Genomic DNA, 57,671 nt, shown 5'->3' with positions numbered 1-57,671 from the left:
TCGGCGTTGAAGCCCAGGCTCTCGATCTCGCCGGCCAGATGCTTTGCCGCCGCCTTGCAGTCCTCGGCGTAAGCTGGATCGGCGGAAATCGACTGGATCCGCAACAGCGCGAACAACCGCTCCAGAGCCTTGTCGAAATCGGCATCGACGCGATCGAGAACGGATGCAAGCTGCGTATTGGACATGGGCGAATTTCCTTAAGCGTGATGGTCCGGAACTTCGGTGGAATCTAGCAGCACCGGCGGGTGGTGCATATGCCAGATCAACCCGCCTGCGAGGATGGCCGTCGCCAGCAGATTATTGCCCCAGGCCTGCAGCATCGCCGGGAATACCGGGATCGACAGCGCCATCAGCACGCCAATAATGCCAAGCAGCCACCATGTCCCGGTCCGCACATTCGGGCGGGGATCATCGGCGGCGCGATGCATCAGCACCGTGAGCGGCAGGAACAGCCACATGAAGTAATATTGCCGCGCCAGCGGCGATGCCACCGTCATCAGGCAGAACAGCACGCCGAGTTCTTCGGCACGTGAGCGCGGCGTGAGTTTCGATCGCGGCAAAAGCGACCAGATGAAGCCGAGACCAATCAGACCGGAGACTGCGAGCACGATCAGGTTCGCGGTTTTGTAGCTGACATCGATCACGTTCATCGTGGCCGATCCACGCTTGCGATCGTCCTGGAAATAATCGATCGGCCGCACCAGGCGATGCGTCATCGCGATGATCGACTGGTTCACCCATGACCAGTTTTGCTCGTCGCGCTGGCCGAAGCCTTTCTCGGAGCTGGAGCCGACCATTTCGGTGTACCAGGTCTTCACCTCGGCAGCATTGCGCGCGAAGCCGCGGAACGGCGCCGGCACCACGTAGAGCAACAGCAGCGTGCAGATGATCATGCTGGCCGAGGCCGCCCAGTGCCGCCGCCACAACAGATAAGGCAGCACCGCCACCGGGAACACCTTGATGGCCGTCGCGAGCGCGAACATGCTGCCGCCCACCCACGGCCGATCCTTCTGCATCCACCAGAAGCCGAGCAGCATCATCGCCAGCAGCACCAGATTGGGCTGGCCGAGATCGTACATGTCGAACACGAAGGTGATGGTCGCAAAGCCCGGCAGCGCCGCGAGCCACGCCGCCGGAATCTTCTTCGAGCCGGTCATGGCATTGGAGAGCTGGCTGGTGATCGCCCAGGCCGCCGAATTCAGGATCGAGAGCAAGAGATAAAGCGGGACCTTGCCGAACCAGCTCGGGAGCGCCAGCAAAACTGCCGACAGCGGCGGATAGATGAAGTCCAGCGCACCATTGGTCTTCGCCTCATAGAGCGGCGCACCATGCAGCACCTGCCGCCCGGCCCAGAACCACAGCGCGTAGTCCTTGGTCTTGCCGTTGCCGAAGATTTCCGGAACGAGCACATCCGCCGTCAGCAGGACGCAGGTGATCAGGAACAGCACGTCCAGCGGCTGCCGCAAGGACGGCCACCGCAAAACCGGCATTTCGCCGTCACTTTTCGTCACTTCGCAGTCCCGCTTCAAAGACCCGCCGACACGGCGCGGTTCAGACCGCGGTGGGTAGCAGATGGCGCCGGGCCTGCAAAGCCGCGGGCCGGCGCATAACGGATCGTCCGGACGAAGCTTACCGCTTCAAAATCCCGCCCAGCGTCCCGCGCACGATCTCGCGGCCGATCGAACTGCCCAGCGAGCCGCCGATCTGCTTGCCGACATTGGCGACGATGCCACCGACGACCTTGTTAGTCACGCTGCGGGTGACGCTGCGCGCAATCACCTGGCCGGTGGAGAGCCTGTTGCGGCCGGTATTGGTGCCGAAGATGGTGCCGACGATCGCACCGAGCTGGCCCAAAAATCCACCACCGCCGCCACCGCCCGCCGCGTCGCCAGCCTCGGCGGGCGTCGCCGCCGTGCCGGCGATGCGCTTCTGCAGCGTCTCGTAGGCGGATTCGGAATCGATCGCAGTATCGTATTTGCCCTTCACCGGGCTCGCCGCGAGGATCGCCTTGCGCTCCTCAGGCGTGATCGGCCCGATCCGTGCGGTCGGCGGACGCACCATGATGCGTTCGACCATCGCAGGCGTGCCGTTGCCTTCCAGGAACGAGACCAGTGCTTCGCCCTTGCCGAGTTCGGTGATGACCGTGGCCGTGTCGAGTTTCGGATTGGCACGGAAGGTCTGTGCTGCCGCCTGCACCGCCTTCTGGTCCCGCGGCGTGAAGGCGCGCAAGGCGTGCTGAACGCGGTTACCGAGCTGGGCGAGTACCCGATCGGGCACATCGATCGGGTTCTGGGTGACGAAATAGACGCCGACGCCCTTGGAGCGGATCAGGCGCACCACCTGTTCGATCTTGTCGAGCAGCGCCTTCGGCGCATCGTTGAACAAGAGATGCGCTTCGTCGAAGAAGAACACCAGTTTAGGCTTCGGCAGGTCGCCGACTTCGGGCAATTCCTCGAACAGTTCCGAGAGCAGCCACAGCAGGAAGGTTGCGTAGAGCCGCGGGCTCGACATCAGCTTGTCGGCGACGAGGATATTGACCATGCCGCGGCCGTCGCGGTCGGTCTTGAGAAAATCTTTCAGCTCCAGCGCCGGCTCGCCGAAGAATTTATCGGCGCCCTGGTTCTCCAGCACGAGCAATTGACGCTGGATGGTGCCGATTGTCGCCTTGGTGACGTTTCCGAAGCTCAAGGCCGACTTGCGGACATCGGCAAGCGGATCGACCTCATCTTTCTTGGCGGTCATCGGCACGATGGCGTCGAGCAGCGCGCGCAGATCCTTCATGTCAAGCAGCGTCAGGCCGTTCTCGTCGGCGACGCGGAAGGCGACGTTGAGCACGCCTTCCTGCACATCGTTGAGATCGAGCAGCCGCGCCAGCAACAGTGGCCCCATCTCCGAAATGGTCGCGCGCACCGGATGGCCCTGCTCGCCGAACACGTCCCAGAACACGGTCGAGAACTGATCGGGCTGGAACGTCAGCGCCATCTCCTTGGCGCGCTGCAAAATGAAGTCCTTGCCCTCGCCGACTTCGGCGATACCCGACAGGTCGCCCTTGATGTCCGCAGCGAAGACAGGCACGCCGGCACGTGCAAAGCCCTCCGCCATCACCTGCAGCGATACGGTTTTACCCGTTCCCGTCGCGCCCGTGACGAGACCGTGGCGATTGCCGAGGGCCAGCGTCAGCCATGCCGGTTGGTCGCCCTTGCCGATGAAGATCTTGCCGTCGGTATCGCCTGACTTCAGTTCGGTGGTCGCCATCGGATCGCCTCTGTCGCGCGCATCAAGAAAAAGATTTCAAAAAAATTTGCGGCTCACCATGATCTTACCGCATCTTGGCGAGCGATTGAAACGCAAAGCGTTCCTGCCACACCTGAAACTCGTCCGTCGTTCCCACGGACGAAACACAAGCCGTATCTTTTTGCTCTTTCCAAAGTACGGCGCCGTCGCATCTGCGAACAATTGACCAAAATTTCACGTTTGCTCTTGCATTGGTGCAACACTCGAAGCGCGATCACACTGAATCGCACGTCGGGCGAGTTGGCGCGCTTGTAATTCGAATCACAGCGGCTCAAGATCACTTTTCAACATAAGGGCATCGGCACTCAACCGATGTGAGGCGGGGCATCATGGACGAATTGATCAAAGCGCTGACCGCCAAGGTCGGCATCGACGAAGCTGTGGCTGAAAAGGCTGTCGGCATTATCTTGGGGTTCCTGCGCAAGGAAGCACCGGCCGCGCCGGTCAATGCGCTCATCGAAAAAATTCCGGGTGCGGATGCAGCCATCGCATCGTCAGAGGGCGGTGGTGGATTGAGCAGCCTGATGGGCGGCGGCATCATGGCCCTGGGCAGCAAGCTGATGGGTCTTGGCCTCGGCATGGGTGAGATCCAGAGCGTCGCGCGCGAACTGTTCAAGTTCGGCCGCGAGAAGATCGGCGCGGATGCCATGGACGAGATCGTTGCCGGCACACCTGGCCTGAGCCAGTTCTCCTGACCGTCTGTTACGTCAGCAGCCGCGCGTAAGCGTCCAGCATCTTCATACGTCCGATCTTCATACGTCTGAGTACCATGACATATCCCATCTCCAAGATTGACGGTTTGACGGCCTTCGCCGCGACCAAACTGAAAAAGGCAGGCATCCGCACCATGGAAGGGCTGCTGGACGCCGCTCATTCCGCGAAGTGCCGCAAGGAACTCGCTGCCAAGACCGGGTTCAGCGAACAGCAACTGCTCGAATGGGCGAACCTCGCCGACTACCTGCGCATCCCCGGCATGGGCAAGGCCAAGGCCGAACTGCTCCGCGCCTCCGGCGTCAACACGGTACGCGAATTGACCCACCGCAATCCCGCCCGCCTCGCTCAGGCGATGCGCGACGCCAATGACAAGCGCAAGCTGGTCCGGGTGATGCCCTCGGAGAAGTCGGTCGGCGACCTGATCGAGAAGGCCCGCCAGCTGCCGCTGAAGATTTCGTATTGAGGCTGGACCCGGTCTCTCAGCTGTCGTCCCCGCGCAGGCAGGGACCCATAGCCACCGAAGATTTGATAAAAGCGCTGTGGCCACGTCTCTGTTCGAACTTTGACGTCCGTGGTTATGGATCCCCGCTCTCGCGGGGATGACAGCCGAGATGGCCGGCAACCGCCTCGATCTTGACTCCCTCCCCCCGACCGCGCAAAGCGACCTCATGATCGCGCGTCCGACCACGTCTGCTCCGACGGTCCACCCGGTGCTGGCCGCGCTGCTGGCATCGCCGGTGCCTGCCGTGATGGGCATCCTGAACGTCACCCCGGACTCCTTCTCCGATGGCGGCCAGTTCGATGCCCCCGAGCGCGCGCTGGCGCAGGCTAGGCGGATGATTGCCGAGGGCGCGGGGATCATCGACATCGGCGCCGAGTCCACACGGCCCTATGGGTCCCGGCCGGTCACTGCCGATGAAGAATGGGCGCGGCTCGTGCCGGTGCTGGCCGACGTCATCGCGCTCGGCACGCCGGTATCGATCGACAGCATGAAGGCGTCCGTCGTCGCGAAAGCGCTCGCCGCCGGCGTCGCCATCGCCAATGACATCTGGGGCCTGCAGCGCGATCCCGACATGGCCCGCGTCATCGCGGAGTACAACGCGCCTGTCGTCGTCATGCATAACCGTGACACCGTCGATGGCAGCATCGATATCGTCGCCGACATGAAAAGCTTCTTCGCGCGCTCGCTGGAGATCGCCGCCGGGGCCGGCATCCCAGCGGACCACATCGTGCTCGACCCCGGTATCGGCTTCGGCAAGACATCTGAGCAGAGCATGATTGCGCTGGCGCGGTTCGACGCGCTGACCAGTTTCGGCCTGCCTGTACTGATCGCCGCCTCGCGCAAGAAATTCATATCGACCGTCGTGCCGTCGGAACCGCAGCAGCGCATCGGCGGATCGCTCGCCGCGCATCTGCTCGCGGTGCGGCACGGCGCCAAAATCGTCCGCGCCCATGACGTCGCGGAAACCGTTCAGGCCCTGCGCGTCACCGCAGCCATCGAGGACTTAAGATGACCGACATGATCTTCATCAAGGGCGTATCCGTGCATGCGCATCACGGCGTGCTCGATTACGAAGGCGTCGTTGGGCAGCGCTTCGTCATCGATCTCGAACTCGACGCCGATATCGACCTTGCCTCGCGCAGCGACCGCCTGGCCGATACCGTGTCCTATGCCAATGTCGTCGCCACCGCGATCGCTGCTTTCAAGGACACCAATTACAAGCTGCTGGAACGCGCCGCCGGTGCGGTAGCCGATGCGGTGCTCGCGGATTTTCCGCGTATCAGCTCCGTCAAGGTCACCGTGCACAAGCCGCACGCGCCGATCGCCGCAATCTTCGACGATGTCGGCGTGGTGCTGCGCAGATCGCGGGCGTAACCGATGGCCAGCGTCCTCATCGCGCTCGGCGGCAATGTCGGCGATGTCCGCATGACCTTCCGCAAGGCGATCGGCAATATCTGCGGCATGACGCAGGCCGCGTTGATCGAACGCTCGGCAGACTACAGCACGCCGCCGGTGGGCGATGTGCCGCAGGACCACTTCGTCAATGCGGCAATCGAGATCGAGACCGAACTCGATCCGCACGCGTTGTTGTTCACGCTGCACAGGATCGAACACAAGTTCGGCCGCAACCGCGTTGCCGAGGGGCACTGGGGTCCGCGTCCGCTCGATCTCGACATGATCGCCTATGACGACGTGGTCATCGCCAAGCCGGAACTGCACCTCCCCCACCCGCGCGCCACCGAACGCGCCTTCGTCCTGGTGCCGCTGGCCGAGATCGCCCCGGACCGGATGATATCAGGCAAGACCGTTGCCGAGCATCTGAAGGCCCTCTCAACCGACGGCATCGAGAAGCTGCCCGACCTCGATTGAGCGCCAACACGCCGGAACTATCCTCACAAGATCACTCGCAGATCCCACGGCGCGACCAGCTCGGACCAGATTGGTTTAGCTCTGTGCCCCGCCCCTCACCCGTCGCGGACTTCGTCCGCGCCACCCTCTCCCCGCGCATTGCGGGGAGAGGGAAACGGCCGCGCTCCCCGGCTCCACGCGCCAATTCCGCGCATCCCCATGTCCGAACAGGCATTGGCAACCCCTTCTCGGCATGGCATTTTCCGGCTCAACCACGAAGCAATACCGGGAGTGAAGTTCCTCAATGTCGACTGCGACTGACGACCTGCGGCTGGCCGCCGATTTTGCGCCTGCGAGTTACGATGACTGGCGCAAGCTCGTCGATGGCGTGCTGAAAGGCGCGCCGTTCGAAAAGCTGATCAGCAAGACCTATGACGGCGTCAAGATCCAGCCGATCTATCCGCGCGCCCGGGATGCGGCGCCGATTGCCAGCCGGCCGGCCGCGGCGCCATGGCAGATCATGCAGCGGATCGACCACCCGGATGCCGGCAAGTCGAACAAGCAGGCGCTGCACGATCTGGAGAACGGCGCCACTGGTCTCACGCTGGTGTTCGAAGGTGCCAATGGCGCGCGCGGTTTCGGTCTCGTCGCCTCGCCCGACACCATCGAGACGCTGTTCGACGGCATCTATCTCGACGCCGGCATCGGCATCGAACTCCATGCCGGCCCGCAGTCGCGCATGGCCGTGACGCATCTGGCCGATTACATCAAGGCGAAAGGCATCGATCCCGCCACATGCGATATCCGCTTTGGCCTCGATCCCATCGGCGCCACCGCGGTGTGGGGCACCAGCGCCTATAACTGGTGGGAGATGGCGCCCGCCGTCACCGACACCATCAAGAAGCTCGCCGCGCAAGGCTTCAAGGGCCCGTTCGCGGTTGCCGACGGCCGCATCATTCACGATGCCGGCGGCTCCGAAGTTCAGGAACTATCTTACGTCCTCGCGGTGATGGTGTCCTATCTGCGCGCGATGGAAGACCATAATATTCCGCTCGAGACGGCCCGCGGCATGGTCTATGCGCGTCTCGCGGCCGATGCCGATCAGTTTCTCACCATGGCAAAATTCCGCGCGCTGCGCCTGCTCTGGGCGCGCATCGAGGAAAGCTGCGGCCTCGCGCCGAAGCCGCTGTTCATCGCTGCCGATACGGCATGGCGTATGCTCACGCAGCGCGATCCCTATGTGAACATGTTACGCGCGACCATGGCGACCTTCGCGGCCGGTCTCGGCGGCGCCAACTCCATCTGCGTGCTGCCGCACACGCTGGCGCTTGGCCTGCCCGATGGCTTTGCGCGCCGCGCTGCGCGCAACACCCAACTGGTGCTGCTGGAAGAGTCCAATCTCGCCAAGGTCACCGATCCCGCCGCCGGTGCCGGCGGCATCGAGACGCTGACGCGCGAACTGTGCGACGCCGCATGGGCGCAGTTTCAGGACATCGAAAAAGCCGGCGGCGCCTTCCCGGCGCTTGGCAACAATGTGATCCAGCCGAAGGTCGCCGCCACCCGTGCCGCACGTCAGGCCAGCGTGGCCAAGCGCCGCGAAGTGCTCACCGGCGCCAGCGAATTCCCGAACCTGCATGAGGCCCGCGCCACCGTGCTGAAGGTGAAGCCGATCCCCGGCAAGCCCTATGGCAAGGACAAGATCAAGTTCAACCCGCTGGAACCGATCCGGCTGGCCTCGCCCTTCGAGGCGCTGCGCGACAAGTCGGATCACCTGCTGGCACGCAAGGGTGCCCGTCCGAAGGTCTTCCTGGCCAATCTGGGCACGCCCGCCGATTTCACGGCCCGCGCGACCTTCGCGAAGAGCTTCTTCGAGACCGGCGGCATCGAAGCCCTCGACAGCGACGGTTTCTCCGATCCGGCGGCACTCGCAAAGGCCTGGAAGGCCTCCGGCGCCGCGCTGGTATGTATCTGCTCGTCCGACAAGCTCTATGCCGGCCAGGCCGCTCCCGCAGCAAAGGCGCTTAAGGCCGCCGGCGCGAAGCATATCTATCTGGCAGGCCGCCCTGGCGACCTCGAGGCGCCCTTGCGCGACGCAGGCGTTAGGGATTTTATCATTGCCGGCGGCGATGCGCTGGCGATGCTGGTGCAGGCCCATGATCTACTAAATTCGGCCTGATGGAGTAAGCCATGACGGCAACGGCGAGCAAACCTGCGCTGACCGGCGGCTGCCAATGCGGCGCGATCCGCTTTGCGCTGTCGGCTGCGCCGACCCGGGTCAGCATCTGCCATTGCCGGATGTGCCAGAAGGCCACCGGCGCGCCCTTTGCCTCGCTCGCCGATATCCCGAACGAGAACTTTGCATGGACCCGCGGCAAGCCGGCGGCGTTCAAGTCATCGTCGATTGCGGAGCGCGACTTCTGCGCCAAATGCGGCACGCCGCTGAGCTACCGCGCCATCGGCGGCCCCAAGATCGAGATCATGACCGGCGCCTTCGACAGGCCGGACCGCGTGGTGCCGACGCAGCAATTCGGCACCGAGTCACGCCTGGGCTGGGTCGGCAACTTGTCGAACCTGCCGAGCAAGACGACGATGCAGAATTTCGGACCGGAGAAATGCGCGGAAGTGTTCAGCTATCAGCATCCGGATCATGATTGAGATGATGGGAACTGACTCATGTCTCACCAAAACGAGCTGGATAAACTCGAAGCGGTGCGAGCCCGCTTGCAGTCGATGATCGACTATCACAATCCGACAGTCGATTATCGCAATCCGTCGACTTCCACAACGATCCCGCTGTGGGTCGTCGGGTTGTGTGCCGGAATGCTCTCGCTCCTCGGGTGGATTTTCGTGTCCGGAGTGATAGCGGGTGAATACAGTTTGTTGAACGTTGTCGCGCTGACCATCGTCCTGGCGCTCATGGCGTTGATCGGAATGCGCAAGATAACAGTCTTCGGCATTCCGATTGCAGTATTCGAACTCATCTTTCTTGTCCCCGGCGGACAAACGGCCGGTGAACCCCAAATACGTCAACGCCTCGCTGACTGCGAAACAAAAATCAAAAAATTAAAGGAACGCCGCTCGTGAGCAAGATTCCGAACTTCGCCGAGATCGACTTCGCCAGCCGTGCCGCCGGCACGCCGTCGCAGGGCGAGCCGTGGCTGACGCCCGAAGGCATTCTGGTGAAGCCGGGCTATGGCGAAGCCGACGTCGCCGGCATCGACTTCCTCGACACCTATCCAGGCATCGCGCCGTTCCTGCGCGGCCCCTACCCGACCATGTATGTCAACCAGCCCTGGACGATCCGGCAATATGCCGGCTTCTCCACCGCGGAAGATTCCAACGCCTTCTATCGCCGCAATCTCGCCGCCGGCCAAAAGGGCCTCTCGGTTGCCTTCGATCTCGCCACCCATCGCGGCTATGACAGCGATCATCCGCGCGTGTCGGGCGACGTCGGCATGGCCGGCGTGGCGATCGACTCGATCTATGACATGCGCACGTTGTTCGCCGGTATTCCGCTCGACCAGATGAGCGTGTCGATGACCATGAACGGCGCGGTGCTGCCGATCCTCGCGCTCTATGTCGCCGCCGCCGAAGAACAGGGCGTGCCGCCGGAGAAGCTGACCGGAACGATTCAGAATGACATTCTGAAAGAGTTCATGGTGCGCAACACCTATATCTATCCGCCGACGCCCTCGATGCGGATCATCTCGGACATCTTCGCCTACACCTCGCAAAAGATGCCCAAGTACAATTCGATTTCGATCTCCGGCTATCACATGCAGGAGGCCGGCGCGACGCAGGATCTTGAGCTGGCTTACACGCTCGCCGACGGCGTCGAATATCTGCGCGCAGGTCTCGCCGCAGGCATCGATGTCGACCGCTTCGCACCGCGGCTGTCGTTCTTCTGGGCGATCGGCATGAACTTCTTCATGGAAGTCGCCAAGATGCGCGCCGCGCGGCTACTGTGGGCCAAGCTGCTGACGCAGTTCAATCCGAAGGATCCGAAATCGCTGTCGTTGCGCACCCATTGCCAGACCTCGGGCTGGTCGCTGACCGCGCAGGACGTCTACAACAACGTGATGCGTACCACCATCGAGGCGATGGCGGCGACGCAGGGGCACACTCAGTCGCTGCACACCAATGCGCTCGACGAGGCGCTGGCGCTGCCCACCGACTTCTCGGCGCGTATCGCCCGCAACACGCAATTGTTCCTGCAACAGGAAACCGGCACCAACCGCATCATCGATCCATGGGGCGGCTCCTATTACGTCGAACGCCTCACCCACGATCTCGCCACCAAGGCCTGGGCGCATATCCAGGAAGTGGAAGAGCTCGGCGGCATGGCCAAGGCCATCGAGGCCGGCGTACCCAAGCTGCGCATCGAGGAAGCTTCGGCCAAGACCCAGGCCCGCATCGACGCCGGCCGTCAGGCGGTGATCGGCGTCAACAAATACAAGCCGGAAAATGAAGAAGCGCTCGACGTGCTCAAGGTGGAAAACTCCACGGTGCGCCGGCTGCAGATCGACAAATTGAAGAGGCTTCGTGGCGAGCGCAGCCAGGCCGACGTCGATGCCGCGCTGGCGGCGCTGACGCGCTCGGCCAAGGACGGCAACGGCAACCTGCTGGCGCTGGCGATCGATGCCGCGCGGGCCAAGGCCACCGTCGGCGAAATTTCCGATGCGATGGAAAAGGTGTTCGGCCGCCACCGCGCCGAGATCAAATCCATCACCGGTGTCTACAAGCGCGAGGCGTCCACCATGAACGACAAGGTCCAGAAGGTTCAGGCGCTGATCGACGCCTTCGAGGACGCCGAGGGCCGCCGCCCGCGCATTCTCGTCGCCAAAATTGGTCAGGACGGCCACGACCGCGGCCAGAAGGTGATCGCCTCGGCCTTCGCCGATGTCGGCTTCGACGTCGATATCGGGCCGCTATTCGCCACCGCCGATGAAGCCGCGCGGCAGGCCGTCGAAAACGACGTGCACATCCTCGGCCTCTCGTCGCTGGCCGCAGCCCATCTGACCGCGGTGCCCGAACTCAAGGCCGCGCTCAAGAAACAGGGCCGCGAGGACATCATGATCATCATCGGCGGCGTCGTCCCGCCGCAGGATTACGACGAACTCTACAAGGCCGGCGCGGAGGCGATCTTCCCGCCCGGCACGGTGATCTCCGAGGCGGCCGAAGAGCTGATCCACAAGCTCAACGCGCGGCTGGGCCACAGCGAGGCGGCGGCGTAGCTGCAGCGTCACGGCAAACGTGGTAGGATCGCGGGATGACCGACGTGATCGACATCCCGCTGGAGACGATCCTCGCAAAACTGCGAGCGATTGCGCCTGCCATCAAGGCAGAAGGCGTGACGCGGCTGGCCGTGTTCGGCTCTAGGGTTCGCGGTGACGCACGGCCGGACAGCGATCTGGATATTTTGATTGAGACGTTCGACAGAGCGTCTTCAGCGCGACGCTTCGATCTGTTCAAGGTCATGCATCTCATCGAGGATACGATTGGAATTTGGCCGCACGTCATGTTTCCAACCGAATTGACACCTCGCATCAGGGAACGCATGGCCGACGACCTGATCGAGGTGTTTTGATGCCTCCCACGTCCGAAGATCGTCTGAAAGACATTCTTGATCGCGTTTATCTCATCGAGCGCGTTACGAGCGGCATGGCGCCGGATCAGTTCGCCGAAGACGAAGTTGTTCGCGGTGTGGTAGAGCGCTTCCTTGCCATCATCTACGAAGCGTCATTGCGGTTACCAGATAACGTCAAGATTCTCGCTCCGCATATCAATTGGCGAAGAATGAATGATTTCGGAAATCACCTCCGTCACGCTTATCATCTAACGGATGCGGACGAAGTCTGGCAGATCGTGCAGAATGACCTGCCTCCCCTCAAAGCCTTTGTTGAAAGCGTCATCCGCGAATGACTACACGTGCCTTTCATCAGTCGCTGCTTGCGGCTTTGCTCCTCGCACTGCCATGCATCGCGCCCGCCCTCGCCGCCGAGCCAAAGCCCGACATCCAGCTCAAGGCCAAATACACCGAGGTCACCGTCTTCTTCGATGCCGCGATCAAGTCCGATGCGCCGCTGCTGACGAACCTCACGGCCGGCAGCAAGGCCTGGGCTACGAAGACGCTCAAGGAGCTTGCCGAGCAGCGCAAGGAGATGAACGATCTCCCTGCCGACATCCGCAACCGGCCATGGGAATCCGAGCGAACCTATGCGCAAAGCTCATTGGTCGCGGATCGCTATGTCAGCATCATTCGCGCGGACTACAACTACACCGGCGGCGCGCATCCCAATCGTGCCAGCGACACGCTGCTGTGGGACAGGCAGGCCGGCAGGATGATCAGCATCCGCCCGTTCTTCACCGAGCTCGCCGACAACGGGCCGGCGATGACGGCGATCCGCGATACGGTCGTCGCCGATCTCAAAGTCGAGAAGAAAAAACGCGACAACGACAATCCCGAGATGAGCCTCGTCGACGCGCTGGAGCCGAAGCTGCTCAAGATCGGGCCGGTATCGCTGGCGCCGTCGACATCGGCCGGTAAGAGCTCCGGCCTCAGCTTCCATTACGGCCCCTATGCGGTCGGTTCCTATGCCGAAGGCGATTACGACGCCTTCGTGCCATGGGAGACATTGAAGCCATATCTGTCGGCGGAGGGCAGCGCGATCTTCGGCGGCCAGCGGCCGAAGGATGACGACAAGGGGCCGCAGTGACGACAGCCCACATCGACATCGACGCGCTCGCCAAAGACATTCGCGCCGGCAGCCGCGCAGCGCTGGCGCGCGGGATCACGTTGGTCGAGAGTCGCCGCGCCGATCATCAGGCCGCCGCGCGCGAACTCGTACAGGCGCTGCTGCCGTATACAGGCCAGGCATTCCGTGTCGGCATCACCGGCTCGCCCGGCGTCGGCAAATCGACCACCATCGATGTGCTCGGCATGTATCTGATCGAGCGCGGCCACAAGGTCGCGGTGCTGGCCGTCGATCCATCCTCGGCGCGCACCGGCGGTTCGATCCTCGGCGACAAGACCCGGATGAACGATCTGTCGGCCCATCCGAACGCCTTCATCCGCCCCTCGCCGTCCTCCGGCACGCTCGGCGGCGTCGCGGCGAAAACGCGCGAGGCGATGCTGCTGTGCGAGGCCGCCGGCTTCGACGTGGTGCTGGTGGAAACCGTCGGCATCGGCCAGTCGGAAACCGCGGTCTGCGACATGACCGACTTCTTTCTCGCGCTGATGTTGCCCGGCGGCGGCGACGAGTTGCAGGGCATCAAGAAAGGCCTGATCGAACTCGCCGACATGATCGCCATCAACAAGGCCGATGGCGACAACCTCAAACGCGCCAATATCACCGCTGGAGATTATCGCGGCGCGCTGCATATCCTGGCGCCGCGCTCGGAGCACTGGCATCCGCCGGTCGTGACCTATTCGGCGCTGACCAAGACGGGTATCGCCGAACTCTGGGAGAAGGTCGTTGCGCATCGCACCGCCATGAATGCCCCCGGCGATTTCGCCGCCCGCCGCCGCGAGCAGCAGGTGAAATGGATGTGGACCATGCTGGAGGATCGTTTGAAGGCGCGGCTGCGCAGCGATCCCGGCATTCGCAGCAAGGTCAAACAAGTCGAACGCGACGTCGCCGACGGCACGGTGACGCCTGCCGTCGCGGCGGAGGCGATCATAGAGTTGTTGAGGTAGCGCGCCCCGACCTCTCCCCGCTTGCGGGGAGAGGTCGGCTGGCGGAGCGCAGCGAAGCCAGGCGGGTGAGGGGGACTATCCACTCGCTCCTAGTTCGTGGAGAGTCCCCCTCACCCGCCTTCCACATGCTTCGCATGTTACAGGCGACCTCTCCCCGCAAGCGGGGAGAGGTTAGCGCGCCGTCACGATCATGGAGGCGAATGTTGAACCGTCCCGGTACATCCCCCCGCATCCTCATCACCGGCTTTGGCCCGTTCCCCGGCGCGCTGTTCAATCCAACACAGGCGCTGGTGCGAAAACTCGCAACGCTGCGCCGCCCCGCTTTCGCGGATATCACCCGCATCGCACATATTTTCGACGTCACCTACGCCGCCGTCGATCGCGAACTGCCCGAATTGATCGCACGCCATCGTCCGGATGCGCTGCTGATGTTCGGCCTCGCCGCACGCACGCCCTATATCCGGATCGAGACGCGCGCACGCAACGCGGTGTCGATGCTGTGGCCCGATGCGGATGGCACGCCGGTGCGTCGCGCCAGCATCGTACCTGGCGCCGACGCGCAGATGTTCGGCCCGCACACGGCGCGTCTGTTCCGGGTCGCCCTCACCAGCGGCGCCGCTGTGCGCTCCTCACGCGATGCCGGCCGCTATCTCTGCAATTATCTGTCCTGGCGCAGCATCGAGGCCTCCCGCGCCCCCGGCGGCCCGCACCTCGCGGCCTTCGTCCATGTGCCGCTGCTGGCACAAGACACCGCCTCGCACCGCATGACCTCCGACGAACTCACCGATACCGGTGAAGCGATCCTGCTGGAAATGATCCGCATGACCCGGGTCAAGCTGCGTGACGCAGCCCGGAATTCCCGGGTTTGAGGCCGTCGAAACGACGCCCTCGGGCTATTTTCTGAACATTAATTCATAAAATCAGGAAATCCGCCGATTTCCGCGACGCAGCCATGCCGAAAGTCAACTTGTGCATCGCAGCATGAACACCCTAATGGCGGGAATGCTTTCAAGGACAGCTTTGTGACCGACATCAACGCCGACGCGCCCCTGGCGGTGTCATCGACCCATAGCCCAATGAAATTTGGCGAATTTGTCGTCGTGATCGCTTCGATCATGGCGCTGAATCCGCTTGCCATGGACATCATGCTGCCGGCGCTGCCGCATATCGGTGCGGCCTTCAAGGTCCCTGATGCCAACCACCTTCAGACCGTCCTCTCGATCTTCCTGCTCGGCTTCGGCGTGGCCCAATTCGCCATGGGCCCGCTGTCGGACCGCTACGGTCGGCGCCCCATCCTGCTCGGCGGAATGGCCGTCTATTGCGCCGCGAGCGTGCTCGCGCTGTTCGCACCGTCATTCGAAATCCTACTGCTTGCCCGCCTGCTGCAGGGCGTCGGCACCGCGGCGACGCGCGTGATCGCGGTGTCGATTGTCCGGGACTGCTATGCCGGCGGTCGCATGGCCAGCGTCATGTCACTGGCCATCATGGTTTTCATTTCGGTGCCGGTCATCGCCCCGTCTTTCGGGCAGGCCCTGATGGTGCTCACGGAATGGCGCGGCATCTTTGTCGTGCTGATGCTATACGGCTTGCTGACGCTGGCCTGGAGTGCCTGGCGAATGCCGGAGACGCTGCCGGTCGCCAAACGCCGTTCGCTCGCCATTCGTGATGTGCTGTATGCCTATCGGCAAACCGTCAGCCATCGGCAGACGCTCGGTTACGGCCTCGCTGCCGGCATCCTGCAGGGCGCACTGTTCGCTTTCGTGTTCACCTCGCAGCAGGTGTTCACCGAGATTTTTCATCTCGGGCCATATTTCCCGCTTGCCTTTGCTTCCATCGCTTTCGGCGTCGCTGCGGCCAGCTTCTTCAACTCGCGCGTCGTCCATCGCCTTGGCATGCGCGCACTCTCCCACGGCGCCCTACTCGGTTTCGTCACTGCTGGCGCGGCGATGTTATTGGCCGTGGCGATGGGCTTCATGCCGCTATGGTTGTTCATCGCGCTGTCGATGCTGATGATGTTTGCCTTCGGCCTGATGTTCTCGAATTTCACCGCACTGGCGATGGAGCCGCAGGGCCACATCGCCGGCACGGCCTCCTCACTCTACGGGACGCTGACCACGCTGCTGGGTATCGCCATCGGCACGGTTATCGGCCAGCACTATGACGGCACTCTGCTGCCGTTCGCGACCGGCCTTTTTCTTTGCACCCTCACTGCATTCGCGGTGATCCTCGTGGTGGAAAAGGGCCGCCTGTTCAAGTCTCACAAGATGGTGAGTTGAACGCTCTTGCGACGCAGCCGAATGGCCGTCGCGCAATTTTGAAATGTCTGGGAATACGTCGGGGCGAACCCGGCGCCGCCATGAACGTTATCAATTTTTACCGGAGCAATCCGATGCCCTACGCACTGTTCTGTGACGACGCGAAACTGAGCAAATCCTATCCGACCGAAGCCGACGTGTGGAAACTAGCCGCCGAGAGCGGCCTTGTCACCGATGTCGACGCCAAGAATTCGAAGCCGACGCCGCGCCGCGTGCTCGACAATGATTACGAGATCCGTCCCTGCCAGGCGGAGCCCGGCGAATGCCCGGAAAAGAACGAACGCGACGCCCAGGCCGAGAAGGATTTCCAGCTCGCGCTGACGGGTCGGTAGCGCGCGGGGCCCTGTGGTGGTCCAGCGAAGCGACGTCCGAAATTATGCGCCTGCACGCTCCCCCGTTGGCCTTTCTCCCAACACACGTCGTCATTCCGGGGCGCGGCCTCAGCGAAGCTGAGAGCGCGAGCCTCAGCCACTCCGCTTGGAGTGGTGGGGAATCTCGATCCACACTCGTCATTCTGGGGCAGGACGGACCGCGCAGCGGGCCGGCGTGAGCCCGAAATCTCGGTGCGTTTTGCGCTGAACAGGTCGGGATTCCGGGTTCGTCTGCGCGAAGGCGCGCAGCCGCCCCGGAATGACAGTTTGCGGTCGGGATCACGATAAACATTTTTTCCTATCTCCCGTTGGCAACATCTGACGACCGGGAGTGATGCACCCGCTCTTACCGTTCCATATGTCAGGGCCTCATTAACCCTACCCTGCACATTCATCGCGGCCGCTCTCGCCTGGCAACGTCACACGCATCATCTTGCATTACGTCATCAGCGGACATCCACCGGGACCTTGAACCATGGACCTGCATCGCCGCCATCTGCTGACTGCGTCCGGCGCGGGTCTCGCCGCCGGCGCATTCGCCGCATCGAGCGATGCGGCACGCGCCGCCCCGCTCACCTCGACGCTCGGGCGCGACGCCACGCAATATGGCGTGCGTGCCAATAGCCAGGACGACCAGACCCGCGCATTGCAACGCGCCATCGACGAGGCCGCGCGTGCGCAGGCACCGCTCGCATTGCCGCCCGGCACCTATCGCACCGGCATGCTCAGGCTCGCGCGCGGCTCGCAGATCATCGGCATCCGCGGTGCAACGACCCTCACCTTCAGCGGCGGCGCATCACTGCTGTCAGGCGAAGGCGCGGACTATGTCAGCCTCAGCGGCCTCACGCTGGACGGCAACTTCGCCAAACTGCTACCGCGGCGCGGATTGCTGCATATGGTGCAGGCGCGCGAACTCCGCATCAGCGATTGCACCGTGACCAACAGCGGCGGCGCGGGCATCTGGCTGGACAACATAGCGGGCGCCATCACCGGCAATACACTCACCAATATCGCAACCACCGCGATCGTGTCGTTCGATGCGCAGGGACTGATCGTCGCGCAGAACACCATTGCCGGCACCAGCAGCAACGGCATCGAAATCCTGCGCACCGCCATCGGCGATGACGGCACGCAAGTGATCGACAATCATATCGAGGACATCAAGGCGGGTCCCGGTGGCTCCGGTCAATATGGCAACGCCATCAACGCCTATCGTGCCGGCAATGTCATCGTCTCCGGCAATCGCATCCGCAACTGCGATTACTCCGCGGTGCGCGGCAACTCCGCATCGAACATCCACATCACGGGCAACAGCGTGTCGAGCGTGCGCGAAGTCGCGCTCTATTCGGAATTCGCCTTCGAGGCCGCGGTGATCGCCAACAACACCGTCGATGGTGCGGCGCTCGGCGTCTCCGTCTGCAATTTCAACGAAGGCGGCCGTATCGCCGTCGTACAAGGCAACATCATCCGCAACCTGCTCCCGAAGCGCCCGATCGGTACGGCGCCCGACGACGATGCCGGCATCGGCATCTATATCGAGGCTGACGCCAGCGTCAGCGGCAATGTCGTCGAGAACGCGCCGTCCTTCGGCATGATCGCGGGCTGGGGCAAGTATCTGCGCGATGTCGCCATCACCGGCAACGTGGTGCGCAACAGCTTTGTCGGCATCGGTGTATCGGTGGCACCGGGAGCCGGCACCGCGCTGGTGAGCAACAACATGATTTCGGGCGCACCGCGCGGCGCTGTGGTCGGCCTCGATCATGCAAAGCCTGTGACGCCGGACCTCACCGCCGATGGCGCACAGCGCTATCAGCAGATTGCCCTCTCCGGGAACACGGTGCGCTAAAGCGTTGTCCGCAGCATCGGATAGCGCGCGCTCATGACCAGAGGATCGAGCGCTTTCTGCCAATCCAGATCTGCCGGCGTCACCGCCGCCTGGCGTGGCGGAGCCTGCCGCAACAGGGTTTCGATCGGGATCAAGACGGGCGAAGCCGCTTCAGCCACCGGCTCGATGTCTGGCTGCAACGGCGCAAGCGCGGGCGCTGCAATGGCAGGAGCCGCGACGGCAGCCGGCCGCGGTTCAGGGGCGCGCGGCGCCCGGTAGATCACCCCTTCCGAAGACAGCACGCGCCTCACGGCGGCCGTCTCGCCCTCGACCATCAGCCGCCAGCGTTCAACCGCTTCCTTGGCTTCCTGAATATTATCGAGAAACTCGGCTTCACTGTGAAAACGGCGCCACCGCCCGCTCTCGAACAGTTCCGTCAAGTATTCGAGCCGGCTCTCGGCAAGGGCGCACCAGCGCTGAGCCAGTGGCCGACCAATGCCGGCATGCGGGTAAGGAAAATTCAGGTGAGATGACATGGAAATGTCCGCAAGAGAAAAAACGGACGCAAAGCAACAAACGAATCACTCACCAATACTTGGAGAGTTTCTGTGGAAAAGTTTTCGGGGTCCAGCGCAATGTGGTCAAACTTGGACAATTGCGTTGGAAACACGTGAGAAAGCCCCGTCAAACCTGAGGTATTGCAGTCAAGCCTTGCTTGAGCCTTGCTCGATGCCGGGCCATGCACCGGCAATCTATGACCTGAAGGTTAAAATTTTTGGTTAACAAAAACGAAAGACCCGTCCGGGGGGACAACCGGACGGGTCAAGCTATACCGGCGCGAATGTTTGGGCGCATGCGCCGGATATGGCCTCGTTGGGGAGGGAATGCCGCTCCCACATCCATATGTCCGGTCCACCTGGCCAAACGTTCAACGATCAGGAGATTATTTTTGGACGTCTGACGCCATCGACGGCGACGATGCCTCGACGGCACGCGTCGTCGGCGCCGGTGCGGTGACGACAACAGGCGTGACAGGCGCAGGCGCTGTCGCCACGGGTTGCTGAGCGCCCTGCACTGCCGATACCGCACTATAGGCATCCGCCGCGCCGGCACCGAACAGGTCGTCACGGCCGGGCGCACCAAGATCACGCGCGGTTGTCATCAGGATGCTGCGGATCTCGTTCGGCCGTAGTTGCGGATTGCGCTCGATCATCAATGCGGCGAGCCCGCTGATATAGGCTGCCGAGAACGAGGTGCCCGACGTCATCTGGTACTTGTTGTCCGGCGCGGGCAGGAAGATATCGACGCCCGGCGCAGCCACCGCGATGTGGCTGCCGCGGTTCGACGCACTGAACAGCCTGTCATACGCATCGGTGGCGCTGACAGCGATCACGTTAGGGTTTGCAGCGGGATAAAGCGGCGGCGATTTCGGCCCGGCATTGCCTGATGCTGCGACCATCACGATGCCCTTGCTGGCTGACGCCGCAATACCGCGTTCGATCAGCGGATCCTGCGGGCCGGCAAAACTCATATTGATGACCTGGGCGCCATTTATTGCCGCGAGATTGATACCCTTGAGGATCACGAAAGACGAACTCTCGGCACCGCCCTGCGACACGCCAAAGGCACGAATGGCAAGAATGCGCGCACGCGGCGCGCTGCCCATCAGCCGCGCATGCGATACGATCGCCCCCGCAATGCCAGTTCCGTGCACATGCGCACCTTCCTTGCTGCCAAGCGCATCGAACGAGCCCACGATGGCATCAGCGAGTTCGGGATGCGCGACGTCGATGCCGGAGTCGATCACAGCAACTGTGACATTGGCACCGGCGGACAGCTTGTGCGCCTCGGGCAGACGCAGCTTCGCCAGCGCATATTGCGCAGGATCGCCCTCCCCCAATGCCGGCGTTGTCACCTGATCCTGCAGCACATAGCGGAAGTTGGGTTGCACAGCGCGCACGTCAGCCTCGGCGCGCATCTGGGACTCGACAGTCTCGACCGAACGGTTGTCGGTGATGCGGAACAGGCTGATATTGGCGCCGATCAGCGGAAAGTCCTGCGACGACAGACGCTCCAGGCGCAGACGGCGTGCCAGCGCATCTGTCTGGTCGGGCGTCAGCGCGCTGTCGAGTTCGGCGACGATCTGCCGGGGGACATAACGCGTGTTCAGAGCCGTCTGTGGGCCATTGCTGCGCGGCCCACCCCCGGCGTTCTGGCTGCGCGGCGTCGGGCCGCCGCCGAGATCAGCAACGAATGGCTTCTCGTTGCATTCGCCGGATGCCGCGCGATTGGCATAGGCGCAGCTCGGATAGGTGTTCGGCGAATAACGCACATAGGGAATGGTCGGCAGCACGCCCACGATCTTCGGCGGCGGTGTGCGCCCTGGCCGCGAGGATATGGGCGGTGTCCTGCTGGCTGTCGTCCCGGTCGCCGCACCGCGCGGACCGACGCTGGTGATACCGACGCGACCGGCAATGGGTCCGCGGCTCGCGATACTCGGACCGCGGCTAGCGATGCGGCCTGCCCCGGCAGCGATGTTCGGATTGATGCGCGGCGTTGTGCTGGGAGAGATAGTGGGAACGCGCGATCCGATATTGAGGCTCGGCGAGCGCATCATGCTCTGCGCGCTGGCAGCCGACATGCCGAACGGCCACGCCACTGCGAGCGAAACCACAACGGCCGTGCATTTCATTATTGGTCCGGAGGCACCACGATCATGTCTCATGGAACAGGCCTCGCACGCACAATGCGGATCGGATCAACCGACGGCGCCTACTGCGCCTGAACCGCCATGCTGACGATCTTCTCGTTCTCCAGCCGGCGGATCAACCCGGCAATCTGGTCCTTGGTCATGGCGCGGTTGCCGAACTGCAGCCGGAACAGCCCGTCCTTGCCGCTGTCGACAATCGTGCCCTGATAGCCGTCGAGCAGCGCTGTGATGTCAGACACCCGCGCAGTCGGCGCAAAACGGACGAACAGGCGCGTCGGGGCTTCTACCGAGACCGGTGCCGGCGCGAGCGACCGGGTGACAGTGCTCGGTGCACTCGCTGGCGACGGCGCCGCTTCATAGGACGCAGTCTGGAATGTGCGTGTATCGCGCTGCATCAGCACAGTGCCAATCACGCCGGCCTGGAGCATGATCGCGAGCGCGCCAACAGCCGCCGAAGCCGCCAGCGTCCGCGGCGAAAGCGATGCGAAAAATCCGGAAATCCGCGCCGACAGACCGACCGATGTCGATCCGCTGCGTACCGGCTCGGCGTCAATCGCAGCAAACAGCTTCTGCATCGCCCGCGAGGACGGCGCACCGAGGCTCTCATTGAGGCCAATGGTCTCCGCATATTCTTCCTGGATCACGGCATATTGCTTCGCCAGTTCCGGATCCTTGGCCAGTGCATCATCGACGCGACGCGCATCACGCGCGTTGAGCGTGCCCGCGGCGTGCCACGGCAGCAATGCCTCGATCTCGCCTGGCTCCTGGGTCGGCACTTTGTTGCTCATCGCCATCATGGCCAGCCTCGTTCAATGCCGGCTGCCTTGAGCAGATCGGCTAATTTCTTGCGCGCATAAAACAGGCGCGTCTTGACGGTGTTCTCGGGAATTCCGACGATCTCGGCCACCTCTTCCACGGACTTCTCGTGGTAGTAGACGAGATCGACGATCTCCCGATGCTCGGGCGAAAGGGATGTCAGGCACTTCCGCAACGCGTCACTGGTATCCTTTTTCTGAACCGACACTTCGGGATTATCGGACGTATCCTCGATCGCGTTGGCCGTCTCGTCGTCCAGTTCGGCGTCCTTGCGCTTGCGCAGCGCGGACAGCGCCTTGAACCTCGTAATCGCCAGGAGCCAGGTCGACACCGCGGAGCGACCCTCGAATTTGCCTGCCTGCCGCCACACATCCAGGAACACCTCGCTGATAAGATCCTCAGCAATCTGTTCGTTCCGCACCAGCCGAAGGCCGAAGCGAAACACCCGGACGTGGTGCCTGCCATAAAGCACCTGCATGGCAAGACGGTCGCCTTGCGCAATCCGGGCGATCAGAATCTCATCCGATGCCGCCTGTGTTGCACTCACTGCCCGTCTCGCAAGGTTGGTCTGAATGAGGATGTAAGAGGTTCGATTGACAAGATAAAATCTTCTCGAATGGGCAGGAATATACCGGTCGCGGCTACTTTAGCCGCGCCGAACGGGCTTTTACCGCCCTTTTCTTGGACGGAACGGGTAACAGGTAGCATAATGCTGGGGCATTTCCGACCCGAACGCGAACGATTCACACGGCAACCTTACCAAGTCGTGGCTTCCGGAACAGCCTTGAGACGGCGGAACCTGCATTTTGCAGCCATATCCCGAAACCCTCGTCAAAGAATACCGTAACTTGTCCTGGCGGCTTTCCGCCACATCAAGTCAACTCGCCCGGGCCCGTCATCGGTCCGGGCATTTTTACTTAAACGACAAAGCTATTCTTGAAACCTTCCGGCAATCCCGCTGCACCACGCGATCTGTCGACAGATGTCGCCGAGAGCAACAAATGAGTAGCCGATTACCAGATTTGACTTGCGGCAATAGATACCAAACCTAAAGGCTTTGAGCACTAGAGTTTCGTCAGCGAAACCCATCGATGGGCTCAATGACCGCAGCCGCTTCATCAGTCTTGAATCCAGTCAACGGCGACTTCGAAGCCGTCGATGGAGAGTTGCGGTCCGATATGCAGGCACGTCGCCTGAAGCGGCGGCGGCAAATGCTGGCATTGGCGACCGCCAGTCATGCCGTCAACGTCGTGTTGCTTTTCGTCTTCCTTGCAGCAGGCACAATCGATGGCACGATCGTCGCGGCCTATGCCGGCTGCGCTTTTGCCTCTGTCCTGATCTTCCTCGCGATCTCCGAAAGCGGCCTGACGGATGACTGGCGCGATCATTTCTTCGCAGCTCCCTACACGGCTGTCACTTACGCACTTCTGCTCGCCTTCGTTTACACAGCGCCCAATGTCGCCGTCGTGTTTCTCTGCGCATTGTTTCTTGTGGCCAATGTCATCGCCCTGCGTACCTCGCCCCGTGAAGGTGTCGGCGCCTGGAGCGTCATGACCGGCGGCCTCGCACTGCTGTATTTCTTCGTCGATCTGCCCTTGACGTTGCCCTCCGGCAATTCCCTTGAGCGCTTCGGCACCCTGCTGACATTCTCGATGACCATCGCCCGCAGTATGTTCATTGGCATTTTCTCCAGCTCGCTACGCGACGCGCTGTTTCGGCGCCGCGTTGAACTCGAGGCCGCCTACAAGCGCATCGAAGAACTCGCAGAACTCGACGAACTGACGGGGTCGTTCAATCGCCGCTGCATCATGCGACTGCTCGACGACGAAATCATCCGCGCACAGCGCAGCAACACACCCTGCACCGCCGCGCTGATCGATCTCGACTGGTTCAAGCGGATTAACGACAATTTCGGACACCCAACCGGCGACGAAGTATTGCGGACCTTCGCCATCACCATTTTCGCCAATATCCGCAGCATCGACAAATTCGGCCGCTATGGCGGCGAGGAATTCCTGCTGGTGCTGCCGGACACGCCGCATGACAAGGCCGTGCAAATGCTCGACCGTTTGCGAGGGATTGTCGAAGCACTGGATTGGAGCGCTTTTTCCGACGGCTTGACCGTGACGATTTCGGGCGGCGTTGCGACATTGGGTCCGAACGACACGCCAGACACCTTACTCGCACGCGCCGACAGCGCACTCTACGCCGCCAAGGAGCGCGGACGAAATCGAATTGCAAGCGCCTGAACGAATTTCACGACCCCTGGCCGCAACATATTAGCGGCAGGGCACGATTAGAATTACGGGATTTGATTTATGTCTTCGAAGTCACCGTTATCGGCAAATTTACTCGACGAACTTGACGCCGCACTGGCCCACGGAACCGTCGCTCGGCGCGTGGAAACACTGCGCCGTGTCACGGATCTGTTCGTCAACAATGCCGTGGATTACTCCGACGCGCAGATCGCAGTGTTCGACGACGTCTTTGATTGCCTGCTGACGCATATGGAAGCGTCTGCAAGGGCCCTTCTGGCCGAGCGACTGGCACCAATCCCTGTCGCACCGCCCCGGGTCGTCCGGACCCTCGCATTCGACGATTTGATCGAGGTCGCCGCCCCCGTGCTCTCACAGTCGGAGCAGCTCGATGACCATGCGCTGATCGAAAATGCACGCACCAAGAGCCAGGACCATCTGCTCGCGATTTCGACGCGCAAGGTCCTGAGCGGCGCCCTGACGGACATTCTCGTCGAGCGCGGCAATGACGCCGTCGTCACCAGCACCGTCAACAACCGCGGTGCTGACATTTCAGAGCGCGGGTACAATACCCTGCTCTCCCGTGCCGAGGGCAACGACGCGATCGCGACATGTGTTGGCCTGCGTCCCTCCATTCCGCGCCACCACTATCTGAAGCTTGTCGCCAAGGCGTCGGCCTCGGTCCGGGCGAAGCTGGAAGCCGCCCACGTCCACCACACCGCCGACATATCTCTGGTGGTTCAGCAGGTCGCCCGGCGGGCTCGCTCCGCACCAGGCAGCATCAGTCAGCAGACCGTCATCGCCCATGGCCTCGTACGCTCCCTGTTTGAAGACGGTCGGCTGGATGAAAACGAAGTGGCGAAATTCGCCGAAGCCGGCAAGTTCGACGAGGCTAACGCCGCGCTCGCATGCCTGGCCAACGTGCCAATCTCCGTCGCGGAAACCATGATGGTCGAATCCCGCAGCGAGGGCATTTTCATTCTGTGCAAGGTCGCGAATTTTTCATGGAAGACCGTCAAGACCATCATCAACATGCGCGAGCAACTCGCTGGAACACAGCTCTCTGACAGCGCGACCGACCGCGAGACCTATGAACGTCTGCGCATCTCCGCGGCACAACAGGTCCTGCGCTTCCACCGTATGCAGCAGGCGACGTCCGACCTACCTGCCGCCTGACGTTTGTCAGTCGACATGTGTCCACGCGAATGGCCGCAGTCTGGCCATTGAGACCGAGCGCCGCAACGCCAATTGCGCTGAGCAGCCATTCCGTCAGCAGGCATCGACTTGCCGGTGAAGGCGCTGATAGTGATGCCTCGATCACGGCGAATAACGCCGGAACGGGTTGGCATCAAGCAGGGCGGGATTCATGCGCGTCTTGATTACAGGCGCCGGTGGCTTCATCGGCAGAACACTCACTTCTGCGCTGCTTCAAGCAGGCGCGCTCACCAATACTGCAGGCACAAGCGAAACAATCGAGGAGCTCCTCCTTCTCGACACACATCTGCCGCCAGCATCGGACCTGCGTGTGAGGCACTTGCAAGCCGGCATCGACGCACCCGATACGCTGAAGCAGATCGCTGCATGGAAGCCCCATAGCGTGTTTCATCTCGCCGCTGTGCTGACCAGCGCCGCAGAACAGGACCCGGCGCGCGCGCTGGCGGTGAATGTTTCGGCACTGGCGGAATTGATCGACGCGATCGGCGCGAAAGATGCTCCGCCGCGCCTGATCTTTCCAAGTTCGATCGCGGTCTTCGGCGGCCTATTGCCTGATCATGTCGATGACGACCACTTGCAGCGGCCGCAGACCTCCTATGGCACGCACAAGGCCATCGCCGAACTGATGCTGGCGGACGCCACACGTCACGGAATGGTCGATGCACGTGCCCTGCGCCTCCCGATCGTATTGGTGCATCCCGGCCCGCCAACACAGTCGGTATCCGACCGGATCGCAGGCATCGTTCGTGATGGCGTCGCCGGAAAGCCGTCGATTTGCCCATTGCGCGCGGACACGAAAGTGCCGATCGTCTCAGTCGAGACCGTTGCGCAGAATTTGATCACGCTTCACAATGCCGATCCAGCCAAGATGCGCGGCAAACGCGCGCTCAATCAGCCTGCTTTGACGATCAGCATGGAAGACATTATTGAATCGATCGTACGTGTCACCAACACCACGCCGAACGTGACATATGCCCTCGATTCCGATCTCAAGAAGATCGTCGATAGCTGGCCGAAAGGTTTCATCTCCACCCGCGCGCCATCCCTCGGCGTCGTCGCCGACAAGAGTTTCGAGGACATCGTGAGCCAGTATCGCCAGCGTCTTGCCGAAAAATCTGCTGCATGACCGAACCTGCAGTCGACATCTGCATCATTGGCGCCGGCTCATCCGGCATTGCCGTCGCCAAGGCCTTGCACGACAAGGGGCTCAGTTTCGACATCTACGAGAAGGGCTCAAATATCGGCGGGATGTGGCGCTACGGCAATGATAATGGCCTGTCTTGCGCCTATCGCAGTCTGCATATCGACACCAGCCGCAACAATCTCGGCTTTTCCGATTTTCCGATTCCAGCCGACAAGCCCGACTTCCTGTCACACCAGCAATTGCTGGACTATCTGGAAGCCTATGCCGACCGGTTTGGCGCACGATCGCGCATCCGCTTCAACTGCGAAGTGACCTCGGTCGAAAAGAGCGACGACGGCTGGCGCGTGACGACGAAGGAAGGCACCCGCGAATACAAGACCGTGATCGTGGCCAACGGCCATCTCTGGGATCCGCGCTGGCCGGCCTTCTCTGGCACATTCAACGGCACGACGATCCATTCCGGCCAGTATCGCACCGCGCAGCCTTTCGAGGACAAGAAGGTGCTGGTCGTCGGCATCGGAAATTCGGCCGTCGATATCGCCGTCGATCTCTGCAAGCGCGCCAGCAGCGTCGTGCTGTCCACGCGAACCGGCGCCCATATCATGCCGAAATACATGATGGGCATCCCGATCGATCGCTGGTCGGCCTTCTTTGCGCGCAAGCTGAAATTCCCGACACTGCTGACGCGCATGATCATGGCACGGCTGATCTATCTCGCCGTCGGCGATCAGACCCGCTTCGGCGTGCCAAAGCCGAAACATCCGATGTGGCGCGAACATGCGACGTTGAGCCAGGAATTGCTGCCTTATATCGGCCATGGCTGGATCAGCATCAGGCCGAACGTCACCTCGCTGGAGGGGGACGCCATCGCCTTCGCCGATGGCACGCAGGAGAGCTTCGACGCGGTGATCTACGCGACCGGCTACAAGACCAGCTTTCCGTTCCTCGCGCCCGAGATCTTCTCGGTGCCGGAAGACGGTGGCATGGTTGATCTCTATCGGCGCATCACGCCGCCGAACCGGCCCGGCCTGTTCTTTGCCGGACTGGTCCAGCCCATCGGACCGACCATCCCGCTGGTCGAAATCCAGGCGCGATGGATCGCATCTGTGCTCACAGGCAAAGTCGCCCTGCCCAGCCCCGGCGATATGGCGCTGGAGGTTCGTGACTTTCACCAGAAGAAGATCAGCACCTGGCTGAACTCCGCGCGCTACACGCTGGAAGTCGACTTCAATGACTATGCGGGCGAGTTGAACGGCGACATCGCGAAGGCGGCGAGCGGCCGTCCTGCGGCCGTGGCGTCGGCCTGACCGGATTCATTTTTCGCGGAACGCCTAGCTCAGGCGCTGCTCAATAGCGCAGTACTTTCGAACCGATGGCTGCACCCAGCGCCGCTACGACGAGGGCTGCGAGCGTGTACCAGGTCGCGACAAACAGCGGCGAGTCGTCCGCGCAGTGCGCGGCGTAAAACGTCGCCCCTAGGCCGGCTGACATCAATCCCGCGAGCGCACCGGCAACGGCGGGGCGCGACGGCGCCCCATGGCGCAGCGCGATCATCGCGCCGCCGAGGATCGGCAGCGACAGCAACGTGATCGCCGCCGAACACAGCGACGAGTTTCTGCCGATAATGCGTACCATCATCGGCGCGCGCTGCGGCATCGTCATTTCGACGATCAACGCGACGATGAGAATGAACGGCGACAACAATAACAGCCAGATCCAGCGCCCCAACGACGCCTCGGGCCGGGACAGATGGACACTGATCACGATGGCCGGAATGGCAAGCGCCAGCGTCACCAGAAACTTCGTATCGAAGAACGGATTGCGCATCGCCGACATGAAGTCCGGGCGAATGCCAAGCGTCACCAGCAACATCGCCGCCACCACTGGCAGCGTGACCAACAAGGCCATCGCGAGTTGGGTACTCACGGAGCGCGGTCTCTGATCGTTGTCGGCAGCCAGCGTCTCAATCAGGCGATCGGTATCCATGGTCAGTCCTTTCGCAGCTTGGCTGCGAGGCTCGCGAGCCCACGATGCAACGCCACGCGCACGGCACCTTCGGTCATCGACAATTTCGACGCCGTGGTCTTGATAGATGCGCTCTCCACCGCGATCGATCGCAACACGTCGCGCTGCCGCGGCGGAAGATCTGCGAGATGATTGGATATCTCGACGGTGGGCAATGTTTCAGCCGGCGGTTCGCTCGGAATCGTCTCGGCAAAATCGTCGATGTTGACGAAGGTCCGACGCCCGCGCCGGCGCAGCGCATCGATCAATTTGTTGCGAGCGATCGCAAACAACCACGGCGCGAATGGCGCGTTCGCGTCCCAGGTCTGCCGCTTCAAATGCACCGCCAGCAAAATGTCCTGCACAATATCCTCGGCCTGATCGGGCGGCTGGCCAGCCCGTGACAGGCCTTGCCGCGCTCCGGCACGCAGCACGGGCGTAACCGACTTCAGCAGGCGATGATAAGCAACGCTATCCCCTGCATTGGCCGACAGCATCAGATCGGTCCATTCGTCGTCACGTCCGCGCACGCGCGCTCCTAAAGCCAATTCGGCGGATAATTCAGTTTGTTACGCCAGATGAGAGAAAAATCACGGAACCGTGAACCCGTTGCCCGCGCCCCAGCCCCGAGCCGAAGATTTCAAAGACATCCGGCTCATAGCATCGAACCGTCAGAGTGACATCCGTCGCCTTGATTTCAAAGGCAGATTTTTGCTGACGCCTGTGGAGACGATGACTGCAGAAGTGTTCATGCCCCGTTTTTGCCGGACTCGTCCGAAGATTCCCTTTTTTTGCCCCGGTGTGAACACCTGCGCAGTTTCCCTTGCGGCCATTGGGGGCCGGTATTTTGGGGAGATTTCCATGAACATCAGAGCCAGCGGGCGCGCGGCATTGGTCATCGCAGCCGGATTGTGGATCTGCACATCGGCACCGCTGCACGCGACCGAAAACGATGCCCCGGCATCCGAGCCGGCCGCAGCGGTCGGCAGCGCCGCAGACACATCCGCCGAACCGGCAGTGAAGGCCACCAAGCACCGCAGTGCCAGGAAGAGCGAAACGAAATCGCGCAAGTCCGACCGGCAGGCAACCAAGGAGTCGAAAAAGTCGGCTGAGGAGGACACCGCCAAGACGGAAGACGCAAAGCCGGGAAGCAGCAATACCGCCATCCCGTCATTGGTCGCCAATGCCAATGCCCAATGGCCCTCTGAGACCGCAGCGACCAACACCTACAACATGTCATCGCAAGCGGGCAGCGCGCTTGGCCAAATCGGCGGCCAGCAGGAACAGCCCGCAACGACCACGCCGGATTCCAGCGCCAGCAATGCGCAGCTCGTGGCCGCTGACCAGCTCAACGACCTCGATCGTGCCATCAGCGACGATAAGCCACCGCTGACGCTCGCAAAGGCCACCATCGATACGCCGGCACCGGAAGTCGTCAGCGAGAACGGCACGACCTGGGACAAGACCTCCCTCGTTGGCAAGATCTTCATCGCCTTTGGCGGTTTGCTGACCATGGCCTCTGCGGCCCGTATGTTTATGGCTTGAACCCCATCCCCTGAGCGGGCAAATTGCGCGGAGCCGCCGATCCTGGCGGCTTCGGCAAAAAATCCGCGGGATGGAACATGAGCAGCTACGAACACCTCATCGTTGAGCGCAAAGGCGCGGTCGGCATCATCACGCTGAATCGCCCGAAGATGCTGAATGCGCTTTCTTTCGGTGTGTTCGGCGAAATCAAGATCGCCATCGACGAGCTGGAAGCCGACACCGCCGTGGGCTGCATCATCGTGACCGGCAGCGAGAAGGCATTTGCCGCCGGCGCGGATATCAAGGAGATGCAGCCAAAGAGCTTCATCGACATGTTCTCCAGCGACTTCACGTCAATCGGCGGCGACCGTGTCGCTACCTGTACCAAACCGACCATTGCTGCCGTCTCAGGCTATGCGCTCGGTGGCGGCTGCGAACTCGCCATGATGTGCGACATCATGATCGCCGCAGACACCGCGAAGTTCGGCCAGCCGGAAATCACGCTTGGCACCATTCCCGGCATCGGTGGCACGCAGCGTCTCACCCGCGCCATCGGCAAATCAAAGGCGATGGACCTTTGCCTGACGGGCCGCATGATGGATGCGGCGGAAGCCGAGCGCTCTGGCCTCGTCAGCCGCATTGTCCCAGCCGACAAGCTGATGGAAGAAGCCATCGCTATGGCGGAAAAGATCGCCGCCATGTCGCGCCCGGTGGCAACGATGGCAAAGAACGCCGTCAATCGCGCCTTCGAGACGCCGCTCACCGAAGGCCTCAAGGTTGAACGCGATCTGTTTCACGCGACATTCGCGCTGGAAGACCGTTCAGAAGGCATGGCCGCCTTCATCGAGAAGCGGAAGCCGGTCAACAAGAATCGCTAGGCTGAGCCGCTACGCGCGAGCGCGGCGGAAACCAGCAGACGATAGGCGCGTTCGGCCCATGTGGCCGGACGATCGAGCCCAAGCCGCGCCAGCGCCGATTCATCCGACTCACTCGGTGCGTGTGTCATGCCCTGCCAGAACAGGCCTGCGAGTTGTTGTGGCGACACCGATGCGGCGCTCAGGACCTGCAGCGCAGGGATCAGGCGCTGTTCTACTTCGGTGAAGTCGCTACCAAACGGGAACATGGGCAGCAGACCAGCGTCCCGCGCCGGCTTGAGGACAGCGGAGATCCGCTGGGGCACGTTGTCGCGATATGCTGCAGGAATGTCATAGCTCCAGGGGAGCTTTCCAGCCTCCTTGGCTTGTCGCATCAGCTCCGGCTGAAAGCGCGAGTCCGACACCTGCAGCATGGCCGCGATCACATCGGCATCCGATTTTCCGCGCAGATCGGCGACACCATACTCAGTCACGATGATATCGCGCAGGTGTCGCGGGATCGTGGTGTGACCGTAGCTCCAGCGAATATTGGAGGCAGGCTTCTTCCCCGCACGCGTCGCTTCAAGAGTCAGGATCGAGCGCGCGCCGTCCAGCGCAAAAGCCTGCGAGACGAAATTATACTGCCCGCCGACCCCGCTCACGACCTGGCCGTTCTCGAGACCGTCGGAGATCGCAGCGCCCATCAGCGTCGCCATCATCGTGTTGTTGACGAAACGCGCATCGACGCGCGCACGGCGCTTGGCATCTTCGTCACCGTAGAGTTCGTTGGTGAATGACACCGGCATCATCTGGATTTTCGCCAGACGCTCCGGCGTCATGTCGCGCAGCGCCTGATAGAATGCCTTCGGCCCGAGAAAGAACGCGCCATGCACGATGGTGCCATCCACCTCGCGCTTGAGAATGCCCGCGTCGATCAAACCGAGAAATGCTTCGAACAGCATTTCGCTCACGCCATAGAGACCACGGTCGAACGTCGCGACTTCCTTCGGAGGCGCATCGGGGGCAAGACGCTGCATCAGATTACGAAACGCCGCATTGTCGCGGTGGCGAACGATCAGGCCCTGCGCCAGCGCATCGCCCACTTGCCCAATGCCGATCTGCAGCGTGCCGCCGTCGCGCACCAAGCCGGCAGCGTGCAATCCAATCGCGTATTTGGTGTCGTTAACCGGTTCGGACGGGGGCGCAAACAGCGGAAATTCAGTCTCCGGGCTTTCGAGCACCGCGTAAAACTCATCGCTGGTAAGATCACCCTGCCCCGGCATGAAGGGCAATTCCGAATTGACCTGACCGATTAGCCTGAAAGAGACGCGACCTTCATTGCGCGCCCGCGTCAGATCAAGCGTGGTGTCGGTATTGCAGCTCAGACTATAGCGCGCGGCGCCATCGACCACACGCTTCGACACCAATTGCGTGATCACGTTAAGCCCGCGCGTCAGAAGATAGGACGACGCATGGGTGTAGTTCGCCGAAATATAGTGCTGCTGCGCGTCGGTAACCCGCAGCCATTTCCCCGCAAGGAAGAAGAATTCGTTGACCTGAATGTTTGGCGGCAGCTCACCTTTATGCAGCGCGTTTGCATAATCGAGATCGGGATAGCCCCCGAACAGCCGCTGGATCACCGGATTGATGAAGCGCTTCTCCAGCTCGCTGGATGGTCTCGGCTTCTCCAGTGTCAGGGCAGAGAAGAACGTCAGCCTGATGCAGCGATCGGCCAGCGCGCGCTGATAGAGCGCATTGATGATATGGTTGGCCTTGCCCAGCCCGAGCGGCAGCCCGACCACGAGCGTCGTCCCGACGTCGCGAATGATGTCTTCGGCGATGGCGTCGGGATCAGTGAATATCTTCGGCATTAGCATTCCGGCTGGGCAGGATCGGCAGCTCCTCAACGCAATCGCGCAGCAAAGCCGGACAGAGTTACCACTGCGTGCGGTTATTCAGAAATGTGCCCGACATGCAACACACGCGGCCATGTGAAGCGGGTTTATTCGTCGCATTCACGGAGCGCCCCATCCTCCCTAGAGTCCTGATCAATCAAGCAAATCGGGGCAGCCAAATGCCCTGTGGGGAAAGCGCAAAAGCCCGGAGGTTCTTCGCCGGATGGTTTGCCTGCAAAGGCAACGCCCTCTAAACATACCTAGACGTCAGCGGGGGCGGACGTCCGAAGATTGCTTTGGGATAATATGGTTCGTCACGGCATATTTGGCCTCGCCGCAAGGCGCGCGCTTCGGACAGGCATGGCTCTGAGCCTGATTGGCTATGGCATTTTTGCTGCGGTCGATGCCCGAGCCGAAACGGTGTCGGAAGCCCTTGCCAAAGCCTATCAATCCAATCCGCAGCTGAACGGCGAACGGGCCCGCCAGCGTGCCACCGATGAGAACGTTCCGCAGGCGATGGCCGGCTACCGGCCCCAGGTGGCAGCCACACTGAGCTATGGCCTTCAGGCCGTGCGCAACCTGCTCGTAGACAACACCATCCAGGGCGCAACGCTGAAGCCATGGACCATCGGCGTCACGGTCACCCAGACGCTTTATAACGGAAACAAGACAGCCAACAGTGTCCGCGTCGCGGAATTGCAGGTCCAGTCCGGCCGGGAAGCGCTGCGCAATGTCGGCCAGGGCGTGCTGCTTGATGCTGTCGTTGCCTATACCAATGTTCTCGCCAACCAATCGCTGGTCGAAGCCCAGCGCACCAACGTCACCTCCCTGCGCGAAACCCTCGGCATCGCCCAGAAGCGGCTCAACGCCGGCGACGTCACACCCACCGACACGTCACAGGCCGAAGCGCGACTGGCGCGTGGCCAGGCCGATCTCAACGCCGCCGAGGTCAATCTCGCCATCAGCCAGGCGACTTATACGCAGGTGATTGGTACCGCACCCTCGCGGCTCAGTCCGGCGGAACCGATGGATCGGCTGCTGCCGCGCAATCGCGACGATGCCGTCAATCAGGCCTTCAAGGCGCACCCCGCCGTGCTCGCAGCCGGCTACGATGTCGACGTGGCGACCACGACGATCAAGGTGGCGGAGAGCAGCCTGTTGCCTACTCTGACGCTGCAGGGCAGCGCCAGCAAATCCAGCCAATCGGATCCGACGCTTGGCACTTTTGGCACCGACCAGGCTTCGATCGTCGGCCAATTGACGGCGCCGATCTATGACGGCGGCCTCGGTGCTGCGCAGACGCGCCAAGCCAAGGAACTGTCATCGGTCAGCCGTCTGGTGCTCGAGCAGGTCCGCAATCAGGCCCGCACAGCAGTCGTCGGTGCATGGGTGTCAAATGAAGGCGCAAAGACGGCGGTGAGTGCCGCTGAAGCCGAAGTACGCGCTGCTGGCGTTGCACTGCAGGGCGTACAGCGCGAGGCCCAAGGCGGTCAGCGCACCACTGTCGACGTCCTGAACTCACAGCAGGATCTCGTACAGGCAAAGGCACGCCTGATTGGCGCGCAGCGTGACCGGGTCATCGCATCATATTCGCTGCTCAGCGCAATCGGCAGGCTGGATGTGAAGACGCTCGGACTGAACACGCCAGACTATCTGCCAGAAGTTCACTATCATCAGGTGCGCGATGCCTGGCACGGGCTGCGCACGCCTTCGGGGCAATAAATTATCCGGCTGAACTCTTCTTTGCCATCGCCGTGGTCATCGCGGCGACCAGCGATGCGAGGTCGTAGGGCTTGCGTACGATCGGCACGTCATCCATCGACGCCGGGATCAGGCTGGTTTCGCCATAACCTGTGGCGAAGACGAAGGGGATGCCCCGCTCGCGCAATGCCTGGGCCACCGGCACCGAACTGCCGTTGCCGAGATTGACGTCGAGGATGGCCACATCAGGCCTCATGATCGTCAGCGCGATCAATGCTTCCTTGACCGAAGATGCCGTCTCGACCGATGCCGCGCCCTCGTGGGTCAGCATGGTCTCGACATCCATGGCAATCAGAAGCTGGTCCTCGACCATCAACACCTTCAAGCCGCGCATCGACGCCATCGGCTTATCGTCCTCGCGTCGGACGCGCACGTTGCGCGCCGCCGCCGGTGCGGGCCAGACCACGAAGCGCGCCGGGACGAGCAACCGCACGCGCGCGCCGGCCGGCTCATAATCGACATCACTTTCACCCCCGAGATCATAGGGAATGCTGCGACTGATCAGCATCGATCCAAAGCCCGGCCGCAATGGCGGTATGACAAGGGGGCCGTCGCGCTCAAGCCAGTAGATTTCGCAATCGCCGATATCGGTGCGTTTCCACTCGAGCGACAAGCGCCCCGTGCTTACGGAAAGCGCACCATATTTGGCGGCATTGGTGGCCAGTTCGTGCAGCACCAATGCGAGTACCGAATAGGCCCGAGCGTCGAGCGAAACATCGGGCCCGGTCATCTCGATCGCTTTCACCGACTCGCGATACGGCGAAAATTCCGCATCGAGCAATCCTTTTAGCGCGCCGCCACCGGCGCCGCGGATGACCTGATCATGCGCAAGCGACAAGGCCTGAATACGTCCCTTCAGGGAGGCGACATAATCCTCAATGCTGCGCCCATCCTCGACCGGGTGCGAGACCAGCGATTTGATCAGTGCCAGGATATTCTTGACGCGATGATTGAGCTCTTCATTCAGCATTTTCTGGCGGAGATCGGCCTTGTGCCGCTCATCCGCCAGTAATTCGTTGTGGCGAAGCACCACTTCCACCAAAGCCGAGCGCACGGCCTCGGCGGTGTCGCGCTCGTTTTGCAGCCATGGCTGCGACTGGCGTTGCACGATCTCCTTCCAGATCGCGAAGCTCTTGCGTGGCGTCAGCCGATCGCCCAACGGGCCAACTTCGTATGTCTTGTTGGGATCGCCTGCCCAATTCAGGGTTTGCGTCACTTCGCTGCGAAAGAACAGAAGATAGTCGCGCGGCAACTGCGACAATGGCACCGCCAGCACGCCGGAGACGGTAGCGGCATAGTCTTCAGCCGCCGGCAGTCGATCTGACAATGCGCTCGTCGCCCACACCCTGCCCTCGGCCACCGTATTGATGAAGCCCATCAGCGCCGGCACTGCCGCAACCGGCGGCGCGCTGCCATAAGACGTCCAGGTCTTGTTGAGGTATAGGCCAATGCCGTCACATGGCATCAGTACGCTAAAATCGCGAATGCTTTCCTTGAGCAGGTCTTCGATATCGCCGTGATGCGAAACATTGTGCAACAGCTGGTCGAGATAGCGCCGCGCGCTTTCGCTCGCGGCCAGTTTGCGTTTTTGAAGAAGCCCAGCCAGTTGCATGGAAAAGAACTCGCCAAACATCTCTGCAGCAACGCGTTTCTCCATGGAAAGCGCGCGCGGTGCATAATGATGACAGGCGATCAGCCCCCAGAGCACGCCGTCGTGGATGATGGAAATCGACATCGATGCACCGACGCCCATATTGCGCAGATACTCGCAGTGGATCGGCGAAACGCTGCGCAGATGTGCAAAGGACAGGTCGAGCGGTTCACCGGATGTGTCGAACTCCGGATCGATGGCCACGCGCTCACCGCTCGCATCAGAGACGATACGCACGGTGTTCTGAACGTAAAGCACCCTCGCCTGCTGCGGGATGTCGCCGGCCGGGAAGTGCTGCCCCAGAAAGCTCTCGAGATCGCCGCGGCGCGCCTCGCTGATCACCCGGCCGGAGCCATCGTGAGCGAATTGATAGACCATCACCCGGTCGTAGCCGAGTGCGCCACGCAGCAGCCGCGCCGCATTGTCGAACAGCACGTCGAGATCGTTGCATTGGCCGATGCGGCCGATCAGCAAGCGCGACAACTCCAGAGGTGGTGTCGCCTCGCTGGCGTCCACAGGCTCGAATTCGATGATGTTCACGCCCTTGTGCCGATGCACAGCGACGTTGAACGCGGTCTGCGAATGCGCGACCTTGAAATCAATCAGCAGTCCCGGGCGCTGCTGGGTGCCCCATTTGGCGATGGCATTGCGAATGTCGTGCGCCGGGCCCTCGCCGATCAGATCATCCAGCCTGCGGCCATTTATGTCGTCTGATCCCACGCCAAGCATCGCGCCGGCATTGACCGAATGGCGCCGGACCATCCCGACGGAGCCATCGCAGGCGAGCAGACAGCCATAGGGCTGGATGCTGCCGGGGATGTGGATTGGCTCGCGGTCGCAATTGGTCAGGTCGACAGGGGCGGTCTTGGTGAGCATCAAAAAGTCTCTGAAAAGATGCGGCGCTCGAAACGACAGCCGCCAGCATGGCACGGCTGCGCGTTTGAAAAAAGATCAGCAAATACAGCGTTCAAGAGCACCTACCGCAACGCGCGCGGGGCCTGGAATAGCCCGATGGCGAACCGGTCAACGGGCAAGCGCCGGTTTCGATCCATTTCGAGTCCGGTTTTTAGGTATGGATCATTGGGCTGCTTCAGGGCAGCCCAAGCCGCTCCCGTCGCAAGCCGGTTTAACGCGCCCGGCTCGAGAAGAACGAGATCAGCACCGGAAGGGTAATGAGGATCACCAGAGGTGCCAGCATCATGCCGGTGACGACGACAACCGCCAGCGGCTTCTGGACCTGCGACCCGATCCCCTCCGACAGCGCCGCCGGCAGCAGGCCGACGCCCGCGACGATACAGGTCATGAGCACCGGCCGCAGTTGCAACTCGCCGGTCCGGATCACAGCCTTGATGCGCTCATAGCCCTCGTCGATCAGCTGATTGTATTGCGACAGGATCAGGATGCCGTCCATGACAGCAATGCCGAACAGCGCGATGAAGCCGATCGCCGCCGATACGCTGAACGGAATACCCGTGATCAGCAGACCGAGCACGCCGCCAAAGATCGCCATCGGGATCACGCTCATGGCCAGCAGTGTGTCGGCCATCGAGCCAAAGTTGAACCAGAGCAGCACGCCTATCAGAGCGAGACTGATCGGCACGACGATGGAAAGCCGTGCGATAGCGTCCTGAAGATTGCCGAACTCGCCGACCCATTCGGTCCGCGAGCCCGGCGGCAGCTGAACGAGCGCTGCGACCTTGTCCTGCGCTTCCTGAATGGCGCTGCCGAGATCGCGTTCGCGTACCGAGAATTTGATCGGCAAATAGCGCTCCTGGTTCTCGCGATAGATATAGGCTGCACCCGAGACGAGATTGATCGACGCCACTTCACTTAGCGGGATCTGCGCGATCGTGCCGTTCGGACCTGGTGCGCCGATGCGCAAATTCTGGATCGCCTCAGCGCTACGGCGATATTCCGGCGCCAGCCGCAGCATGATCGGGAAATGCCGATCGCTGCCGGGCTCATAGAGATCGCCCGCGGAGTCGCCGCCGATCGCGACCTTGATGGTGGCGTTGATATCGCCGGGCGACAATCCGTAGCGCGCAGCCTTGGCACGGTCGACGTCGATCTGGATGGTTGGCTGTCCCAACGATGTGAACACTGCGAGATCCGTCACGCCCTGCACCGTCGACAGTACGGCCTTGATCTCGTTAGCGGTCTTGGTGAGTGCATCCAGATCGTTGCCGTAGAGCTTGATCGAATTCTCGCCCTTCACGCCTGAGACGGCTTCAGAGACGTTGTCCTGCAGATATTGCGAGAAATTGAACTCGACGCCGGGAAATTTCGTCTGCAGTTCCTTGAGCAGGCGCGCCGTCAGTGCATCCTTGTCCTGAGGCGCCGGCCATTCGGAGGCAGGCTTCAGCGGGGCGAAGAATTCCGCATTGAACAAGCCAGCCGCGTCAGTGCCGTCATCGGGACGGCCGTGCTGCGAGACGACGGATTCCACTTCGGGCTGCTGGCGGATCAGCCTGCGCATCTCATTGACGTAAGTATTGCCTTCCTGCAGCGAGATCGTGGGCGGCAGCGTGGCGCGTATCCAGAGATTGCCCTCTTCCAGCTTCGGCAGAAATTCCAGGCCGAGGAAACGCGCCATGAAGAAAGTCACCACGACGAGACCGATCGCAATGCCCAGTACGATCTTTCGGCTGGCGACCGCCCAGTGCAGCACCGGCATATAGAGGCGGTGCAGCTGGCGCATGATCCATGTTTCGGTCTCATGGACATGCGCCGGCAGAATGATCGCGCTCAGCGCAGGCGTGACGGTGAATGTCGCGATCAGGCCACCGGCCAGCGCGTAAGCATAGGTCCGCGCCATCGGTCCAAAGATATTGCCCTCGACGCCGGACAGCGTGAACAGCGGCAGGAACGCGGCGATGATGATAGCGGCGGCAAAGAAGATCGAGCGCGACACGTCGGCGGATGCGCTGAGGATGCCATGCTTCTTCATGCCCATGATGGTCTCGGGCGAGATGTGGCTGCGCTCCGCTTCGGAAAGCTCCGTCGTCTGGGTCAGCCGTCTGAAGATGGCCTCTACCATGATGACCGTACCATCGACGATCAGGCCGAAATCGATGGCGCCCACCGATAGCAGGTTGGCGGATTCGCCGCGTAGCACCAGAATGATGACAGCGAAAAACAGGGCGAATGGAATAGTGGCGCCGACGATCAGCGCGCTGCGCAGGTTGCCGAGGAACATCCACTGCAGCAGCACGATCAGCAGGATGCCGACGACCATGTTGTGCAGCACCGTATGCGTGGTGGTGTCGATCAGGTCCTTGCGGTCATAGATGCGTTCGATCCGCACGCCGGGAGGCAGGATGCCTCCGCGATTGATCTGCTGCACCAATTGTTCGACGCGCGCGATGGTCGGCGAACTCTTCTCGCCGCGGCGCATCAGCACGATGCCCTGGACGATATCGTCCTCCTGATTGAGACCGGCAATGCCGAGGCGCGGCTTCTCGCCGACCGACACCGTGGCGACGTCCTTGACCAGAACCGGATTGCCGTTGGTCTGGGAGATCATCGTATTGGAAAGGTCGTCGATCGAGCGAATGAGGCCGACGCCGCGCACCACGGCCGATTGCGCGCCGATATTCACGGTGTTGCCGCCGACATTGATATTGGCGTTGCCGACGGCGGTCAGCAGTTGCGGCAGCGTCAAGCCGTAGGCAACGAGCTTGCTGAAGTCGACCTGGATTTCATAGGTTTTGGTCTTGCCACCCCAACCAATGACGTCGATGACGCCAGGCACCGCACGAAAGCGGCGCTGCATCACCCAGTCCTGCAGAGTCTTGAGATCGAGTACGCTGTAGTTCGGCGGTCCCACCAGACGGTAACGGAAGATTTCGCCCACCGCAGAGATCGGCGAGATCGTCGGCTGCGCATTGCCCGGCAAAGTCCCGAGTTGCGACAACCGGTTCAGCACCTGCTGCAATGCTTCGTCGTAGGTGTAGTCGAACGAAAACTGCAGTTTGACGTCTGAGAGGCCGTAGAGCGAGATGGTGCGGATCGTCTTGAGGTTCTTGATGCCCGCGACCTGCGCTTCGATCGGAATCGTGATGTAGCGTTCGATTTCCTCGGCAGAGAGACCGTTGCTCTGGGTCACAATATCGACCATCGGCGGGGTCGGATCGGGATAGGCCTCGATATTCAGCTGATTGAAAGCAAACAGACCACCGATGAAAACGACGGCGAACATCGCCACCATCAGGAAGCGACGGTCGACGGCCAGAGCAACAAGACGATCCATCCAGATCGGACCTTTCAGAAGAGCCGAAGCTGGGGGTTAGCTGGCGGAGGCCGCGCGATCGATAAACAGGCTGCCTTTGGTGACGATGCGTTCACCGGCTTTCAGGTTGCCATGGACCTCGACGAGATTGGCATTTGTCATACCGGTCTTGATCGTGCGCAGCTCGATGGTCTTGTCGTCATGCGCCACCCAAACGCGGACCTGATCGCCTTCATAGATCAGCGCCGTTTTCGGGACGCCGATCGTCGGCTGGTCGCCAGGTGCGTAGATCGTCACGGTGGTGAACATTTCGGGCTTCAGCAAACCGTTGCTGTTGTCCAGCGTAGCGCGGACCAGCAGACGGCGCGTCGCGGGATCGAGCGCAGTCGCGACATAGCTGATGCGGCCAGTGAGCACACGGCCCGGCAGCGCGAGTGCGGTGAAACTCATTTCCTGACCGATCTGTACGGCAGCAGCTTCGGTCTCGCGCACGAAGGCCGTGAGCCATACCGATGAGAGATCGCCGATCACGAAGACCGGATCGGCAGCGCCCGCGCTGATGTACTGGCCGGGACCGATCTTGCGCTGAACAACCGTGCCGGCAAGCGGCGCGTAGATCGTCGTTTCCGGATTGATGCGGCCCTTCTCCTGAAACGCCGTGATGGCGTCTTCCGAGAGGCCAAGAATGCGCAGGCGATTGCGTGCGGCTTCGAGTGCCGTGTCGGCGGTGCGCAGATCGTTTTGTGCCTGCAGCAGCGTGGCCTGGCTCTGCTGATAGTCTTTCAGCGGCACAGCCTTGCCTTCGAACAGGTCGCGGGCGCGCTTGTCCTGGATCTGTGCAAGGTCGAATTGCGACTTCGCCTTGTTGAGCGCCGTGGTCGCGGCAACGAAATCGTTCTGCGCGCCGACGGTATCGGCCGCTTCGATCACAAAGAGCGGTTGGCCCTTTTCGACGTGGTCGCCTGGTTTGGCGAGCAGCTTGGTGACGCGGCCGGCATAGGGTGAAAAGATCGGGGTCGAGCGGTCCTCATCGACGGCAATCTTGCCCTCGGTGACGTGTTCGGCGCGGAAGGCACGCACGGTGACCGGCTCGATGGTCAGGCTGGCCCATTCCGACGGCGACGTCGTATAGCGCTGCGGGTTCTTCCGCGACTGGCTCGAAACGTCGGAATGCCCCTTCGACGGCGTGGACAGCCGCGCGTAGCCGATGCCTGCGGCCACCAGCATGGCAGCAATGCAACCGCCCGCGATCAGGCGCTTTCCGCTAAACAGCTGAGATCGTTGATCTAAATTCGTCACTGTCCAGTCCTTGGTAGGAAACGCACTTATTCCGCGGCGATTTGTCCCATTCACGCGCTAATAGTGCGCATCTGGGCGTTCAGACAATCTAAAAACGCGTGTGCACTTACGAATCTTCGTTAAAATTTTGAAATCCTGCGAATGGGTTTCAATTGCCGGACGGCCATACCGCCGGATGGCTGCCGAGGGGCATGGCCGGACGCGCCCACGATGCCGGGGTTCGCGATAGCACGGCTGCATGACGGACCGCCGACACCTGGCCAAATCCGGACGGCATATCCTCAGTAAAGGCTTTGACCATCTCTCCCTTCAGGTCTTCGACCAGGAGAGCCTCAGCGATCCTTCCCATATCCCACAGCCATTGACCGGTGCGGGCAAGAGAGACCTGGACATGCCAGCTACCGCCTTCACGCGCCTGACGTGCACGTGCGATCATGGCGCCGAACGCCATTAAGTAGCCGGTGGCGTGATCCAGCATCTGGGCCGGTAATTCCCTGGGCCCGTCGACGCCGGCCGCCTGCCCTTCGGCATGGTTGAAGCCGGTCGCGCATTGGACGAGGGAGTCGAAGCCGCGGCGCCCGGCCCATGGCCCGGAACGGCCATAGGCGGAGAGCGAGACATAGACGATACCGGGACTGACACGGGCCGCCTCCTCCGGCGAGAAGCCGAGCGCCGCGAGCGATTGCGGGCGGTAGCCCTGCGAGAAGATATCCGCCTGCGCGAGCAATCCTCGCAGAGTGTCGCGCCCCTCCTCGTTCCGGAGATCCACGAAGCTTGAGAGCTTGCCGCGGCCGGTATCGATAGTGAGCCACGGGATCGCCGGCAGATCGGGACTGGAGACCAGCATGACATCCGCGCCATGGGCCGCAAGCGTACGACCAGCGACGGGACCGGCGATGATGCGTGAGAGATCGAGTACGCGCAGACCGGCAAGCGGCCGGGCGCCGATCGGCCACAGCTTCGGTTCGGCGTCACCGATCCGGGTGATCTCGACCAGCGGCAGTTCAGCAACGGCTGTGGCCTGCGGCAACGCCATCCATTCGTCATGGGAGCGCATCAGCGCCACGACACCGCCGGCCGCATAGGCCGCGGTCTCGAAGGCTTCGCCGTTCCATTGCATCAAAGCCGCCTGCACGGCTTCGCGCTCAGGCGCGCATGACAGCACCTGGCAGACAGCGTCGCGATGATGCGGAAAATTGGTATGCAGCCGCACGAATTTGTCATCGCCGGTCTTGTAGACACCAGCGATCGCATCCCAGGCGGGCGGCGGCGGATTACCGTCGCAGCGCAGATAGCGCTCGCTGCGGCATTCGACGATGGCGTGGCGCATGTCGACGGAGACGGTCTGCGTCTGCCCGCTGCGTAGCCGCCAGATTTCGGCAGCGGCCATTCCGGCCGCAGCGATGCTGACCTGAGCGGCAGCACCGACATGGAATGACGATGGCAATTGCGGCTCATTGCCGGTCAGCGCGACACGCTGGAGCGCCGCAATATCACCGCCAACCTCCCGCCAGAGGTCGGCGAGCTGTTCACGAATGCCGTACATCAACGCTCTCCCCCTTTCCCACGACACCGATTCAGCTCACGCTTCCAGGTGACCACATCCGTCATCGCATCATCTTGTACAAGCATGGAGGAGACCATGGCCACCATCGATCCATTGACAGCCGGTGCCGTAGTGCTGGCCACGGCTGCCACCGACGCGGTCTATGTGATGTTCACCTCTGCGGTGGTGGCCCGTCGGCGCATACCTGCGGCCACCTGGAGCAGCGTCTGGTATGTACTCTCGTCCTATGCCGTCATCAGCTATACCGAAAACTGGATGTATGTGGGTTTCGCCGCCGTCGGTTCATGGATCGGCGCCTATGCCACTATTACTTTCCTGCACCGGCCGCCCGGCGGACCGCCAGTCGGTGCATCACCTGAATAGGTAATATCGGCTGAATGGTTTCTGAACGGCTCTTAATGGAAATCCCGCGAGCGCGGCAGAATCCGGACATTGCGGGGATGGCGAATGCGCTGGGCGGGATTGTCGGGATGCTCGCGGCGATCGTCATTGACCGGTTCGGGGCCTGACAGCATTTGTCGGGACGGCCTGAGCGCATCGTTGCCGAGATGCTTCAGATCGTCCGAGCGATCGATCAGCCGTTCGGCAACCAGATGGACGACCTTTTCTGGACTACTCTGGATGCGTCCCTCGACCAGGATGAGTCTGGAACCCATCACCTCCCTGCGGAACTGCTCCATCACCTTCGGCCATACCACGATATTGGCGATACCGGTCTCGTCCTCCAGCGTCATGAAGACAACGCCATTGGCGCTGCCGGGCCGCTGCCGCACCAGCACGACGCCGGCACAGCACACCCGCCGTCTGTCATTGGCATCCACAATGCTCGCGCAGGTCACCACTTTTTCCCGTGTGAAATTCGCGCGCAGGAACTCCATCGGATGTCCCTTCAGCGACAGCCGGATGGTCTGATAATCGGCGACCACCTGTTCGGGCAAAGGCATCTCAGGCAGAGGCTTCGCATTCTCGTCTGGCTGCTCCCGCGCGGTCGCGACTTCGAACAGCGGCAGTGCCACGTCATCGGGCAGTCGCCTCACCGCCCACAGTGCGGCACGGCGATCCAGGCCGATGGAGCGAAATGCATCGGCATCGGCGAGCATGATCAGCGCTCGTTTTGGCAAAGCGGTATCGCGGGCGAAATCTTCCAGCGAGGTGAAAGGCTGTCGCTCTCGCGCGGCAACGATGCGCTTGCCCCAATCTTCTCCCGGCGGCTTGCCAGCTTTTTCACGTTCGCGCTCCTCATCCGGATCCGCCCATTTGAATCCGTCGATCTGGCGAAAGCCGAGGCGGACGGCGCAATAGTCTCTGCCTGGTTCTTCCAGCGTATTCTGCGAATGACTGAAGGACACATCGATCTCCCGCACATCGACCCCGTTATCGCGCGCATCACGCACGATCTGCGACGGCGCATAAAACCCCATCGGCTGTGAGTTCAATAGCCCGCAGCAGAACGCATCGGGGTGGTAGTGCTTCAACCATGATGAAACATAGACAAGCTGCGCGAAGGCGGCCGCATGGCTTTCCGGAAAACCATAGCTACCGAAACCTTTGATCTGATCGAAGCAGCTCTGGGAAAATACCGGATCGTAGCCGCGGTCGACCATCTTGCCGACCATCTTCGCCTCGAACGTATGCATGGTGCCGACATTGCGGAACGTCGCCATGGCGCGGCGCAGACCATTGGCCTCTTCTGACGTGAAATGTGCCGCTTGGATGGCAATGCGCATCGCCTGTTCCTGGAATAGCGGGACGCCAAGGGTCTTGTGCAGGACATTCTTGAGTTCGTTCACGTTGCCCCCTTTCGGAAATGGATATTCGATATCATCAGGATTCATCGCCCGCCGCTTAAGATAGGGGTGCACCATGTTGCCCTGGATCGGGCCCGGGCGAACGATCGCGACTTCTATGACGAGATCGTAGAAGGTGCGGGGTTTCAGGCGCGGCAACATGTTCATCTGCGCGCGACTTTCAACCTGGAATACGCCGAGGGATTCCCCGCGCTGAAGCATCTGGTAGACCGGATCATCATCCTTGGATTTGATGTCCTTGAGTTCGTAACGCTGCCCTTTGTGATAAGCGACCAGATCCAAACATTTCCGGATGCAGGTCAGCATGCCCAGCGCAAGCACATCAACCTTCATCATCTTCATCGTGTCGACATCGTCCTTGTCCCATTCGATGAAGGTGCGGTCGTCCATCGCCGCATTGCCGATCGGCACATAGGTGTCGAGCCGGTCCTGCGTCAGCACATAGCCGCCGACATGCTGCGATAGATGGCGCGGAAATTCGATCAGCTCGGTGGCAAGCTCGACAGCGCGCACGATCATAGGATTGGACGGATCGAGACCGGCCTGCTTGACCTGCATCTCGTTGAGGCCCTTGCCCCAACTGCCCCAGACAGTATCGGCCAATGCCGAGGTGACGTCCTCGGTCAATCCCAGCGCCTTGCCGACATCGCGGATTGCCGAGCGCGGCCGGTAGTGGATGACGGTGGCGATGATTGCCGCGCGATGCCGGCCGTATCTTTTGTAGACATACTGCATCACCTCCTCGCGCCGGACGTGCTCGAAATCGACGTCGATGTCCGGCGGCTCAAGCCGCTCCTTGGAGATGAAGCGCTCGAACAAAAGGTCGACCTCGGCGGGATTGACCGAGGTGATGTCCAGCATGTAGCAGACCGCGGAATTGGCTGCCGAGCCCCGCCCCTGACACAGGATCTTCTGGCTGCGCGCATAGCGCACAATGTCGTGGACGGTCAGGAAGTAATGCGCGTAACCGAGCTCGGCGATGAGCGCGAGCTCCTTGCGTAAGGTGGCTTCGAGCGTCTCATCGACACTATTCGGGAAATGCCGGGCATATCCCTCCCAGGTCAGATCCGCGAGATGCTGCTGCGCGGATTTTCCCGGCGGGACCGGTTCGTCGGGATATTGGTATTGCAGTTGGCTCAGTGAAAACGTGATGCGATCGGCAAAACGGATGGTCTCGCGGATCGCATCCGGATAATCGCGAAACAGCCGCGCCATTTCAGCAGCCGGCTTGAGATGCCGCTCGGCATTCATTTCCAGCACGCGGCCGGCCTGCTCGATGATGGTCTTTTCACGAATGCAACTGACCACGTCCTGCAGGATGCGGCGATTTGGCGTGTGATAGAGCACGTCATTAGTGGCGATCAGGGGCACGCGCGCAATGGATGCGATGCGCTGCAGCTTTGCCAGACGACGCTTGTCATCCCCGCGATGAAACGGACTGGCGCCAAGCCAAATGCCTTCCGCCGGCAGGCCCGATAGGGCATCGAGCGTGCGCAGGACAAGATCACTGTCGATCCGATAGGTCGGCATTAGAACAAGCAACACCCCTTCGCTCAACTCCGCGAGATCGCCGAGCTGCAGCAGGCATTCACCCTTGTTGCCGCGTAGCTTGCCCATGCTGAGCAACCGGCACAGTCGACCATAGGCAGCGCGATCGCACGGATAGGCAAGGATGTCGGGCGTACCGTCATTGAAGACCAGCCGCGTGCCGATCAGAAGCTTCGGTTTGTAGACAAGATCCTTGTGGCCCAGCTCGGCAAAGGCACGCACCACACCGGCCATGGTGTTGTGATCGGCAATGCCAATGGCATAAAGCCGCTCGGCACTGGCCTGATGCACATAGTTCTGCGGATGCGACGCACCGCGCAGGAACGAAAAATTGCTGGTGACGCCAATTTCAGCATAGTCAGGCGCGCCGGCGCCGCCCGTGCTCATGCGAACAGCCCATGCACAAACCATTGCGGCGAAACGGCTTGATCGTCCGCGTCTCTGATCTCACCATAAAGCCCGTCACGGAAGAGCCAGAAACGTTGACCTGCCTCATCCTCGACACGAAAGTAATCGCGCGTGGGCTTCGCCTCCTGCGAACGCCACCACTCCATCGACACACGCTCCGGGCCTTCCACATGAACTACGTTGTGAGACACCCGTCGCCAGGTGAATTTCTTCGGTGGCTTGTCTGGAAACTCCGCGAGCGGAACATCGATCAGTTCGGGCTGCTCGAACAACCGTAACGGCCGCAAAGGCGGCTCGTCTTCACGTACCGGCCATGCTGCCTGCATGGCGGCAGCCAGATGATGCTGTGCCGGCACACCCAGCATGGCGCGTTCCGGAATGTGACTCTCGACGGGCAGATAAACCAGCACACGCCGCGGCCCGATCCGCGCAGCAATACGGTCGATCAGGTCGGCCAGTTCATCGTTCGCATGCACATTGGCATCGAGGTCGCGCTGCTGCTGCACAACGATTTCCGTGCGGCTGGCCGAAAGGCGGATCATATCGAAGCCGAAACCGGGATCGAGCGGATCGGCAATCGCGTCCAGTCGCTCGCGGAACAACCGGTCGATCACCTCGCCCTTGCTCACCGGCTGGCCGGTTTCCGCCGTGATCACGCGCACTGCGCCATCGGTGCGGAAGAACGCCGCTTCCAGCCGTCGCGCGCCCTTGCCCTGCCTGTCCATCGCATCGATCAGCGTGCGTGCCAGCTTGGCCAGTGTCAGCGTAATCACGCCATCGGTGGCAATCGGTTCGGCGAAACGTTGCTCGACGATATAATCCGGCAGCGGCTTGCGCGGCGAGATCGGCGCATCGCTGTGCCCCAGCGCCTGTTCCAGCAGCGTCGTGAATTCCGCACCGAAACGTGCGGTGATTTCGGGGCGCGAGCGCGAGGCGACATCGCCGATGGTCTTCAAGCCGGCGCGGCGCAATCCACGGATGATTGCCTCATCGGCGCCGAGCGTGAACAGCGGCAGCGGCCTCACTGCCTTGGCCTCCTCGCCCGCGGCGATGATCCGGCCATGTGCATATCGACTGAGCGTGCGTGCACATGTCGATGTCCCCGCAATCGCTGCACTGACAATAAAACCCTGTCGCAACAGCGCCGCGCAGAGCTGCTTCATCAGTGCGGCCTCGCCACCGAACAGATGGGCACAGCCGGTGATGTCGAGAAACAGACCATGCGGCAGATCCAGCGCCACGAGTGGCGTGAAGCGGTCGCACCAATCGGCAATGTCGGTCAGTACCTGCGTATCGGCAACAGGATCAGCATCGAACACCTGAATGTCCGGACAGACCGCACGGGCATTGGCGAGCGGCAGACCTGGTTCAAGGCCGAGCTTCGCCGCGGCATCGTCCAGCGCGGAAATCTGCAGCGCATTGCTTTGCTTGGCGACGACAATACTTGCTTGCAGATTAGCTGGCGCGCCGTTGCGCGCGAGCTGACGTTTGATGCGGTCGGTTGGCAGGCGCGGCAGCCACAGGCTGAGGATGCGCCGATGTGTCACGGAAAACGCACTCATCACACTTCCATTCCATGATCCATTGCCCGTTCGGGCCGTGACGATTTCGAACCAGTTGTACGTCGAGCATGGGCGCGCCCCATGATTGCCAGGGCTTGAATGGCGGCGAATGCGCGGAGCGGATGATCCAGCGCGTCTCTGCCGTACTCGAGGCCGGAACGCCTGCAGTCCGCAGCAACAGGCACGTGACGCCGGAGCCGCGCGCTGCCAGCGTGAGCTTGCGGCTGGCGACCATGTCGAACTGCTTGCTGTCGCCCCAGGTCTCCAGCACGACGCTGCCCAGCGCATCGCAGGCCAGCGCATCAGCCGTGGTCCGCAATGCCGTCTCCACATCGGGCGCGCGCACGGTGACCAGCAAGCGCGGATCGAGACCGAGTTCCCGCCAGCCGCTCATGGCCAGCGCGCCGCATTCGCGTTTGGAGAAATCCTGCCGGATCCACAGCAGCGGCCGCTTTGCCGAGACACGATGCGCGAGGCCGGCGACAAAGCCCGTGGCTGCCGCGCTGTAACGACCTTCGGCGAACACCTCATGCATGGTGCCACGTGCGAGGCCGCCTTGCAGCGCCGCGTCCGCCTCGGCATGACCGAGCGACACGCGATCCGGCGCATAGGTATCGCTGTGGGTCTCGATGCGTTCGATGCTCCCGCGCAATTGCGCGAGCGTGGTCATGCGTGCGCCGGTCATGCGCCGCTCCTCGAAATTGTTTTGCCGTAGCGGGTTTTTAGTGAACCCATTGCCGGCCCATTTGTTCATGATATGTTCTAATATAAAGCTAAGATGGCAAGCCGAGTCAATCGGGATCATCAGCCACTTTTTTAGCATTTGAAATCAAAGGGATTTTTGAACATGGACGTGAAACGCAAGCTGGAGATCCTGGCAGATGCCGCGAAATACGACGCGTCCTGTGCGTCCAGCGGCACCGAGAAACGGAACTCCCGCGACGGCAAAGGCATCGGCTCGACCGATGCAGGCATGGGGATCTGTCATTCCTATGCGCCGGACGGCCGCTGCATCTCGCTGCTGAAGATCCTGCTCACCAATGCCTGCAATTACGATTGTCTTTATTGCGTCAACCGGGCTTCCAGCAATGTGACGCGCGCCCGCTTCACCGTCGACGAAGTGGTACAACTGACGCTGGATTTCTATCGGCGCAATTACATCGAGGGGCTGTTTCTTTCCTCGGGCATCATCCGCAGCGCCGATTACACGATGGAACAGGTTGTCGCCGTCGCGCGAAAACTGCGCGAGGAGCATCACTTCCGCGGCTATATCCACCTCAAGACCATTCCGGAAGCCGACGATGCGCTGATCACCGAGGCCGGCAAATATGCCGACCGGCTCTCCATCAATATCGAGGTGCCCGAGGAGGACAGTTTGGCGAAGCTGGCGCCGGAGAAAGACGTCCGCGCCATTCGTCGCACCATGGGTCGATTGCGGTTGAAGCTCGATGAAGCCCGCGAAGAACGCAAGCCGACGCCGCGCGGCAAGGTCGGGCCGCGTTTTGCGCCGGCCGGCCAGAGCACGCAGATGATCGTCGGCGCCGACAGCGCCAATGATTCAACCATCATTCGCACCTCGGCCAATCTGTACGGGTCCTACAATCTCAAGCGTGTCTATTATTCCGCCTTCAGCCCGATCCCCGACGCGAGCCGTTCGCTGCCGCTGCGCGCCCCGCCGCTGATCCGCGAGCATCGGCTATACCAAGCCGATTGGCTGATGCGCTTCTACGGCTTCGACGCCGACGAGATCGTCGATGACAATGACGGCATGCTGTCGCTGGACATGGATCCGAAGCTCGCCTGGGCGCTGCGCCACCGCGACCGTTTCCCGCTCGACGTCAACCGCGCCAGCCGCGAAGACCTTTTGCGCGTGCCCGGTTTCGGCGCCAAGGCCGTGCAGCGGATCATCGAAACGCGCCGCATCTCGTCGATCCGCGTCGGTGATCTCGCCCGGCTGCATATTCCGCGGAACAAGGCACTGCCTTTCATCGTTCTTCCGGATCATCGGCCCGCCGTGAATTTGCTGGACAGCGCGAGGCTGGCGGAGCGGTTCAAACCGAAGGCAACCCAATTGGGATTTGGATTCTAGAATTTCATTTCAGGAGACCCGATGCACAGTATCGTGCTGGAGAGCGACACCGATTTCGAAGGCTGGCGCAGGGCGGCACGCAAACTGGCGCTCAACAACATTGCCCCCGGCGATGTGACATGGACGATTGCAGGCGCCGAGCCTGAATTGTTTTCTGCCTCGCCAGCAACGTCGCTATCCGACGCTGCAAAAGGCACGTTCAACGTTCCGGCCAAATTCGTCGAACTCGCCGAAACTGCGATCCTGCATCGCGATCCCGAACGCTTCGCCCTGCTCTATCGTTTGCTATGGCGGCTGCGCGACAATCCCGATCTGATCCATGTCGCGATCGATTCCGACATCGCGAAATTGCAGGCGATGGCCAATGCTGTCCGGCGCGACGAGCACAAGATGCATGCTTTCGTGCGGTTTCGCGAAATCGGCCGCGAGCCGAAGTCGCATTTCGTCGCCTGGTTCGAGCCCGAACATCACATCGTCGAACTCGCCGCGCCGTTCTTCGCGCGGCGCTTTGCCGACATGGCGTGGTCGATCCTGACGCCGGATCTCAGCGCGCATTGGGACGGCCACGCGATTTCCATCACGCCCGGCGTCAGCAAGGCGGATGCGCCGACCAAGGATCGGCTCGAAGAGGTGTGGCTGACCTATTACGCCAACATCTTCAATCCGGCGCGGTTGAAGACCAAGGCGATGCAGAACGAGATGCCGAAGAAATACTGGCGCAATCTGCCCGAAGCCGCACTGATCAAACCGCTGATCGCGCGAGCTGAACGCATCACAGGTGACATGATCGCGGCAGAAGCCAGAGCGCCAAAAAAACCGCAACGTCGGGAGGAAACGATGGTCAAGTCGCATACAACCAAAATGGCCGAACATACCGGGAAGGAAAATCTTGCCGCATTGCGCGACGAAGCCGCCGATTGCCGTGCCTGCCATTTGTGGAAGGATGCGACGCAAACCGTGTTCGGCGAAGGCCCGCAGCATGCTTCTGTGATGATGGTCGGCGAACAGCCCGGCGACAAGGAAGACCTTGCCGGCAAGCCGTTCGTCGGACCGGCCGGGCAGATGCTCGACAAGGCGCTGAAGGAAGCCGGCATTGTCAGGGACAAGGTCTATGTCACCAATGCCGTGAAGCACTTCAAATTCGTGCCACGTGGAAAATTCCGTCTGCACCAGAAGCCAGCAACGCCGGAAATCAAGGCGTGCCGTCCCTGGTATGAGCGCGAAAAAGCGTCCGTGAAACCCGAGCTCGTCGTCGCGATGGGCGCGACAGCCGCGCAAAGCGTGCTCGGCAAGATCACGCCGATCGGCAAGACGCGTGGCCGGATCATCGAGGCTGATGATGGCACACAGGTTCTCGTGACCGTGCATCCATCCTATCTGCTACGATTGCCCGACGAGGACGCCAGAGCGCGTGAATATGCGCACTTCGTCGACGATCTGCGGATCGTCGCCGCGCATCTCAGCAAATCAGCGCGCGCTGCCTGACGGTCAGATCACGAATTCACGCATCACACGCCGCGTATCCATCTCGAATTCGAGATCGACCACCGGCGGCCGCGCAAAATGCCAGGTCATGCCCTGCCGCGACGCACCGCGCTTGACCAGTTCATCGGCCACCACGGGATGGAAATCCTGTACCGTGTAGATCTGCGTCGCGGTGGTGTCCTTCCATGAGAATCCGAATTCGCCCAGGCGCTCCTCCATATTGCTCATGGTCATTCGCGTTTTCTCCCGGAATGCGTCCGGCGAGGTCTCGCGATAGCGCGTGATACGCTCGGGATATGCTCCAGGTCCACCGCGCGCTTCAGCGCCACCCGCAATCACGAAAGTCGGCTTGGCGCCGAGCGACGGCCGCGTGAACGAGAACGCGTAAAACGACGGTTCACTCGGCGGATCGATCTCGAGGCACACATTGCTGCGCGCGACGGGATTGTTCGTGCCGTCGAAGATGCCCCATTCAGCAAGCGTCTTGACATAGTGCTCGTTGAACTTCCGGAAGCCAGCTTCGTCGACCACTGCAGGCGAGCGCAGTTCGCAGGCGCAGAACGATGTCAGCGGGCGATCGGCCGCGAGAATGTAATCGGCAATACGCGCAAACCCATCGGCCAATGGCAGCCATGTGTCGAAACGAACGCGCTCGATCTCGAAATCGGCATTGGCGGCAACGCCGCTGGAATACTGAAACACTGCGGGAATATAGCGATAATTGCCGGCCGGAAAATCGCGCGTCATGGGATGGGTCCTGTGGGGGCCCATGCGGGCCGCCAAACGACAATGGCGGACCGCATGAAGCGATCCGCCATCCAACCTCAAACCATGCGGCCCCGCAAGCTCAGCTTCGCAATCCGCGTCCGTGCGATCAGGCCGTCCGCGTGTGCTCCAGATCGAAGTCCGCGATCTGCTTGGCACGTTCCGTTTCCTTGCCGGCGCGGTGATCGGTAGCGATGGCGACATACACCGCAGGCAGCACGAACAACGTGAACAGCGTGCCGATCATCATGCCGGAGACGACGACGAGGCCGATCGAGAAGCGACTCGCTGCACCTGCCCCCGCAGCGGTGAGCAACGGCAACAGGCCGGTGACCATCGCCGCCGTGGTCATCAGGATCGGACGCAGACGCACGCGGGCGGCCATCTCGATAGCGGAACGACGATCGAGACCTTCCTTGAGCTGCAGTTCGTTGGCGAACTCCACCATCAGGATGCCGTGTTTCGAAATCAGGCCCACCAGCGTCAGCAAGCCGACCTGCGTGTAGATGTTGATCGTCGCCAGACCGAAAAACAGCGGGATCAGCGCACCCAGGATCGCCATCGGCACCGTGATCATGATCACCAGCGGATCGCGCAGACTTTCGAACTGCGCCGCCAGCACCAGGAAGATGATGATCAGCGCGAAGCCGAACGCCACCGCGAGCTGGTTGCCTTCCTGCACATACTGCCGGGAATCCGCGAGATAATCGTGGTTGAAACCCGACGGCAACTGCTTGGCGGCGCCCTCGAGGAAGTCGACCGCCTGGCCTACCGTCACGCCCGGCATCGGCACGGCCTGGAAGGTCGCCGAGTTCAGCTGGTTGTAATGCGACAGGGCATTCGGATTGGTCCCGGTCTCGACCTTGACCAGCGTCGATAGCGGCACCTGCTGGCCCGTGGTCGTCGGCACATAATAGTTCGCCAGCGAATCCTGCGAGAGCCGCATACCGCGCGGGACCTGGGGGATCACCTGATAGGAACGCCCTTCCAGGTTGAAGCGGTTGGTGTAATTGCCGCCCAGCAGCGTCGCCAGAGTGCTGCCGATGCTCGCCATGGTGATGCCGAGATCGTTGGCCTTGGAACGATCGACTGACACGCGCACCACCGGCTGATTGAAATCGAGATCGCTGTCGCTGACGATGAACAGACCGCTCTTGCGCGCCGTGTCCTTCAACTTGACCATCTCCTCATAGACGGACTGGAAGCCGTTAGTCGAGCTGATCACCATCTGGATCGGCAGACCGCCGGGACCGCCCGGCAGCGCCGGAAGGTTGAATGCGAAGGCGTTGACACCCTCGATCTTGCTGAGTTCGGCCTGCACCAGCGGCTTCAGCTGCGTGGACGAACGCTTGCGTTCGTCCCACGGCTTCAACAGCATGCCGGCGATGCCGTTGCTCGGACCGTTGGTGCCGTTGATGATGAAGCGCAGATCGGTTTCCGGGAACTTCTTGAACGCCTCGTCCATGCGATCCCCGTAGAAATCCGCGTAATCGATATTGGCGTATTTCGGTGCCTTGGTCACCGCAAACAGAATGCCCTGATCTTCCTCGGGCGCGAGCTCCTTCGACGTATTCATGTACATGAAGCCGACGAGACCGAGGATCACGACAGCGAACATGGCCGTGATGGGGCGATAGTCCAGCGAGCGATCAAGCTGCCGGCCATACCAGCGCGTAGTGGCGCCGAACACCTTGTCCACCTTCTTGGCGAACCAGCCCGGCTCTTCCTGCTTCAACAGCACCGAGCACATCATCGGCGACAGCGTCAATGCGATAACGCCGGATACGATCACCGAGCCCGCCAGCGTGAACGCGAATTCGCGGAACAGCGCACCGGTCAAACCGCCGATGAAGCCGATCGGCGCATACACCGCCGCCAGCGTGATGGTCATGGAGATGACCGGACCAACGATCTCGCGAGCGCCTTCGAGCGACGCCTGCACGGGTGATTTGCCCTCCTCCAGATGGCGGTGAATGTTCTCCACTACCACGATGGCGTCGTCGACCACGAGGCCGATGGCGAGCACCATCGCCAGCAGGGTCAGCAGATTGATGCTGAAGCCCATGACGAGCATGAGGCTGCAGACGCCAACCAGCGACAGCGGAATCGTCACCACCGGAATGATGACAGAGCGGAACGAAGCGAGGAACAGGAAGATCACCACGATCACGATGCCGACGGCTTCGATCAGCGTGTGCTCGACTTCCTCGATCGACGACGTGATGAACTTGGTGGAGTCGTAGGCGACCTTCATCTTCAGCGATGGCGGCAGGTTACGCTCAAGTTCGGGGAACAGCGCGCGCACGCCCTTGACGATGTTGAGCGGATTGCCGAGCGGCGTCGACTGCACGCCGATAAAGATCGCACGCTCGCCACTAAACGCCACGCTTGCGTCCGTACTCTGCGCGGCAAGCTCGATGGTGGCGATATCCTCCATACGGACAAAGCCGCCGTCCTTGGCTTTCACCGTCATGCGCTTGAATTGCTCGACATTCTGCAGGTCGGTATTCGCCGTCACATTGGAGACGATGTAATAGCCCTTGGTCTGACCGGCTGCCGCCTGGAAGTTATTGGCGCGGATCGCCGCGGCCACATCGTCCGGAGATACACCGCGGCCCTGCATGCGTAGCGGATCGAGCCACAAACGCATGGCGAAGGTCTGGCCGCCGAGAATTTCGGCCGACGCAACGCCGTCCACCGTCGACAGGATCGGCTGCACCGCGCGCGTCAGGTAGTCTGAGATTGCCGAGCCGGACAGTTCCTCACTGGAGAAGCCGAGATACATCACCGCCGTGGTCGACCCCGTGGACTTCAGAATGACGGGGTCATTCGCTTCGCGCGGGATCAGATATTTGACCGAATTGACCTTCGACAGCACTTCGGTGAGCGCGGCATTGGGATCAACATTGAGCTTGATATAGACCGAAATGAGGCTCTGGCCCTGCGTCGATGCCGACGTCATGTAGTCGATGCCTTCAGCAGCCGCGACGGCCTGCTCGATCGGCGTGGTGATAAAGCCCTGCATCAGGTCCGGCGACGCGCCGGGATACACCGTGGTGACGGTGATCACGGTGTTCGACAGCTTCGGATACTGACGGATCGGCAGGCTGGTTGCAGCCTTGAAACCGATCAGCAGGATCAGCAGGCTGACGACCAGCGCCAGCACCGGGCGCTTGATGAAGATATCCGTGAAGACCATTGCGGTCGCTCCGTCATCGGCACCATCCGCCGGCCATCACAGGCCGCGCGACGATGCGAGAAAATCATTCAGATGAACCGGGACCGACCGCATGTCGCGGCCCGTCCATCGGGTCTCAGTTCAGCGGCGGCTTCGCCGGAATCTGCGGCAATGGATCGGTCGAGATCGACACCAGCGCACCGGACTGCAGCTTGAGCTGTCCGACCGCCACGACGCGGTCGCCGGCTTTCAGGCCCTGCGTAATCACCGCACGCCCATCGATGCGGTCGCCTGTGCGCACGAAGGTACGCACCGCCGAGAGCTCGGTCTTGCCATCGTCGGTCTTTTTCTCGGTGATCAGGTAAACCGAGTCACCGTACAGCGTGTAGTCGACTGCGGTTTCCGGCACGGTGATGACAGCCGGCTTGTCCGGAAGCACGACGGTCGTGGTCGCGAACATGCCCGGCTTCAGGATGCCTTCCGGATTCTGCAGCGTCGCCTGAACACGAATATTGCGCGTATCCGCACTGATCTGCGGCTCGATCGTGGTGATCTTGCCCTCGAACTTGCGGCCCGGATAAGCGTCCACCGAAATGCGCACAACCTGACCGACCTGCAGCTTGCCGGAATCTTTTTCCGTGACCGTGAAATTGTTGTAGACGGCAGACAGATCGGTGAGCGACACAATCTGCGTGCCGGCCGTCAAGTACTGACCGACTTCGATCCGACGTGTGCCGAGCACGCCATCGAATGCCGCACGGACCAGCTTCTGTGAAATCACGGCTTCAGTCCTGGCGATGCCCGCCTGTGCCTGATCATACGCCGCCTGCGCGGTGTCGACCGTTGCCTGCGGTCCGAACTGGCGCGATGCGAGCTGCTTGGCGCGATCGAGATTGAGGTTGGCCACCGTGGCCTGCGCCTTGAAGCTGGCGAGATCGCCCTGCTCCGGACCATCGAACAATTGCACCAGCGGCTGGCCGGACTTCACCGTCGAACCTGCTGTGAACATGATGTCAGTGACACGGCCGTTGACGTCGGAGGTGACGTTGACCTGATGCACAGCGGCGAGATCGCCGACGGCGCTGATCAGGTTAGGCACGACTTCGGACTTCGCATCCGCAACACTCACCACACTCGGCGGCGGCTTCATGGTGGCGAAGAACTGCTTGATCATGTGGGCGCGGAACGCGTTGAAGCCCACCAGGCCGCCCACCAGGATCGCCAGCAGGATGCCGACGATGATGAACCAACGCACCATCCGCGGACGCGGACGGGGCTTCTCGACAATCGCACGCGGCGCCGTAGTGCTGTTGGGTTCGGTAGTGAGAGTCATGTCATGC

The 57,671-nt window shown here is 61.7% G+C and carries 48 protein-coding genes (2 of these 48 cut by a window edge); 27 read left to right on the top strand and 21 right to left on the bottom strand.

Annotation, left to right across the window (positions count from 1 at the left end; all coding sequences use genetic code 11):
- The 3 genes from AB8B20_RS32415 to AB8B20_RS32405 form a co-directional block, all read right to left on the bottom strand.
- On the bottom strand, window positions 1-185 hold the beginning of the coding sequence (locus tag AB8B20_RS32415; RefSeq protein WP_439071149.1) for a M20/M25/M40 family metallo-hydrolase. Its footprint begins 1,219 nt before the window's first position; the window shows 185 of its 1,404 coding nt (coding positions 1-185); its start codon is at window positions 183-185; the stop codon falls past the left edge of the window.
- A gap of 12 nt (window positions 186-197) precedes the next feature.
- The gene (locus AB8B20_RS32410) at window positions 198-1,490 is read right to left on the bottom strand and encodes a glycosyltransferase family 87 protein (RefSeq protein WP_439073000.1); all 1,293 of its coding nucleotides are present in this window, start codon (window positions 1,488-1,490) and stop codon (window positions 198-200) included.
- Between the two features lie 139 nt (window positions 1,491-1,629).
- Entirely contained in the window at window positions 1,630-3,255 is a 1,626-nt protein-coding gene (locus AB8B20_RS32405) for a helicase HerA-like domain-containing protein (RefSeq protein WP_439071148.1), read from the bottom strand.
- 368 nt (window positions 3,256-3,623) lie between these two features.
- Here AB8B20_RS32405 and AB8B20_RS32400 point away from each other — a divergent pair, with 368 nt between their 5' ends.
- The 17 genes from AB8B20_RS32400 to AB8B20_RS32320 all read left to right on the top strand — a co-directional run bounded on the left by AB8B20_RS32400 (window position 3,624) and on the right by AB8B20_RS32320 (window position 18,586).
- Window positions 3,624-3,989: a hypothetical protein gene (locus tag AB8B20_RS32400; protein WP_068734292.1), complete on the top strand. Its 366-nt coding sequence runs from the start codon at window positions 3,624-3,626 to the stop codon at window positions 3,987-3,989.
- A 74-nt stretch (window positions 3,990-4,063) separates the two neighbouring features.
- Window positions 4,064-4,471 (top strand): DUF4332 domain-containing protein, encoded by a 408-nt coding sequence (locus tag AB8B20_RS32395; RefSeq protein ID WP_068734294.1) that lies wholly within the window; start codon window positions 4,064-4,066, stop codon window positions 4,469-4,471.
- Between the two features lie 205 nt (window positions 4,472-4,676).
- Window positions 4,677-5,522, top strand: a complete 846-nt coding sequence (folP, locus tag AB8B20_RS32390; RefSeq protein ID WP_439072999.1) for a dihydropteroate synthase — start codon at window positions 4,677-4,679, stop codon at window positions 5,520-5,522.
- Window positions 5,519-5,884 carry a dihydroneopterin aldolase gene (gene folB, locus AB8B20_RS32385; RefSeq protein ID WP_068734298.1) on the top strand — a complete coding sequence of 122 codons (366 nt, stop codon included), beginning with the start codon at window positions 5,519-5,521 and terminating at the stop codon, window positions 5,882-5,884. The genes folP and folB overlap by 4 nt, the downstream gene beginning before the upstream one ends.
- 3 nt (window positions 5,885-5,887) lie before the next feature.
- Complete coding sequence (folK, locus tag AB8B20_RS32380) at window positions 5,888-6,379, top strand: 2-amino-4-hydroxy-6-hydroxymethyldihydropteridine diphosphokinase (protein WP_439071147.1); 492 nt, start codon at window positions 5,888-5,890, stop codon at window positions 6,377-6,379.
- 283 nt (window positions 6,380-6,662) lie between these two features.
- Window positions 6,663-8,534 (top strand): methylmalonyl-CoA mutase family protein, encoded by a 1,872-nt coding sequence (locus tag AB8B20_RS32375; protein ID WP_439071146.1) that lies wholly within the window; start codon window positions 6,663-6,665, stop codon window positions 8,532-8,534.
- An 11-nt stretch (window positions 8,535-8,545) separates the two neighbouring features.
- Window positions 8,546-9,013, top strand: a complete 468-nt coding sequence (locus tag AB8B20_RS32370) for a GFA family protein (protein ID WP_439071145.1) — start codon at window positions 8,546-8,548, stop codon at window positions 9,011-9,013.
- 18 nt (window positions 9,014-9,031) lie between these two features.
- Complete coding sequence (locus tag AB8B20_RS32365; protein WP_439071144.1) at window positions 9,032-9,442, top strand: hypothetical protein; 411 nt, start codon at window positions 9,032-9,034, stop codon at window positions 9,440-9,442.
- Window positions 9,439-11,592: a methylmalonyl-CoA mutase gene (scpA, locus tag AB8B20_RS32360; protein WP_439071143.1), complete on the top strand. Its 2,154-nt coding sequence runs from the start codon at window positions 9,439-9,441 to the stop codon at window positions 11,590-11,592. Before AB8B20_RS32365 ends, scpA begins: the two co-directional genes overlap by 4 nt.
- A gap of 35 nt (window positions 11,593-11,627) precedes the next feature.
- Window positions 11,628-11,945 carry a nucleotidyltransferase family protein gene (locus tag AB8B20_RS32355; RefSeq protein WP_093759043.1) on the top strand — a complete coding sequence of 106 codons (318 nt, stop codon included), beginning with the start codon at window positions 11,628-11,630 and terminating at the stop codon, window positions 11,943-11,945.
- Window positions 11,945-12,280, top strand: a complete 336-nt coding sequence (locus tag AB8B20_RS32350; RefSeq protein ID WP_439071142.1) for a HepT-like ribonuclease domain-containing protein — start codon at window positions 11,945-11,947, stop codon at window positions 12,278-12,280. Before AB8B20_RS32355 ends, AB8B20_RS32350 begins: the two co-directional genes overlap by 1 nt.
- On the top strand, window positions 12,277-13,074 hold the full coding sequence (locus tag AB8B20_RS32345) for a PdaC/SigV domain-containing protein (protein WP_439071141.1): 798 nt from the start codon (window positions 12,277-12,279) through the stop codon (window positions 13,072-13,074). The genes AB8B20_RS32350 and AB8B20_RS32345 overlap by 4 nt, the downstream gene beginning before the upstream one ends.
- Window positions 13,071-14,054, top strand: a complete 984-nt coding sequence (gene meaB / locus AB8B20_RS32340) for a methylmalonyl Co-A mutase-associated GTPase MeaB (RefSeq protein WP_439071140.1) — start codon at window positions 13,071-13,073, stop codon at window positions 14,052-14,054. Before AB8B20_RS32345 ends, meaB begins: the two co-directional genes overlap by 4 nt.
- Window positions 14,055-14,254: 200 nt before the next feature.
- Window positions 14,255-14,923 carry a pyroglutamyl-peptidase I family protein gene (locus AB8B20_RS32335; RefSeq protein WP_439071139.1) on the top strand — a complete coding sequence of 223 codons (669 nt, stop codon included), beginning with the start codon at window positions 14,255-14,257 and terminating at the stop codon, window positions 14,921-14,923.
- A gap of 153 nt (window positions 14,924-15,076) precedes the next feature.
- The gene (locus AB8B20_RS32330; protein WP_439071138.1) at window positions 15,077-16,330 is read left to right on the top strand and encodes a multidrug effflux MFS transporter; all 1,254 of its coding nucleotides are present in this window, start codon (window positions 15,077-15,079) and stop codon (window positions 16,328-16,330) included.
- Window positions 16,331-16,443: 113 nt separating this feature from the next.
- Window positions 16,444-16,701, top strand: a complete 258-nt coding sequence (locus AB8B20_RS32325; protein WP_439072998.1) for a hypothetical protein — start codon at window positions 16,444-16,446, stop codon at window positions 16,699-16,701.
- A gap of 514 nt (window positions 16,702-17,215) precedes the next feature.
- On the top strand, window positions 17,216-18,586 hold the full coding sequence (locus AB8B20_RS32320) for a TIGR03808 family TAT-translocated repetitive protein (RefSeq protein WP_439071137.1): 1,371 nt from the start codon (window positions 17,216-17,218) through the stop codon (window positions 18,584-18,586).
- Here the strand turns inward: AB8B20_RS32320 and AB8B20_RS32315 are convergent.
- From AB8B20_RS32315 to AB8B20_RS32300, 4 genes are all read right to left on the bottom strand, one after another.
- Window positions 18,583-19,101 (bottom strand): TIGR03809 family protein, encoded by a 519-nt coding sequence (locus AB8B20_RS32315; protein ID WP_439071136.1) that lies wholly within the window; start codon window positions 19,099-19,101, stop codon window positions 18,583-18,585. The genes AB8B20_RS32320 and AB8B20_RS32315 overlap by 4 nt on opposite strands.
- Window positions 19,102-19,508: 407 nt before the next feature.
- Entirely contained in the window at window positions 19,509-21,257 is a 1,749-nt protein-coding gene (locus AB8B20_RS32310) for a S8 family serine peptidase (protein WP_439071135.1), read from the bottom strand.
- Window positions 21,258-21,337: 80 nt separating this feature from the next.
- Window positions 21,338-22,072: a hypothetical protein gene (locus tag AB8B20_RS32305; protein ID WP_439071134.1), complete on the bottom strand. Its 735-nt coding sequence runs from the start codon at window positions 22,070-22,072 to the stop codon at window positions 21,338-21,340.
- A complete protein-coding gene (locus AB8B20_RS32300; protein ID WP_089266985.1) occupies window positions 22,069-22,638 on the bottom strand; it encodes a sigma-70 family RNA polymerase sigma factor in 570 nt (189 codons plus the stop codon). Before AB8B20_RS32300 ends, AB8B20_RS32305 begins: the two co-directional genes overlap by 4 nt.
- 553 nt (window positions 22,639-23,191) lie before the next feature.
- Between AB8B20_RS32300 and AB8B20_RS32295 the strand changes: the two genes are divergently transcribed.
- The 4 genes from AB8B20_RS32295 (at window position 23,192) to AB8B20_RS32280 (ending at window position 28,012) form a co-directional block, all read left to right on the top strand.
- Window positions 23,192-24,340 carry a GGDEF domain-containing protein gene (locus AB8B20_RS32295; RefSeq protein WP_439071133.1) on the top strand — a complete coding sequence of 383 codons (1,149 nt, stop codon included), beginning with the start codon at window positions 23,192-23,194 and terminating at the stop codon, window positions 24,338-24,340.
- 69 nt (window positions 24,341-24,409) lie between these two features.
- Window positions 24,410-25,522, top strand: coding sequence for a DUF2336 domain-containing protein (locus AB8B20_RS32290; protein WP_439071132.1), 1,113 nt, complete (start codon window positions 24,410-24,412; stop codon window positions 25,520-25,522).
- 190 nt (window positions 25,523-25,712) lie between these two features.
- Window positions 25,713-26,687: an NAD-dependent epimerase/dehydratase family protein gene (locus tag AB8B20_RS32285; RefSeq protein WP_439071131.1), complete on the top strand. Its 975-nt coding sequence runs from the start codon at window positions 25,713-25,715 to the stop codon at window positions 26,685-26,687.
- A complete protein-coding gene (locus AB8B20_RS32280) occupies window positions 26,684-28,012 on the top strand; it encodes a flavin-containing monooxygenase (RefSeq protein WP_439071130.1) in 1,329 nt (442 codons plus the stop codon). Before AB8B20_RS32285 ends, AB8B20_RS32280 begins: the two co-directional genes overlap by 4 nt.
- A 40-nt stretch (window positions 28,013-28,052) precedes the next feature.
- Here the strand turns inward: AB8B20_RS32280 and AB8B20_RS32275 are convergent, their stop codons facing one another.
- Both AB8B20_RS32275 and AB8B20_RS32270 read right to left on the bottom strand, forming a co-directional pair.
- Window positions 28,053-28,691, bottom strand: coding sequence for an NrsF family protein (locus tag AB8B20_RS32275; protein WP_439071129.1), 639 nt, complete (start codon window positions 28,689-28,691; stop codon window positions 28,053-28,055).
- 2 nt (window positions 28,692-28,693) lie between these two features.
- A complete protein-coding gene (locus AB8B20_RS32270; RefSeq protein ID WP_439071128.1) occupies window positions 28,694-29,239 on the bottom strand; it encodes a sigma-70 family RNA polymerase sigma factor in 546 nt (181 codons plus the stop codon).
- Between the two features lie 331 nt (window positions 29,240-29,570).
- Here AB8B20_RS32270 and AB8B20_RS32265 point away from each other — a divergent pair, with 331 nt between their 5' ends.
- Window positions 29,571-30,254: a hypothetical protein gene (locus AB8B20_RS32265; RefSeq protein WP_439071127.1), complete on the top strand. Its 684-nt coding sequence runs from the start codon at window positions 29,571-29,573 to the stop codon at window positions 30,252-30,254.
- A 77-nt stretch (window positions 30,255-30,331) separates the two neighbouring features.
- On the top strand, window positions 30,332-31,111 hold the full coding sequence (locus AB8B20_RS32260; RefSeq protein WP_439071126.1) for an enoyl-CoA hydratase: 780 nt from the start codon (window positions 30,332-30,334) through the stop codon (window positions 31,109-31,111).
- Here AB8B20_RS32260 and AB8B20_RS32255 read toward each other — a convergent pair.
- A complete protein-coding gene (locus tag AB8B20_RS32255; protein ID WP_439071125.1) occupies window positions 31,108-32,958 on the bottom strand; it encodes an acetyl-CoA hydrolase/transferase C-terminal domain-containing protein in 1,851 nt (616 codons plus the stop codon). The two genes, AB8B20_RS32260 and AB8B20_RS32255, sit on opposite strands and share 4 nt — an antisense overlap.
- 330 nt (window positions 32,959-33,288) lie before the next feature.
- On the opposite strand from AB8B20_RS32255, the gene AB8B20_RS32250 reads away from it, so the two are divergent.
- Window positions 33,289-34,704, top strand: a complete 1,416-nt coding sequence (locus tag AB8B20_RS32250) for a TolC family outer membrane protein (RefSeq protein ID WP_439071124.1) — start codon at window positions 33,289-33,291, stop codon at window positions 34,702-34,704.
- A gap of 1 nt (window position 34,705) precedes the next feature.
- Here AB8B20_RS32250 and AB8B20_RS32245 read toward each other — a convergent pair whose 3' ends face one another.
- From AB8B20_RS32245 to AB8B20_RS32230, 4 genes are all read right to left on the bottom strand, one after another.
- Window positions 34,706-37,270 carry an HWE histidine kinase domain-containing protein gene (locus AB8B20_RS32245; protein WP_439071123.1) on the bottom strand — a complete coding sequence of 855 codons (2,565 nt, stop codon included), beginning with the start codon at window positions 37,268-37,270 and terminating at the stop codon, window positions 34,706-34,708.
- Window positions 37,271-37,520: 250 nt separating this feature from the next.
- Entirely contained in the window at window positions 37,521-40,643 is a 3,123-nt protein-coding gene (locus tag AB8B20_RS32240; RefSeq protein WP_439071122.1) for an efflux RND transporter permease subunit, read from the bottom strand.
- A 36-nt stretch (window positions 40,644-40,679) separates the two neighbouring features.
- Window positions 40,680-41,849 carry an efflux RND transporter periplasmic adaptor subunit gene (locus tag AB8B20_RS32235; RefSeq protein ID WP_439072997.1) on the bottom strand — a complete coding sequence of 390 codons (1,170 nt, stop codon included), beginning with the start codon at window positions 41,847-41,849 and terminating at the stop codon, window positions 40,680-40,682.
- Between the two features lie 220 nt (window positions 41,850-42,069).
- On the bottom strand, window positions 42,070-43,467 hold the full coding sequence (locus AB8B20_RS32230; RefSeq protein ID WP_439071121.1) for a CoA transferase: 1,398 nt from the start codon (window positions 43,465-43,467) through the stop codon (window positions 42,070-42,072).
- A gap of 96 nt (window positions 43,468-43,563) precedes the next feature.
- Between AB8B20_RS32230 and AB8B20_RS32225 the strand changes: the two genes are divergently transcribed.
- A complete protein-coding gene (locus AB8B20_RS32225) occupies window positions 43,564-43,851 on the top strand; it encodes a hypothetical protein (protein ID WP_089266972.1) in 288 nt (95 codons plus the stop codon).
- A gap of 32 nt (window positions 43,852-43,883) precedes the next feature.
- On the opposite strand, the gene AB8B20_RS32220 is transcribed toward AB8B20_RS32225, so the two are convergent.
- Genes AB8B20_RS32220 through AB8B20_RS32210 form a run of 3 tightly spaced genes read right to left on the bottom strand, consistent with a single transcriptional unit; the run spans window position 43,884 to window position 49,499 of the window.
- Window positions 43,884-47,231: an error-prone DNA polymerase gene (locus AB8B20_RS32220; protein WP_439071120.1), complete on the bottom strand. Its 3,348-nt coding sequence runs from the start codon at window positions 47,229-47,231 to the stop codon at window positions 43,884-43,886.
- A complete protein-coding gene (locus AB8B20_RS32215; protein ID WP_439071119.1) occupies window positions 47,228-48,814 on the bottom strand; it encodes a Y-family DNA polymerase in 1,587 nt (528 codons plus the stop codon). Before AB8B20_RS32215 ends, AB8B20_RS32220 begins: the two co-directional genes overlap by 4 nt.
- Window positions 48,708-49,499: an ImuA family protein gene (locus tag AB8B20_RS32210; RefSeq protein ID WP_439071118.1), complete on the bottom strand. Its 792-nt coding sequence runs from the start codon at window positions 49,497-49,499 to the stop codon at window positions 48,708-48,710. The genes AB8B20_RS32215 and AB8B20_RS32210 overlap by 107 nt, the downstream gene beginning before the upstream one ends.
- Window positions 49,500-49,661: 162 nt before the next feature.
- On the opposite strand from AB8B20_RS32210, the gene AB8B20_RS32205 reads away from it, so the two are divergent.
- Both AB8B20_RS32205 and AB8B20_RS32200 read left to right on the top strand, forming a co-directional pair.
- Window positions 49,662-50,903, top strand: a complete 1,242-nt coding sequence (locus tag AB8B20_RS32205) for a putative DNA modification/repair radical SAM protein (RefSeq protein WP_439071117.1) — start codon at window positions 49,662-49,664, stop codon at window positions 50,901-50,903.
- Window positions 50,904-50,924: 21 nt separating this feature from the next.
- Window positions 50,925-52,388 (top strand): UdgX family uracil-DNA binding protein, encoded by a 1,464-nt coding sequence (locus AB8B20_RS32200; protein WP_439071116.1) that lies wholly within the window; start codon window positions 50,925-50,927, stop codon window positions 52,386-52,388.
- A gap of 3 nt (window positions 52,389-52,391) precedes the next feature.
- Here AB8B20_RS32200 and cnbZ read toward each other — a convergent pair whose 3' ends face one another.
- The 4 genes from cnbZ to AB8B20_RS32180 all read right to left on the bottom strand — a co-directional run.
- Complete coding sequence (gene cnbZ / locus AB8B20_RS32195; RefSeq protein WP_439071115.1) at window positions 52,392-53,135, bottom strand: 2-amino-5-chloromuconate deaminase CnbZ; 744 nt, start codon at window positions 53,133-53,135, stop codon at window positions 52,392-52,394.
- Window positions 53,136-53,262: 127 nt separating this feature from the next.
- Window positions 53,263-56,352, bottom strand: a complete 3,090-nt coding sequence (locus tag AB8B20_RS32190; RefSeq protein WP_439071114.1) for a MexW/MexI family multidrug efflux RND transporter permease subunit — start codon at window positions 56,350-56,352, stop codon at window positions 53,263-53,265.
- A 115-nt stretch (window positions 56,353-56,467) separates the two neighbouring features.
- Complete coding sequence (locus AB8B20_RS32185) at window positions 56,468-57,664, bottom strand: efflux RND transporter periplasmic adaptor subunit (protein WP_439071113.1); 1,197 nt, start codon at window positions 57,662-57,664, stop codon at window positions 56,468-56,470.
- Window position 57,665: 1 nt separating this feature from the next.
- A protein-coding gene (locus tag AB8B20_RS32180; RefSeq protein WP_439071112.1) for a TetR/AcrR family transcriptional regulator crosses the window boundary here: on the bottom strand, window positions 57,666-57,671 show its 3' end. The gene runs 702 nt beyond the window's last position; only the last 6 of its 708 coding nucleotides appear in the window; the start codon falls outside the window, past its right edge — the gene reads right to left on this strand; its stop codon occupies window positions 57,666-57,668.

The sequence above is a fragment of the Tardiphaga sp. 866_E4_N1_4 genome (genome assembly GCF_052076075.1).
Taxonomy (GTDB): Bacteria; Pseudomonadota; Alphaproteobacteria; order Rhizobiales; family Xanthobacteraceae; genus Tardiphaga; species Tardiphaga robiniae.
The sequence above is the reverse complement of the archived record's forward strand: the minus strand, read 5'-3'. Positions and strand labels throughout refer to the sequence as shown.

Coding starts and splice junctions, on each gene's coding strand:
- AB8B20_RS32260 (WP_439071126.1), top strand. CDS start 30,332: ATGAGCAGCTACGAACACCTCATCGTTGAGCGCAAAGGCGCGGTCGGC.
- AB8B20_RS32250 (WP_439071124.1), top strand. CDS start 33,289: ATGGTTCGTCACGGCATATTTGGCCTCGCCGCAAGGCGCGCGCTTCGG.
- AB8B20_RS32410 (WP_439073000.1), bottom strand. CDS start 1,490: ATGCCGGTTTTGCGGTGGCCGTCCTTGCGGCAGCCGCTGGACGTGCTG.
- AB8B20_RS32320 (WP_439071137.1), top strand. CDS start 17,216: ATGGACCTGCATCGCCGCCATCTGCTGACTGCGTCCGGCGCGGGTCTC.
- AB8B20_RS32400 (WP_068734292.1), top strand. CDS start 3,624: ATGGACGAATTGATCAAAGCGCTGACCGCCAAGGTCGGCATCGACGAA.
- AB8B20_RS32405 (WP_439071148.1), bottom strand. CDS start 3,255: ATGGCGACCACCGAACTGAAGTCAGGCGATACCGACGGCAAGATCTTC.
- AB8B20_RS32350 (WP_439071142.1), top strand. CDS start 11,945: ATGCCTCCCACGTCCGAAGATCGTCTGAAAGACATTCTTGATCGCGTT.
- AB8B20_RS32215 (WP_439071119.1), bottom strand. CDS start 48,814: ATGAGTGCGTTTTCCGTGACACATCGGCGCATCCTCAGCCTGTGGCTG.
- AB8B20_RS32275 (WP_439071129.1), bottom strand. CDS start 28,691: ATGGATACCGATCGCCTGATTGAGACGCTGGCTGCCGACAACGATCAG.
- folP (WP_439072999.1), top strand. CDS start 4,677: ATGATCGCGCGTCCGACCACGTCTGCTCCGACGGTCCACCCGGTGCTG.
- AB8B20_RS32230 (WP_439071121.1), bottom strand. CDS start 43,467: ATGTACGGCATTCGTGAACAGCTCGCCGACCTCTGGCGGGAGGTTGGC.
- AB8B20_RS32245 (WP_439071123.1), bottom strand. CDS start 37,270: ATGCTCACCAAGACCGCCCCTGTCGACCTGACCAATTGCGACCGCGAG.
- cnbZ (WP_439071115.1), bottom strand. CDS start 53,135: ATGACGCGCGATTTTCCGGCCGGCAATTATCGCTATATTCCCGCAGTG.
- AB8B20_RS32315 (WP_439071136.1), bottom strand. CDS start 19,101: ATGTCATCTCACCTGAATTTTCCTTACCCGCATGCCGGCATTGGTCGG.
- AB8B20_RS32395 (WP_068734294.1), top strand. CDS start 4,064: ATGACATATCCCATCTCCAAGATTGACGGTTTGACGGCCTTCGCCGCG.
- AB8B20_RS32280 (WP_439071130.1), top strand. CDS start 26,684: ATGACCGAACCTGCAGTCGACATCTGCATCATTGGCGCCGGCTCATCC.
- AB8B20_RS32205 (WP_439071117.1), top strand. CDS start 49,662: ATGGACGTGAAACGCAAGCTGGAGATCCTGGCAGATGCCGCGAAATAC.
- AB8B20_RS32345 (WP_439071141.1), top strand. CDS start 12,277: ATGACTACACGTGCCTTTCATCAGTCGCTGCTTGCGGCTTTGCTCCTC.
- AB8B20_RS32285 (WP_439071131.1), top strand. CDS start 25,713: ATGCGCGTCTTGATTACAGGCGCCGGTGGCTTCATCGGCAGAACACTC.
- AB8B20_RS32355 (WP_093759043.1), top strand. CDS start 11,628: ATGACCGACGTGATCGACATCCCGCTGGAGACGATCCTCGCAAAACTG.
- folK (WP_439071147.1), top strand. CDS start 5,888: ATGGCCAGCGTCCTCATCGCGCTCGGCGGCAATGTCGGCGATGTCCGC.
- AB8B20_RS32290 (WP_439071132.1), top strand. CDS start 24,410: ATGTCTTCGAAGTCACCGTTATCGGCAAATTTACTCGACGAACTTGAC.
- AB8B20_RS32255 (WP_439071125.1), bottom strand. CDS start 32,958: ATGCCGAAGATATTCACTGATCCCGACGCCATCGCCGAAGACATCATT.
- AB8B20_RS32365 (WP_439071144.1), top strand. CDS start 9,032: ATGTCTCACCAAAACGAGCTGGATAAACTCGAAGCGGTGCGAGCCCGC.
- AB8B20_RS32265 (WP_439071127.1), top strand. CDS start 29,571: ATGAACATCAGAGCCAGCGGGCGCGCGGCATTGGTCATCGCAGCCGGA.
- AB8B20_RS32295 (WP_439071133.1), top strand. CDS start 23,192: ATGACCGCAGCCGCTTCATCAGTCTTGAATCCAGTCAACGGCGACTTC.
- AB8B20_RS32190 (WP_439071114.1), bottom strand. CDS start 56,352: ATGGTCTTCACGGATATCTTCATCAAGCGCCCGGTGCTGGCGCTGGTC.
- AB8B20_RS32200 (WP_439071116.1), top strand. CDS start 50,925: ATGCACAGTATCGTGCTGGAGAGCGACACCGATTTCGAAGGCTGGCGC.
- AB8B20_RS32220 (WP_439071120.1), bottom strand. CDS start 47,231: ATGAGCACGGGCGGCGCCGGCGCGCCTGACTATGCTGAAATTGGCGTC.
- AB8B20_RS32225 (WP_089266972.1), top strand. CDS start 43,564: ATGGCCACCATCGATCCATTGACAGCCGGTGCCGTAGTGCTGGCCACG.
- AB8B20_RS32240 (WP_439071122.1), bottom strand. CDS start 40,643: ATGGATCGTCTTGTTGCTCTGGCCGTCGACCGTCGCTTCCTGATGGTG.
- AB8B20_RS32235 (WP_439072997.1), bottom strand. CDS start 41,849: ATGCTGGTGGCCGCAGGCATCGGCTACGCGCGGCTGTCCACGCCGTCG.
- AB8B20_RS32375 (WP_439071146.1), top strand. CDS start 6,663: ATGTCGACTGCGACTGACGACCTGCGGCTGGCCGCCGATTTTGCGCCT.
- folB (WP_068734298.1), top strand. CDS start 5,519: ATGACCGACATGATCTTCATCAAGGGCGTATCCGTGCATGCGCATCAC.
- AB8B20_RS32370 (WP_439071145.1), top strand. CDS start 8,546: ATGACGGCAACGGCGAGCAAACCTGCGCTGACCGGCGGCTGCCAATGC.
- AB8B20_RS32210 (WP_439071118.1), bottom strand. CDS start 49,499: ATGACCGGCGCACGCATGACCACGCTCGCGCAATTGCGCGGGAGCATC.
- AB8B20_RS32310 (WP_439071135.1), bottom strand. CDS start 21,257: ATGAAATGCACGGCCGTTGTGGTTTCGCTCGCAGTGGCGTGGCCGTTC.
- AB8B20_RS32305 (WP_439071134.1), bottom strand. CDS start 22,072: ATGATGGCGATGAGCAACAAAGTGCCGACCCAGGAGCCAGGCGAGATC.
- AB8B20_RS32335 (WP_439071139.1), top strand. CDS start 14,255: ATGTTGAACCGTCCCGGTACATCCCCCCGCATCCTCATCACCGGCTTT.
- AB8B20_RS32325 (WP_439072998.1), top strand. CDS start 16,444: ATGCCCTACGCACTGTTCTGTGACGACGCGAAACTGAGCAAATCCTAT.
- AB8B20_RS32185 (WP_439071113.1), bottom strand. CDS start 57,664: ATGACTCTCACTACCGAACCCAACAGCACTACGGCGCCGCGTGCGATT.